Source organism: Paenibacillus sp. FSL R7-277 (assembly GCF_000517965.1).
GTDB classification, from domain to species: Bacteria; Bacillota; Bacilli; order Paenibacillales; family Paenibacillaceae; genus Paenibacillus_AQ; species Paenibacillus_AQ silagei.
This window is the reverse complement of record NZ_ASPX01000122.1, coordinates 1-57,671: the sequence shown is the minus strand read 5'-3', so window position 1 is coordinate 57,671 and position 57,671 is coordinate 1. Positions and strand designations below refer to the sequence as shown.

Sequence of the window (57,671 nt, the reverse complement as noted above, 5' to 3'; positions counted from 1 at the left end):
TATTTTGCTGGTGAAGTGCGTAAGAGCGGGAAGGTTTTTCTAGTGGTTCGGAGAGTGTTGTTCGGAATTGTAGCTTTAGTTGCCAGTGTGGTTTGGATCGTTAACCTATATGTTCAGCCTATTACGGGGTCTGTTACTCTGCCAGCTGAATTAACTGCTGAAATCAACAATGACCAGCTTGATTCTTCAACCACCATGTTGGACAATATTGAAAAAATGAATTCCTTTGGCAGCCGTACAACGGGATCTGAAGGTCACAATCAGTTCATTGCATGGTTACAGCAGCAGGTGACGGATATGGGCCTTACTGTGTACCGTGATAAGTATACTTTTGATCGCTGGGAAGAGAAGAACAGCTCTGTAATCCTTGATAACCAGGAAATTCATGTATCCTCTGCGTTTCCTTACTCTGGCGAGACCGATACAAATGGAGTTACCGGAGAGTTTGTCTACACCAAACCTGGTAAATATGAGGAAGCCAAGGGCAAAATAGCCGTCGTTGAAATCAAGAACTTTAAGAATTTCCCCATGGCACTGGTGATGAATATACGCGAAAAATTTCGGGCACCGGGCGGTATTCCTTCAGATGAGGGCGATCTGGTCCTTACCACAGCTTTGAAGCATGCTAAATTGGACGAAGCCAAGGAACAGGGCGTCAGAGCAGTCATTATCGTCTGGGATGGCGTTTCAGATGAAAAGGCTGAGAAGCAATACCTCCCCTTCACCGAGCATTATTTCGGAATTCCAGCCGTTTGGGTCAATAAAACAGATGGGCAGAAAGTGGTCAATGCAGCTAAGGAACATAAGGCGGGCACAGTGATTTTAGAGGCAGAAACACAGAAAGATGCGCCGACCGAATCTTTTTATGTGAAAATTGAAGGAAAGAATAAAAAGGAATCGATCATTGTAAATACGCATACCGATGGTGTGAATGTGGTAGAAGAAGACGGTGCGATTGGCATGCTCTCCATGATTCGTTACCTGCAGCAGCAGGAGCAGCCAGAACGGACTATGATCTTCACCTTCGTAACAGGACATTTCAGATTGCCCGAATTCAAAGGTACCTCGCAGGCAACCTCAACCTGGATGCAGGCTCATCCTGAGCTGTGGGATGGTAAAGATGGACATCTGAAAGCCGTGGCAGGACTCACTGTAGAGCATCTGGGCAGCTTAGAATGGAAGGACAATGCTTCCGGACAATATGCACCGACTGGTAAAATAAGTACAGAATTCACCTACGCAGGGAATGAAAGGATGGAAGCCATTTGGATGAAAGCTGTTGAAGATAGAAATAACACCCGGACCGTTATCCTGCGCGGACATAATAAGTTTCAATTCGGTGAGAGTCAGCCCCTGTTCAATGCCGGGATTCCAATGATTGGACTGATCCCCATGCCAGATTATCTCCTGGTAGATAGCGCAGACAGAGAAATGGATAAATTCGATGTGAACCTGATGCACGAACAAGTCGGGTCTCTATTGAAGGCATTACAGCTTATGGATCTTACAGAGACTACGGAGTTGGGGACGGCAGATAAATATTCGTTTTTCTTTGGGCGGACGAAGTAGTTGAATGGTAACAGCTAACACCGAAAGCAAATTACAATGAGCGTAGTTATGGTATTATTATATTCGAGTTTTTGAGTCTAACAATTTTCTTATACCGGAGGGAAACATGGATATCACTGAATTTCAACAATGGGTTAGGGAATATTACAAGAATCGTAACTGGTCGGACTTAGATATATTTGTTCGTATTGGATTTCTTGCTGAAGAAACTGGGGAAGTCGCCCGCGCAATTCGTGCATTAGAGATTGGCAGGGATCGTCCAGACGAGGTTGCAGGCACATTTCAAGAGAATAAAGCTGAATTAACAGAAGAACTTGGAGATGTTCTAGGAAATCTCATTGTCATCGCCAATAAATATGATATATCGCTTGAAGATATCTTGATATCGCATAAGCAAAAGCTTCAGGCACGCTATTCAGAAAATTAAAATAAATGCAAAAATAGGAAGAAGGTATACACATGAAGCTTTGCGGAGTTTGTATTCTGACTGACAATGCGCCGCGCCTGGCTGCTTTTTATGAAATCGTGCTCAAGGAGTCTCCGGTTGTTGAAGGGCAGCATTATGGATTCGACAGCGCCCAGCTTGCGGTCTACAATCCAGGCCAAGTGAATGTGGTCAATGACAAGAATATGTCACTAATGTTCTATGCCCATGATGTCTTGGCTGAATATGACCGTCTCATGCAAGCCATCCCCGGCATCGGGATTACCTCTCCACCTGAGCGCAGACCGTGGGGCGCCTACTCCTTCTGGTTCCTTGACCCCGACGGCAATACGGTGAGCTTCATTGAGAAGAAGGATCTACCGTGATATACCAGTACACACCGTACTTATCGACGACTTCAGCACAGCAGGAGCTCCAGGGAAGGGCGCCTAACGGAAATAACACCGTGCCGCCCTTCGCTAGCATTTCATATGCCTTGTTCACTTCTTCTTCACGCTCAAAGTTAATCCCATAACTCATAGTTGGACGTGATCCCTCTAGTGATGATGAGCGCATGATATCCACAAAGCTATCATTATGTGATTCACTGACTGCAAATATCTCTTGTCCATCTCTAAGTAATGATGCGTGCATAAATGTGCCATCCGGGAATCTCTCATGATAGCCCAGGGTAAGTCCAAAGGCTTCTGAATAAAATGCTACAGCTTCAGTGGTATTCTTAATGTATAAGGTTGCTCCTAGTTTCATGGTGTGGACTCCTTATAAATCATTTCTTTCTTGCAATCTCAAAAACTTGGCCGCGAATTAAGCAGTTCGAAAACTCTTCTGTCCAAGATACATGTTCAGGATTATTTCGATCTAATACAATCTTCCCGCCTTTTCTAGGTAATCTTTTAGCAGTTTTAAGGAAAGACATACTAATACCTTCAGGTGTTTTATTCATTTAAGTCGACCTCCACTAAAAATCTATCACTATGATTAAGTTTACTTATAATTGTTCAGTATTATAACACGTAAGACTATGAAATACCATAAATTCCCACATGCTATTGGTATGTCCATTTAGGAATGAATAATGAAATTTTAACTTGATATTTCGCAATAAAAAACCGAAGATCCCCTACGCCCCGGTTCCTTCACTGCTAATTTATGCCTTAGTGATTACTCCCTCTCTCCGCTAAACACCTCAATCATCATTAACGCACCTATTTTGTACCCTTGGATAAAAGATAATGCCGAATGCAGCGAACAGGATTCACTATGTAGCTCCAGCAGTTCCTCGACCTGATCAAAATCTTCTTTTGGTAGTCTCTCTTTAAGCATCTCTAATGAATCAATAATCCGCTGATTAATCCTTCGAGATTCCGGATCGTTTGGCTTCATCCGCTCATTGGGACGCAAACTCCCATAATACAAATCCTCCAAAATCATGATTATCAGGCCTCCCTTTGAATGTGATCCGTATACTTGTGGACAATAGTGATCCCTACCAAATCAAGTTTAACTGATAAAGTGGGTATATATTGTTTTTTATGCAGTATTCGCATAGAATCACAACCTCAACAAAAACAAGACCATATGCCGATGTTTAAAGGAAATTAAATATATAGCTAGTGCGGCGCTTCATTAAGCTAACGGGCAGTTTAACGCAAAATTAATCAATGAAAAACGCGGACATGATCTGCCCGCGCTTTAAATATTCAGGAATTAGATGCCTTCAACGATACGCTTAGAGCGCAGTGATACTTGCTCTAATAACTCGTCTTCATCGATGGTGAGCAGCTGACGGCCCTGCATTAACACTTTTCCGTTAACGATGGTGGTGTCCACGTCCGCACCGTTGGCGCTGTATGCGAGCAGTGAATGGATGTTGTGTATCGGCTGCAAGTGGGGTTTTTTCATATCTACTAAGATGATATCTGCCTTCTTCCCGATTTCGAGCGTGCCCACCTCATGGGCGATGCGGAGCAACTGCGCACTTCCAGCCGTCGCCATGCGAAGAGCATCCATTGCGGGAAGCTTCGTGGGGTCCCCGTAATCCAACTTTTGCAGCCATGTTGCTGCCCGGATCTCCTCGAACATGTCTAACGTGGTGGCGCTGCCCGCCCCATCCGTGCCTAAACCAATTGTAATCCCTTGGTCAGCCATATCCTGAATCGGTGCTATGCCGCAGCCAAGCTTGAGATTGCTCACTGGATTATGGGACACTCCGCCCCGCATACTCTTCAGATAACCGATATCACGGCGATTTAGATGCACGCTATGTGCGAGGAGCACATGCGCCTGTTCAAACAGACCGAGGTGATACAAATATTCGGTTGGGGTCTGATTATGCTTTTCCCGAATCTGAATGACTTCCTCTTTCGTTTCGGCTAAATGAGTATGTAACGGTATGTCCTCCTGCTCCGCTAATTCGATAAGCTCTCTAAATGGCTGCGGAGGAACAGTGTAAGGGGAATGCGGACCTAGCATGGTCGTGATTCTGCCTTCCGCTGCACCGCTCCAGTGACGAACGAGATCAAGCGCCTCGGACATTCGCGGCCCTCCGTCATTTTCGAGGAAGGTGAGCCCCCGTGTTAAAGAAGCCCGCATACCGGCCTCTTCTACCGCTGCCGCGATTTCATTCATGTGAATGTACATGTCGGCGAAGGTTGTCGTACCCGATTTAATCATTTCCGCCATCGCGAGCTTTGCTCCCCAATAAATATCCTCTGGAGTCATGCGTGCTTCAGCAGGGAGCATTTTCTGGTTCAACCAATCCATAAGCTTCAAATCGTCGGAAAATCCCCGCAATAAGCTCATAGACGAGTGTTGGTGGGCGTTGATCAGCCCGGGCATTGCAGCCATCCCCCCGCCATGAATGATCACATCTGCCCCAGTAGATATAATGGACTGAATGTCCGCTATGCGGTCCCCGTCAATGAGAATATCCCCGATGTAGGGTTCCTCGTTTCCCATGGTTAAGATGGTCGAGCCTTTGATTAACGTCTTCATCGTGACAGCCTCCTTTTCTAGGGTTTATACTAAACCTTGACGTTAAGTGAGGGTCAAGAACATAAAGGGGTCTAGCTCATGAAAATAAAAGAAGTCGCTGATATGCTGAAAATATCGCAACGCGCGATTCGGTTTTACGAAGCCAAAGGTCTCATTGCTCCTTCCAAACAAGCTGACAATCAGTATCGGAGGTTTGACGAAGAAGATATTTGGCGCTTGCAGACAATCATTGCACTCAGGGAATCAGGAATGCCGGTTAGTGAGATTCGGACTGCATTGCTAGATATCGAAGACCAAGGAAACAGTCAATTACGATATTTGTTGGAGCTCCAGCGGTCCGTCATGTTCTCCAAGTGGGTGGAAATGCAGCAGATTATCGAGACAACAGACCAAATGATTGAAACTCTCAAGAATGACCAAGCACTTCCGCTTGACGACATTTACATTCTGGCGGAGGGTTCGAGAAGACTGAGGGAACAACGGACATGGAAGGATAAATGGGGGTATGACCGCTTAGCCGGCGTTCACGATCAGTTGGTTCAAGAGGACACACGGAAATATGGGGACTATGATGAGGCGCTGCGGCTCGTTGTGAAGTGGGTCTCGCCCATCCTTGGTGATAGGGGTTTGGACATTGGAACGGGTACGGGAAATTTAGCCGGCCGACTGATCCATGAAGGTGCGGTGATGGCTGGAGTGGATCAGTCCAACGAAATGTTAAAGAAGTGCCAGCGCAAATTTCCAGAGATGGAGACCAAGCTTGGTAATTTCCTGGCACTTCCGTACCTTGACGGGAAATTTGATTTTATTGTTTCGAGCTTTGCCCTGCATCATCTGACAAGTGACCAAATGCTGCTCTCTATTCAGGAGATGCGCAGGGTATTAAAACCTCACGGACGGATCTGCATCGCCGATTTGATGATTGACGGGGAAGGCAGCACAGCGCATGAAGGTGATGAGGATTCTGTTCTGCTCCCCAAGCTCATTGATTTATTAGAGGATAGCGGATGCATCACGAAGCACGTTAAAGTAAATAAACTGTTGCATGTTGTTTTAGCAGTACCTATCCGGTAAGCCAAAAAGCTTACCCCTGCGTCAAGGTTCACCAAGCCACAACTCCCTGCTCATCAAAAAAGCCGCCAGTTGGACCATCACTAGTTATTGTGGCAAGCTCCACTACAACGGAAGCTGCTTGTTCGACTGAACGATAGCCAGTATTACCATTTAAATCGGTAGCTGTAAATCCAGGGCAAACGGAGTTGATTTTAATAGGAGAATCGCTTAATTCTTTGGCTAAGGAAACGGTTAAAGCATTTACAGCCGTTTTAGAACTATTGTAGGCGAGCGAATTCGCATTATAAAATTCCGACGTTGAGTCTGAATTCAAGGTTAAGGAGCCTAAGGCGCTGGAAAGATTAACGATTCTTCCGGCAGAAGAATTTCTGAGCTGTGGAAGCATTGCTTTAGTGACAGAAAATACACCGAAAACGTTTGTCTCATACGTACTCTTGAGAACAGACAATTCCAGTTCAATTGGAGTGGTATTTTCTTCGAAAAACACGCCTGCATTATTAATCAAGATATCAAGCAATCCATACTCTTGCTCAATCCATTCTGCTGCGGAGAGAACGGAGCTGGGGTCCGTGACATCAAGAACCACTGTTTTAGCTGTAATTTTCTCCTTTTCCAATAACGTTACGGCCTCATGTCCTTTATTTTCGCTTCTTGCTCCTATTAAAATCTCATACCCCATAGTTCCCAATTGCCTTGCTGTCTCAAAACCGATACCTTTGTTTCCACCTGTAATTAATACGATCTTAGATTTATTCATAAAATTGCCTCCCTATTCTTGTTTTAATACGGCTGCGTTTACCGCATGAGATAAGAATATCAAGGAGACGAATACATTTCTTTGCCTACAAGCTCATTCTATTTGTTTATTTAGCTCATTTCCAAGCCCCTTTAGGCATCCTTCTCCAACCTCAGCTGCCGTCTAAACTCTGACGGTGGAAGTCCGAATCTTTCTTTGAATACTTTGGAAAAGTGAGCGATATTTTCGAATCCGGTCGAAAAACAGATATCCGTAACAGATAACGCTGTTTCCGCTAACAGTGCCTTGGCTTTATCTAGCCTTCGATTGCGAACCCATTTGAGCGGGGAGGTGTTGTATATTGCTTGAAAATCCCTTTTGAACGCCGCCAGGCTTCTGCCAGACAAATAGGCCAAGTCGTTAAGGGAAACGGGATTCATGAAGTTCTCCTCCATGATCTTTGTGATGCTGCCTCTGTCCTTGCTTATGGGTTGCATCATTTGATGCAACAAACGATCATTCGAATCTGCTATATGAAACAGCAATTCCATCAGTTTCACACGAACCAGTCCTTCTTTGACGTCGTCAGGGTTCTCGAAATAGGGTTTTAACGACTCGATATAGCTTCCAATGCGGTCATTGATCGGAAAGACTGTTATCGGAACAACATCATTCACGGGATAAAGCGGGTTTAAACCGGCGAATTTGAGAAATTCATCTACGATCTTCTCGTTCAGGAAAAACATCATATAGTCGAGGATGTATTCGGAATCGGGTTCACCCGCTTTCTCGTACTCGACTCCCATTGATTTATGAATAAACATCATTTCGTTGCTCCGCATCGTATATTCTTGATCACCGAAGCGAACTGTATAGACACCCGACTTGACAATTAGCAGAAGATGATCCTGCAAAAAAAAGGTTCCTTTTATGCCTTGCGTGTAAAAGCAGATTTCGATAACGGACATCCCATCCAGCTTTAAGCTCCCTTTTTTATTCGGAAACTTTACCAGTTCATTAGGCACCTTGACCATTTTGCTTGATCTCATAGTCATGGACGTCCCGCCCTACTTGTACCTGCGATTGCTCTAGTTTCCATTTCTTAATCATCCTTTCGGTTATGCCAGTCTGCGCTTACGTTTCAACACTTATCCTTTTAGTATAACTGGAACCCGGCGAGAATACTTTGCTGAAAAGCTCAAACGACTTGTTCATTTAGCTCCAAACGAGCAAGTGCTATAATAGAATGAAAATAAAGGATTAGACTGTGCAAATGTGGGTATGTATTGTTATCACTAACCAGCACAAAAGGGGAGAATAAAACATGGGAGTTTCTGTCTATTACACTTGTACGAGAAATCATAACCTTACGGGCAGTGAGGAGCAGGAGATCAGGGCCATCATTGATAAATACAATGCGGGTTTTGAAATGAAGGATATTGGAGAAACATTTTATGTTTATGACTATGATCAGGATGAACCAACGGTGATCTTTGCAGGTTCGACAAAGCTACCCCTTTCAGACAATTTTGAAGATACATTGAATGCGCTGTATTATTGGTTGGCCTGTTTGACGGATATTAGAAGAAGTATTTCTAGTGGGGATTGGCATGTGCATCTAGATGATACGGATGCTGTTTGGGATGAGGAAACAGGTTGGAAAATGCCGGAAGGTTAGTATTCTAAGGTGGAATATGGTGTTATTCCATTTACATTGTTTTCCTTTGATGATATTAGAAGACACTAAGAAATTTTTCTCTGATTTTGTTTATTTTATAGCTCCAACCTTTTCAAATCTTTTACAGGATACTATTCAAAATCTTGAAGACCATTGGTATGAAGAATGCCGATGAAAAACAAAAAACGTAAGTTGAACGAAAACAGCAGCAGTCTAAGACTTATCCAGTCTTATTCTGCTGCTGTTCCTTTTGATGACTTGTTTTGGGTTAAACTACCGCCCCGCGTCTACACACATAGCACCTCATTCCCCAACCTTCTTCCTAAAACTAAACCGAGCCCCGCCCAGCTCCGAGCGGGAATAGGTCAGCTCTCCGTTCAATCGTGCCGCAATCTGGCGGCAGATAGCTAGCCCGAGACCTGTTACTCCGTTCGCTCCGGTATAGAAACGCTCGAAGACCGCTTCCCGCTCCTCCTCGGCCAGCCCCGGACCGTTATCTTCAATATGGATCGCCCATGCAGCTCCCGGAACCTCCGGGTCCACCCGGATGACCACCTGATCTGTGGTATGTCTAACCGCATTCTGTAACAGATTGACCAGGATACGGAACAGCTGCTCACCGGGAATCGTAGCTTGCAGGCTCTCGCCTTCCACGCTGAGCTTCAGGTCCCGCCGGGTGGCCTCGGGCATGAGAAGCATGGCGGCTTCTTCGGCCATGGTCCGCAGGTCAACGGCTGCGGCGGGCCAATGCTCGTCTACGGCTTCCAGCCGAGAGAGCTGGAGCAGCTTGTCTACCATATCTATCAAGCGCTGCGATTGGTTGGTGATCACCTCCAGGCCTTCCTCCTGCGTAACCACCTGATCCTGAATGGCGAACACGAAGCCGTGGATGGACATCAGGGGTGTTTTGAGCTCATGGGAGATATTCTGCAGGAATTCAATCTGGTTCCGCTGATGCTGCTGGATGCGCCCCGACATGGACTGGAAGGTGGTCATCAGCTCCCCGATCTCCGTCCGGTCCCCCTGCGGAAAAGGATTGCCCTGTGCATAGGAAGGCTCATATCGCCCAACGGCTTCCTTCAACCGGTTCAGCGGCCGCACCACCCGCGACACGGCGAACAGCCCGATCGCAAGAATCACAATAAAGCTGGCACCTATGGACAGCAAAGTGGTTCGCATCAGAGAGCCGTATAAGGCTCTCAGCGAGGACAGCGGCGAATAAATGAAGATTTCATCGGACAGCCCTCTCAGCTTTTCTTGCGCATATAATACCTTCCTGCCGTGCAGGAGGGCAATTCCCTTTTTCCCCGTAGGCGTGTAGTGCAGCTGCTTGCCTTCCTCCTTCTCATCGCTGGCGTCTATGATCTTCTGATCCGCATCCAGAATCATATAATCTGCGTTCATCATCAGTCCCTTGACGACATACTTGAACTGTGTGCTGCTGAGATTGTTAAGGTCACCATCGCTGAGCAGCTTCTGCGCCTTCCCCACCTGTCCGTGCAGCTCAGCCTTCACCTGATTCATCAGGATATCGTCGATCAGACGCACGAATAGCATCATCGTGATTGCAACAGTGACGAGCATGGCAATGCAGAGCGAAAACAGCATTTTACCGCGAATGGTCCGCATGGCTACACCTTCCGCACGGATGCCCGGTATCCGAAGCCCCACACCGTATCAATCAGGAGCGTGGAGTGGTGCTCGGCGAGCTTTTTGCGGATTCTTTTGACCACATCATCTACCACCCGGACATCCCCGAAAAAATCATATTCTCACACCTGCTGGAGCAGATGCTCACGCCCGAAGGGCCGTTCCAGGTGAGAGGCCAGGAAGAGCAGCAGATCGAATTCCCGTGAGGTCAAACTCACTTCCTCTGTATTCACCTTCACTGTCCGGTAATCCGCGTCAATCTCCACATTCCCGGACTTACAGACTTCCTTCGCCATTACCACCTGGGAGGTCTCCTTCGCAGCGGCATTACCCGCTCTAGCCAGACGCAGCATCGACTTCACCCGGCCCACCAGCTCACGCGGATTGAACGGCTTACTCAGAAAGTCACTGCAGCCCAGCTCCAGCCCCTGAATCCGGTCACTCTCCTCGCCCCGTGCAGAGATCATAATAATAGGAAGCTTGGTGAAGGTGCGCAGTTCGGTGAGCAGTGCCAGACCGTCAATGCCGGGCATCATAATGTCGAGGATCAGGCAATCCGGGTGCTCTGTACGCACATACTCAACCAGCGCGCGGCCATTCGAGAACGAAGTCACCTCGTACCCTTCCTTGCGCAAATATTCTGAGAGCAGCTGTAAAATGAACAGATCGTCGTCTACGACTACTATTTTCGCCATCACTTAATCCCCTCTACCGTCCTTAATCTAGCTCTATCATACAGGGTTATCTATGTAGATAAAAGACAGGACTCGTCATAAACCCCGTCTTCCTCTTCTTCGAAAAAGATGTAGAGCTCTGTTCTTACATATCCGCAGACTGACCGTCACAACATGTCTCACTCTTCAATAGTATAAAACTAAAGGAGGAGTGATTATGACTCGATGGGTTAGCAGATTCCTCTCATGCTTACTGGCTGCTGCAGTTCTAACACTGGGCATCCATATCGCCGCAGCTTCTGCTGTCAGCAAAGTGTCCATTACATCCACGACGGTCACCAAATCCGTTATCAAGGTCCGGCCTTACACCAGTAACCCGGCATTATCCAAGGAGCAGCAAGAGAAAGCGTATCGTAATTACAAAAATTTGACACGTGTCGTGATGATAGAAAAGTATGTACTGTCCGGTCAAGGGACCAAAACAAAGATTGGCATTGGTGCAGGCTTCATGTTACCTGGCGGATACATTGTCACTAATAATCACGTTGCCCCCGCCAGCTATAATGGGAAGAAATTACGCTTCCAAATTACTTTTTATGCGCAAAAATCGGACGGGTATCTGCTTGGCTCACTAGTGGCAACAGATCTCAAGGAAGACCTCTCCCTGCTGAAAATTGACGCTACAAAAATCCCCAAGACCTATCAAGACAGCTATTTCAAGGAGTTCAATCTTCAGCCTGCGGCAGGCGAAAAGGTGACGGTTATCGGGCACCCTACCAAGCCAACAGGAAATTTAGACACTGTGACTACCAAGAGGTCCCCCTGGACACCACTCTACGGAACATTCATCGCCGATGATGTGGCCGTTATCCGGAAATCGAAAAATACATCAACACCCGATGTGTACACCCACTCCATGGAATTCAAGGTGCAGACCTGGCCCGGAAATAGCGGCAGTGCTGTCATAGATTCGAGCGATAAAATAGTAGGCGTAATCTCCTCCACGATCCTTGGTGAACCCCGGTCCTTTGCCACCAGTTCGAAGCTTATCTTGCAGTTCATAGAGAACAACCATTTGTCTGAAGCCATTTTTGGACACGCCGCTGAAGGAGGTAAGAGTTAGTTAGATGTATAGATCAAAAGCGGGACTCTTCATGAGCCCCGCCTTCGTGGTTATACGTATGTGGCTGCGGAAGAATCTATTGAGTGCTTATTTCTTTTTGGTGATCACCGTTGTCTTGTTGCCGGATTTAGCGGGGGCAGCAGTTTTAGCTACAGTTTTGTGCTTGGTGAGCGCTGCTGTTTTTACTCCGGCTTTGTGCTTGGCATGTGCGGCTACTGTCTTTACTGTTGCTTTGTGTTTAGCGGTTACGGTTGTTTTGGCTGCAACTTTGTGCTTGGTATCTGCAGCTGTCTTTACTGCTGCTTTGTGCTTGGCTGGGGTTGTAGCCTTGACCGGACTCTTAGTAGCTGCTGTACTTTTCACAGAGGTTACTGCTTTGGCAGGAGTGGAAGCTTTTACAGGAGTTACCTTGACTGGGGTGGAAGATTTCACCACTGGTGCAGTCACCTTCACCTCTTTCACTGATTTTACAACAGGGGCCGTTGCTGCGAATGCGCTCGTTGAGCCGCCCACTACACTCACTACTGCCAACACTGCGATTACTCTTCTTGTCCATTTGATCATGTCAATCACCTCTTCTTTGAAAGTATCTTCATCTTAGCAGGCGATTGCGGGAATTCTGTGGAACAAGTATGAGTAAAGTATATGAAAATGCTTGTGCGTGTCTAATGTCATTCATGGGGTTGCCAGCCCCAGACCGTTCATTACATAGGAACGAGCAACGTCTACGAGCACATCAGGCCGATTATTCTCCTCGGCATTTAACCAATAATGTGCAGCGCCATAGATGGCTGAACCGGTCATGGCCGCCATGATTTTGATATGATGAATGTCCGCCCCATGGCAGGTATCCCCCTTCATAAAAATGCTTTCTATGGTTTGCTGCAGCATTTTCTTTATTTTGTCATCGACCAGTTTAGCCATCGGATTGGAATCTATTCTGCAGATCCGGTAAAAATCTATGATGTATTGGTGCGTCATTATGATCAGCTGGTCACATATATCGTTCGTAAACTCCTGTGCATTCACCACTTGCTCTGGAATCCTCTCATGAAAAGCCTGTTCTGTGACTTCGTCCAGCAAAGCATATTTATCTTCAAAATGGGCATAAAAGGTGGCGCGGTTAATGGTTGCCTCCTGAGCGATGTCCTTGATGGTGATTGCATCAAATCCTTTTCTCTGCAGCAAATCTCTGAACGCTGTTCGAATTAACTGTCGTGTGCGCAATACCCTCGGATCTTCCTGATTTACCATCCCTATATCTCCTTGTTAAACATCAATGTTCGCAATGTGTTGCCTATGCAACGTTCCTCTAACTCTGGCGGTTGAACTCTCAAGCACGCAATATTATCATCTTATCAAACAGGTGTTGCTTAAACAATCTGTGAATAATACTTATTGTTAAATTTATGAGGAGGATCATCATGAAAGCTATTGCTTTGACAAGCTTTGGAATTCCCGAAGTGCTAGAGGAACTGGAAGTACCCGTCCCCGCACTCACCGGCACACAGGTTCTCGTCGAAATGCGCGCCTCATCCATCAATCCCGCAGATGTTCTATTTCGCAGCGGTGCAATTCTTGAGAGTCCGGTGGCCGATAAATTCTCGGATCAATTTCAATTGCCGCTTGTTCTTGGTAATGAAGTAGCCGGCATTGTTAAAGAGGTTGGCGGGAAAGTCCGGCATTTCAAGCCGGGGGATCGTGTCATGGGCATGATTCCGCGAGGTTCCTACATGGACTATGTTGCCGTGGAGGAGGATCTCCTGGCCGTTATTCCTGAGAGTCTCTCCTTCGAAGAGGCTGGCGCCGCGCCTGCCGTTGCCCTACCGGCCTGGCAAGCGTTGTTTGAACATGGCCGGCTTCAACCGGGGCAACGCATCCTTATTCAAGCTGGTGCCGGAGGAGTCGGACATGCAGCAGTCCAGTTGGCTAAGCAGCATGGAGCATATGTTATCGCAACTGCGAGGGACTATAATCATGATTTCGTCAAAGGACTCGGTGCTGACGAGGTGATCGATTATACGAAATCCGACTTCGCCACCCAAATCACAGAGCCTGTTGATTTCGTGTTGGATGCCGCTATGGACCGCGCCACCTTCGGTACCGGGTTACCGGGAGACATCGGAAGGAAGAACTACTCGGTCATCAAGGATGGCGGGACCTATATTTCAGTGGTGGCCTTCGCGCTCAATGAATACCCGAAGGTCCGCGGCATTAACGCCTATTTCTTCCAGGCAAGAGCTAACCGTGCTGATTTCGAATCCATTGTCCGCCAGATGCAAGAGAATAAATTGAAAATCTATATCCATGAGGCCTATCCCTTCACTGCCCAAGGCCTTCTTCAGGCGTATCGCAAAAGTGAAGAGCCGACCAAACGGGGGAAAATCATCATATCAAAAAATCTTGGATAAATGCCATGCCTGCCGGGATGGGAATTTGTAATCTGCATGAAGGGGCTGTCCCAGAAGCCATGAAGCGGTTGCTTGGGATAGCTCTTTATGCTGGAGTAGATTCGGCGTGAGCACTTGGGGGAGGGGGACGCTCCGATTCGGGCCTCAGGCCTACGTGTGTGCAAATGTATGCTGTTTTCAACATACATTTAGCCCATGCGCCTTCAGCGAGTCCATTGTATGCTGTTTTCCACATACATTTGGCCCATGCGCCTTCAGCGAGTCCATAGTATACTGTTTTCCACATACATTTGGCCCCATGCGCCTTCAGCGAGCCCATTGTATGCTGTTTTCCACATACATTCGCCCCACGCGCCTTCAGCGAGCCCATTGTATGCTGTTTTCCACATACATTCAGGCCTCAGGCCTGCGCGTCAGCAAATGTATAAAAGGAGCTGTCACTTTTGGGACAGCTTCTTTCCTATCTCATCCATCGCTCAATGATCGGCTGGCCGCTCAGGTGCACATGTCATGGTGATCTTCGCAGAGGAGCCATTGAAGCTTTTTGGAGATCAGGTAATATTCATTGAGGTGGCATAATTCAGGGATCACCTGGAGAATCGTCGCCCTCTTCCCCTCATACAGCCACAGCTTATCATAACAGTCCTCCGCAATGAACCAGATGGATTCATCTTGGATGATGTCTCTTAGTTTGCCATAGTCTTTGTCTGCGAAGCTGGCGCTATACCGGGGTTCCTGCAGCCGGTTCCAGCCCCAGTGTAATCCCTGCGTATGATGGGTCTTCACCAGAAACCGTTCTTCAATCTCTCTCAAAATGCGTATCCACTTGTCTTTGCCGACTTCAAATAATCCGCACCGGTCCAGCTTAAGCGTCTTGATTAGTTCTTCGATCTCTGTTCGGACAGATAGGGGATTCACAGGTTCACCTCATTTTCCGTTACATAATGGAGTTCTCATCTGAATCACCTTATATTTGAACAACAGCGTAATCCCCAGATTCATCAGAAAATGAACAAGGATCGGAACCAGCAAATTATGCGTCTGCACATACACCCACCCGAAGACCAGACTTGGAATGGTGATGTTTAGCAGCATGAGCGGCTTGCTGTAGTACTGGACATGCATTCCCACAAACAGCACCGTGGTGATTGCGATAGCGATCCAGGGGTTGGGAAGGTAGAGAGTAAGTACATTTTGTATAATTCCTCGGAATAGCAGCTCCTCGAATAAGGCTCCAGCGAACGTGAAGGCCAAAATCGCTGGCAGCGAGTAGTTCTGATAGCTCTTGTTGGTCTCGTCAATGTAGCTGGCGGGCGTAAGCAGGGTTAGGATAATTCCGAACAACAGCAGGCTGATTGTTGGAAGGACAACGTATATTGCCAATTGCAGCGGATTTTCAAAGGATAACAGGTCCTGAAGGGTCAGGACATCGTATACGACAAGGGCAAAGATAACGGCTGCGCTGATTAGCGCGAAGGCGAGGAAAACCAGTACAGCGTCTTTAGGATAGAATTCTTTTTTGCCTGGTGGCGGGGTCATAGCAGCACGATTCATAGTATAGCTTCTCTCCTTATCTTCCAGTTTCTTATTTCTGCACGGACAACAGATGTATCTAAGTACTCAACAGCCTACTCATATTATCTATGTATAAGACGGTCTTCCGCAAGTTGCTGGTCACGACAATCATAGGTCAGCATCTGCCGGGTAGCCGCTGAGGGTTCATCCAGACGCCTGGGCGCAATACCGCACAAAACTACAGTAATCCAACGCTTGAGTAATCCAACGCTTGCTTTTTTGCAGCCCATCCCTTATATTATTTGATGTATCAATGATTGATATGTCAATTAATAAGTTGAGGGGAGGGAATAGATGATCACGGGGACCGATGAGAAGAAGTGTATCCTACAAAAAATGCAATTATTGAATACCCGGATCAGCAGCGCTTTTTCCGGGTGTACCGGCCTTAGCGCCTCCCGCTTCCGACTGATGCAGGAGCTGCTTGTCCATGAAGAAGTAAGTCAGAGCGCCCTGCAGAAATCCCTTGGCATTGACGGCGCCGCTGTGACCCGTCATCTCAAGCAGCTTGAACTATTGGCATTTGTCAGCCGGCGCAACTGTCCGGACGATAACCGCATTACCCTCGTAAGTCTCAATGAGAATGGCCGGCAGCATGTTAATCATTTTTTGCAGGCTAATTCAGAAGTCGTGGAAGGACTGTTTGCCGGCTTCGCTACCGCAGAGCGCCAAGCGCTGGCAGATATGCTGGAGCGGATGTACCGTAATGCCCAGAATCTCTAATCTCTCAAAGGAGCTGTCTAATATGAGCAGTATACAAAAAGTACAAGATTTCATGGAAGTGGTTAAAAGCCGCCGGTCGGTCAAGCTTTATGATTCCTCCTTCAAAATTAGCCGTGAGGAAATGACGCAAATGCTGGAAGAAGCTTCACTGGCCCCCTCCTCTGTCAACTTACAGCCTTGGCGTTTTGCCGTGATTGAAAGTCCTGAAGCGAAAGCCAAATTGCTCCCGCTGGCCAGCTCCAACAGCAACCAGGTGGAGACTTCCTCCGCTGTAGTAGCCGTATTCGGTGACCTCAATTTCCCCGAGTTTATGGACGAAATCTTCAGCGACACGGTTGCCTCAGGCTATATGCCACAAGAGGTGAAAGAGCAGTTCATGTCTGCCTACTCGCCCCTCCTGCAAAACTTGTCCTTGGAACAAAAACGCGATACCGTCTTAATTGACGCCGGTCTGGTGTCCATGCAGTTCATGCTGGTTGCCCGTGCGCACGGCTACGACACCAATCCCATAGGCGGATACGATAAAAACCAAATTGCCGCTGCCTTCGGACTTGATGCACAGCGTTATGTGCCGGTCATGTTAATCTCCATTGGCAAAGCTGCGGCCGCCGGTCACCCTTCCACCCGTCTGGCGGTTGAGCGCACGACAGTATGGCACTAAGCCGTACACAGCAGCGGCACCAAAGCAAGAAGCGCTTGGGATCATCCCAAGCGCTTCTTGCTTGTATACCGGCGGAATCCTCTTTATTGCATCCCCTGCATAATGGCATTGATAATGCCTTGCTGGGTGACGGTATTGTTGTAACGGTTGAACAGGGCGAAGCCGTGCTGGCCGTTATAGCCATTGTCCCAATAGACGGGCACAGCCTTGTACTTCTTGGCGGTTGCGGTTACGGCTTTGGCATAGGCAGCGCGGTAGATATTATTGCTTGAATCGTAGGATGATTTGTCAATGGAACCGAATTCTCCGATCACCACCGGGTAGCCTTGGGTCGTGAATTTGTTGTACATGGATTGGAGCTGCGAGTTCAGGTAATCCTCCTGTCCCCAAGTGGATTTCTTGGCAGGGTTCGTCGCTGTCGCTCCCCACTGCGTGATATTCCCCGATTCTTCACCGGCAAAATCCCAAGGGGAATAGTAGTGGGCGGAGATCATGATTCTTTTCTCTGAGCCGGGTATGGTGGAGGATCTGTAATTGTCGGTTGGGAGTACGAATCCGTAATTTCCGGCCGTGTAGTCGATATTCGTGTTCCAGCCCGGAATCAGCAGCCATCTGGCGCTATTGTTGCCGCCTGTCTGTCTGACCGTATCCACGAAGATCTGATTGTAGGCGTTCAGGTTGGCGTAGTACGCCAGATTCGGATTGTTGTAGTTGCCGTCAAACACCTCGTTCATCGACTCCAAAATAAGCCGCTCCCCATAACTAGCGAACTTATTCGCAATCTGCTGCCACACCTTCTGATACTTCTGCTTAATGGCCGTCTGGTTGCCGCTGTTCACCAGGAGCCAGCTGCCCTGAACGGAATTGAAGCCGTCCCCGTGAATATTAATGACGACATACAAGCCTTCATTGTAGGCGTAATCCACGACTGCCTTCACACGGTCCAGCCATGCCGAGTTGATCGTATAGCCGGGAGCGCTCCCGATATAATTCAGGTAGGAGACCGGGATACGGATGGTTTTGAAGCCTGCTGCTTTGACCTTCTGGATCAACTGCGGCGTAATGGTCGGGTTATTCCAGGCGGTCTCACTGGGGATCCCGTTCACCGAAGCTTCGAGCGAGTTGCCCAGATTCCATCCGGCCCCCATCTCGCTGACGATCTGCGAAGCCTGCAACGATCTGAAGTCCGAGGTCAGCGCGGCTGACGCATCGGCCGCAGAAGCACGGGAACCCGAGCTGCCAAGTAAGGTAGAAGCCAGTAATACTAGAGCTACGCTGTAGACTCCGCATTTTTTTATTTTAGATAACATAGTTGAACCTCCTCTTATAGTAATTGCGCCACACGAAAACGGTTACAAGTTTATTCATTGACGATGAAGTGGCTTGGATTGCATTCTAACGAACAGGCAAGACAGAAGCATCGCTATGGAAATTCCGAACATCAAAATGTATCCATTATAAAACAGAGTATTTGTATATTGATTAATCCAGCCGAAACGAAAGACTACGGAATCTTTATCATTTGTGAAGCCGTTTAAGTTTTGTTCTAATGCACTGATTGTGTTTAGTTCACCAAATATCATGAGCACTAAAGTGACGATTGCCAGAGATGGAATAACCATCGTTGTAATTGTTGGGGGCAGCTTTCTTAAATATTCAATAGATTTCACAACCAAATGTATCAGGAAAATTGCAAACAATATCAGACTAAGAATCAAAACTACTATTCCGGGATTCCCGTTACCAGATGTCCCTTTTCCAACTCTATACTTAATAGTCGAAATATCGACCGCAAAAATACAAAGTACATTTAACGCCAGCAGTATTATTGTTGACCTATACCTTCTAATCAAAAGAACACCTCCGGTATAATGAATTCCCCGCTAAATAGATAATTTTATTACTTAGCGGAGAATGGGTCAACAACTACGGTTGAGGGCGTTTAAGGCTCTATCCCCCACACCAGCTGCCCGTTCACATATCCCGTAACCTGCTCATGATCGGCGAACTGGGTACCGGCGGCGCGGAAGGAGTAGTCATTGGCCTGATTGTAGTTAGACCAGTTGACCTTAGCGAAGCGGGTCTGGATCTCGGCGCTTTGGCCGGGATTCAGGGTTCCCGCAGCGCTGGTGAAGCCAATCTCCAGAGCATAATCGGCACCGGCGGCTGGGGTATCCAGCTTCACAAATGTACCAGTTACGTTAGCGCCTCCGATGCTGGCCCAATCGGTCCAGAAGCTCTGCTGCTGCTCGCCGTCAATCGTGTAGTAATACCGGAGCTTCACATCGCTGAGCTGGACCGGTGCATTCCCGGTGTTGATTACTTTGAACTTGGGTGCGATTCCATTGGTCGAAGCACCGGTGCTGCCGTTGTAGGCCTGGATGGTCAAGTCGCCTGAAGGGAGCGGAACGCTGCTATCCTCTACGTTCACAGTAAGCACAACCTCTGCTCCGCCGCTAAAATGAAAAGCGATCGCATGCTGACCGAGCGGCAGCGTGGAGAGATAAGCTTTTTTCAGAACAACCGCAGTGTCAGTGGCCGTGTAATCCTGGCCGGATACAAGAGTGTAGTTCCCACTCTTCAGACTTGTCAGCTGGTGCCCGTGTAAGGTAAGCGCTACAGATATGTCCTGTGCGAGATTCGCCGCCCGGTCAAACACCGCATGGTCTGGTGAGATGGAAGCACCTGGCGTTGTATCGATGACTTTTACTTTTAACACGGGATCTTGGCCCTGATTGAAATCCAGGATGATCGAATGCTCGCCAACCGGCAGCGTTGCAAGGAACGCCTTAGTGAGCAGCAGTGTGTTCCCGCTTACGGTATAATCCTCGTTCTCAGTCAAAATGGCGGTACCAGAACGAAGGGCCGTTAACGTGTTGCCGTTCAGGTTCATGGTAACGGTCTGGTCGGTCTGATGAGCCGGAGCTTTGTCAAATTCGACCATGGATGGTGTAATGGTTGCGCTTGGATGAGGATTATTCCCCTTTAGATCAGGCAGCTCGTCCAGCGTAATGACATAATCACTCTGGTACAGGGTGGTCAGCGTAGCCGGATAATTGAAGGCCGTACTCATCAGATGCTCTCCGTACCATGGGAGGAAGTAGAGCCAGCCCGCTCGCTCCTCGGTCAGATTCTGCACACTGGGAACGGTGTCGTTCTCGGTCATGGCTACCATCTTCTTACCGCCAGTGAGATCCACCAGCTGATAAAAGGTCGAGCTAATCGCATCCTCATTCGGCACGCCGGACAGTCCGTCATAGCGGTTGTAGATGGTGTTGTATTTATCGTAGCCGACAATATCCACCTGATCATCCCCCGGATACCAGGCCGGAGAAGTGCTGTACACATAACTGTTATAGGTCCAGATCAGATTGTGCAGGCCGTAGGTCTCCGTAAGCTCGGTATAGAGCTGATCCCAGAGCTGCTTGTACACCTCCGCACCTGCCGAAGCCCACCAGAACCAAGCGCCTTCCCCATTTAGCCCGCCGTTGCCTTCTGCCTCATGGTAAGGACGGAAGATTACGGGAACATTGTTGTCCTGCAGAATCTGCAGTTGCTCCGCCAGATCCTCGATCGCCAGTTGCAGGTACTGATACTCTTTGGTCCCCGGAATGACAGCATTTGCGGTATTGAAGTTTGTCTCTGTTGGCTTGTAGGTGGCTTCCTTCCAATCGACAAACTCCCCAAGCTGATAGGCGGTGAAGTTACGGGGAACGGTAAGATGCCAGCTATTGGTCGCAATCCCGCCCTTGTTATTCACCCAGTCGATCATGCGGGCGGTAGTGCCGTCCTCCCAGCCATACAGCGGATTATAGTTCATGAGGTCGAACCCGCGGACTGCCGGATATTTTCCGGTCAGGTTGTGAATCCAGTCGAATTCCAGCTCGGAGTTGCCGTCATTCCCTCCGCCATAGATCTCCTGCTGGCCCGAGAGCATGTGCTTCCCGTACACCTCCGTCAAATAATTCATCAGGAGCTGCGTTTCGGGCGTGGCCTGAGCGTCAGAGAGAACGGGCTGCACAATCAGGGGGTCCAGGTTCGCATGATCCACCGTTAAGGCGTCGAAATAAGCGAATCCCCAGCCTGCTTTGACCTGAATGGTATTGCTGCCTTGATTCAGCTTGTGATAGCCGAAGTTGAAATCCTTCCATGTAGTGGTGTAGGGCAGCATATACGAACCCTTCGCAGCACCGTTAACGATTAATGCCTGCTGTCTGCCATCCGGGCTCAGCTCCTGCATATACCGGGTCGAGATCGTATACATGCCGGTTGCCGGGACAGTTACGGTGTAGGTTAGCGTACCGGAGTTCTGCATCCAGACAAAACCGCTTCCCGAATAGCCGGGCTTCGGCGTTCCGTAAATCTGGGTCGTCACTTGCAAATCCGGGGTGAGCTGGGCATTCTCGCTTTCGATGGTGATCAGTGCGGGGTCAGCGTGGGCGGTACGCGGCGGTGCCGTCAAGCCTCCAAGCAGCAGTGTGCAAGCGAGCAGCATGGTTCCTGTTCTTTTGAGCCATTTCTTCATTTTCTTCCTTCCTCCCCATGAACAAAATGGTAAAACCTTGGTTAACCTATCAGATCATGGTTGCGCTTTCATAGCAAAGATAGCATGTATCCCATAATTTGTAAATACAAATTAGCAAGTGTGCTCAACGGGATGAATTGCAGGAGGAATGGAAGGTTAAGTTCATCGTGCGGTGAGAGAATGGGGAGGGAATCTAGTGGAAAAAGTACAACTAATCGAGCGTCCATGGCGTACTTGGGGGTAGCAGTTGGATTAACAACACTTAATTTGTGCAAATCCAGCCGATTTCATAGAATCGGCTGAAAGAAGTGCCTTTTTTCCAACTGCTTCTTGAAAAGGGAGCGGTTCGGCCGAAACAAGTGCTCTTTATCCAACTGCTATGTTCTCTAGTGTGTCGGTTGCAGGAAGGGCAGCTCTCCGGCAGCTCTCCGCGATTCTAACGAAAGCTTGTCCTACCAGAATCAGCCCTCCCCTGCTCATGGTGCAAAAACCTCCGGGTTATCGCTCCGCCAAGCGCCGATGCAGCCGATTAGGCAGGCGATATAGGTTCGTAGCACTCTACCTTCCCTGCTATACTCGTATTCTAATGCGATGTTTATGCCCTCGCCCCGCCAGGCGATAATGCGGCCGGAAAATCCGGGCCATTCGCATTCTTCATCCAGCTGCGGAGGGCCATAGGCCGCGATCGCTTCCTCAGGCGAAGAGTTCATCGTAATGTCCTCAGGTAAAATGACGGGATAAGGCACTTCGTTCTGGTTGCCCGAACCAGGGGGAAGGAAGTGAATAGCGCCGATGATCCAATCATCGGGCTTCGTATACTGTAGTCCGGTCAGCTCATTGATTTTGGGTATACGGTAGAGATCCATCCTTAGAGATGCTTTGGCGCACGGGATCATGGTATCGTTGAAATAGCTCTTCGGAGCCGGCATGCGCTTAACGCCATAGGGCTTAAGCACGGCTTGGACCCTCTTGGGATCATACGGCTGGCCCAGCATGCCGATAAGCTGAACGGGCGGCTCTTCAACCCTATCCACATCCGTATCCATATCCATATTCATATTCATATTCATGTCCTCCTCTTCACCTGGCTTGTACTCTGGTCACCCGTTCCCATTATAACAAATAACGCACTCCCCTACATATCTCAAGAAGTGCGTTAACGTTTCATTTTCTGTTCTTTAACACTCAGCATCCGGTGAACAGTTACTTGGCATTCTGGAACTTCAGGCCGTCGGCATTCAGCTCGAAGCCGTACTCTTCCTAAGAGCGTTGCCCTCGCGGGAGCTTCTGCCTATCATCAGTTGTACCGCGATCATAAGTAGAGTGATCACAGCCATGCCGATCAGCGCGGGCTGGAATGAACCCGAGGCATCGTAGATACGTCCAACCGCGAGCGGTCCCAAAGCTCCGAGAAAATACCCGCCCCCCTGATTAAGCGACGACCAGGAGCTGGCCTCTTCCGCCCGCTCCGTCATTAAGAGCGGCAGCATTAGAGCCAGCGGGAATAATCCGCCAGCGCCAATGCCGAGCAGCACTGCGCTCAGCAGCGGTGAGGCTGAGCCCAGAAGGAGCAGCAGTCCGCTTAGCTCGAACAGACTGCACAGCACAAGCCATAACGTGCGCCGCTGGAATCTGGCCACCAGGATGGGCACGAGGATGCTTACCGGAATCTGTATCAAGGTGAAAAGTGTGAGTAGATTGCCCGCTTCATGCTTGCTATACCCCATGGATGCTGCCATCGGCGCCAGCCAGGCCGTCAGCGAATAGAAGATGCTCGCCATAAGACCGAAGAATAGGGTCAGCAGCCAGGCTCTGCCGTTAGCCAAGGGCAGCCGGGCATGTGCAGTCTGCTGCTTCAGCGGCTTGGACCGCGCGGCAATCCTCCACCAGACCGGGAGAGCGGCAAGCGACAAGACTGCCCATACCGCCAGGGACAGCTGCCAGGAATTGTCCAGCCAGGTATAGACCGGAACAGCCAGCCCGGCTGCGAGCGAAGCGCCCACCACCATTGAGGCGGAATACACGCTAACCATCGCTGAACGGCCGGGAAAATGACGCTTAATGAAGCCGGACAGCAGCGGTCCGGCAATTCCGATCCCTACGCCTGCTGCCAGCGCCGTCAGAATGAGACCGGACGACGAAGACAGGAACCCGCGTGCGGCTGTCGCCGCCCCGATCAGTACCATGGCCCCGAAGATCGTGCTTTCCAGACCAAAGCGGCGGCTGATGCTCACGGCAAGGGGTGCGAATATCCCCATACACAGGACTGGCAGTGTTGTCATCAGACTGGCCTGCAGGCTGTTCATCCCCAGATCACTCTGAATGTTACCCAGCAGCGGTGAGACCGAAGTGATTACCGGACGCATATTTAATGAGGCTGCCAGCAAGGCAACGAATAATAGTAAGAAAGGCATTTCCATCACTCCATATCAGTATTTTGTATTTAGCCTGAGTATACGGCGATGTCATATATTGATCAATACTATTGTTTGTATTATTATAATAGTAATTGACTATGATCTTATCCTGAAAGAAGTGAATTTCATGGAAACCCGCCACCTGCACTATTTCATGGCCGTCTGCGAAGAACTGCATTTCACACGCGCCGCTGAGGGACTGGGTATCAGCCAACCGACACTAAGCCAGCAGATTAAAGTACTGGAAGGTGAAATAGGCATGCCCCTGTTCGACCGGATCGGCAAAAAAATCGCTCTTACCGAAGCGGGGGCCCTCCTAAAGGACTACGCAGCCCGGATGATTCAGAATGAGCAGAATGCCAAGGCAGCGATTAATGAGCTGCGCTCCGACAACCGCGGCATGATCCGGCTTGGGGTGCTGCCCTCTGACCTGGACTACCGCCTAACTCCGATGCTGGTTAAATTTCATTCCGATTTTCCGAATATCCGGCTCCAGGTCTTCGCTTCAACGCTTATTCAACAGGAGGTGCTGGAGAACAAGCTGGACATCGGCATCTGCCTTCCGGGTCCGCGTGATTCCATGCTGACTCAAGTGGACCTGGGCTGGGAGCCTTATCATCTGATTGTCCGTGAGGATCATCCTTATGCCGCCATGAGCCACATTGAGCTGTCATCACTTCAGCAGATCCAGCTTGTAATGTACCCGCGCACCTACATCGGCAGAGAACTGGTGGAGAATACCTGCCGGGAGGCAGGCTTCGGGCTGGAACCGATCATGGAGACCGGATCAGCCACCTCGCTGCTTCAGTTGGTCAAGGCCGGGATTGGCGGCACCATACAACCGCGCGGACTGCTTGAGGGCATGGAGAACAGCGGACTTTGCTCCATTTCGATCCTGAATACCGCCCCCTGCCGCAACCTCAGACTGATCTACCGGGCCGACCGCTACATCAGCCATGCCACCCATACCTTCATCAACAGCCTGCGCCGGTTCCTGATCGACAATCTCCGGCTTGAGGAATGAGCCGGGATTAGAGAAGGCGATGGACACCCTGCAATATCTGAGTCAGGATTCAGAGGCCAGACGATTGTATGAATTTTTTGAGAAAGTAAAGAATCTGGGAGCATCCTATGGGCGGGTGCCCCAAAATAAAGAGCTGTCCCAAGCAGCCATTGCATGGCCTTTAGGACAGCCCCTTTTTATGCAGAGGTTCAACATTAATCATTCAAAACTTCAATCATCTGCCTTGTCTTCGCCAGCTGCTCCACAGTTAAATCATGCTGGGCAGAAGCATATACGCTAAAGACAATATCAAGCACAAATAATTGGGCGAATCTTGAGCTGGTTGCCGCACTGCGAAGTGTGGCTTCCGGGGCACGTGATGTAAATAAAGAAACATCCGCCAGCTGGGAAAGCTTGTTATTTCCAGGTCGGGTAAGGCTGATTGTTCTGATCCCATGCTCCTTGGCCCGTCTGGTTAATTGAATGACCTCGCCCGTTTCCCCGCTATACGAAATCCCCCAGAAGACAGCATTCTCTGATTTCGTAGCCATAGCTGCCGCCAATAAATGACGGTCAGAAATAGCATATACATTTTTGCCGAGCCGCAGCCATTTCTGTGCCGCATCCTCTGCAATAATGAAAGACGCCCCTATCCCATACACATAAATAACCTCTGCCTGCTGTAACAGGCTCACGGCCTGCTCAATCGAATGCGCGTCCAGTTGACTGGCCGTATTCTGAAAGGTCAATATGGTATTGGACAACATTTTATCAATGATAGAATGCACCGTCTCATTAGATTCAACATCAAAGTAGCCGACATAACTCGTGTTCTCTACTTCAGCGGATAAGCGGATTTTGAGCGCGGGGAAGCCCTCGATGCCCAGCGACCGGCAAAAACGGACAACCGCCGCACTGCTCGCCTCCGCTTTAGCCGCTAACTCATGTATGCTCATATGCATCACTTCTTTAGCATTGGCAAGAATGTACTCCGCTACTTTTTTTTCGGATTCCGGCAGTTCATTTAAGACCAGTTCAATTTGAGAAATCATGCTTCCTGCTGCCAAGTTCTAAACTCCTCTCCTCAGTCTATTCTCCTTATTGTAACAAAATAGAGGGGAGTAATCATTAAGTAGCAGCTGTGAAACTAAAGCGTCTTCCGCCTTGTCTGACGTAGTCTAATAGAGGAAGGTCCTCTTCTATCACATGACCAATCACATTAACCGCTTCATGTGCCGGCAGATCTCTTAGTGTGATCTGTAGCTCATGCTCATAACGGCCATACAAATAATTATCTACGGTAATCGTTCCTCTGGGCCGCTCGTTCGTATGCATAGGCGCAATACTTCGGGTCATTCCATAACGTTCCCGATCTGTCCGTGCACTCTCAGAGCGAATCACATCACGGGCAGCGTCAAGGCGGTTCCGGTGGACCTTATCCCATAAGGCATAAGGTAATTCTTGGGTTACCCGCAAAGGAATAACCCCTTCCTCATACCGCTGAAATTGAATCTGAGACCCTTCTGAGAGGGTTAAATCGCCAACGAAAATTTTGTCCACGGCACAATCTTGCTCTAATTCCAGGTATGCCAGAAAAGAAGAATGATTCCGGTGCTTCTCTAAGGTAGGCAGACTTTGAAATAACGGTTTTCTCTTCAGCCCGTCTCCCGGAATAAAGGCCATCGTCGTAATCCCTTCGGCTTGCAGCCACCTGTTCTTCGCTATGAACGATTCTTTATCCAGACCTGTCTCCGGGCGGGGATAATAATTATGCCAGGCTTCAATGTTCTCAAGACAAATATGATGCTCTTTTAAGTCAGCCAAGAACTCTGGGGTTAAGGTGCTGGCATTTAAGGCAATTTTCAGTTGTTGTGAGTAGGCTGCAATTTCATCGGCGCTAAATCCAAAATCCATCCGCAAACCTGTAACACCAGCATCCAACAGAAAGGGTAACGAAAAGTTCTCCAATGCCTTCCCGGAAATATCCGCCATCAGGTCCATTCCTAACCTCCGAGCAGCGGTTGCAATCTCCAGCAATTTCTCCTTCAATTCTCCGAACTCATCTTCCGGCATATGAAGAGAGGTGAATATTTCGGTATAGCCTGCAGCCTTCATGTGTTCCATATACTTCACGTTGTCTTCTAACGTGCGGTCCGCCGCAAAAATTGAAATTCCGAGCACTGGAATCACCTCAATATCTCAGGGTCGCTTAATCCTGTTCTGCCATAGCCTCTTTGGGTGTACCGAAGAGATAAGTCGCGATAAATCCGCCAGCGTAAGCTGCAATTAAGCCTATTACGTATTTCAGCCATAATCCATTCGCAATCAAGGGAATTAACGCAACCCCGGAAGGACCAATAGCAATGGCTCCAACGTTGCCGAATAATCCAATGACCGCACCACCAATCCCGCCGCCAATACAAGCTGTAACAAACGGCCGGCCCAGCGGTAAAGTAACCCCGTAAATCAATGGCTCGCCGATTCCCAGAATACCGACCGGAAGAGCGCCTTTAATCATGTTCGTCAATGATTTATTCTTCTTGCAGCGAATCCATAAGGCGATGGAAGCTCCAACCTGACCTGCCCCAGCCATAGCCAGCATCGGAAGCAGTAGCGTCATCCCTGAATCATTGATCATCTCAATGTGAATCGGCGTCAATACCTGATGCAGCCCTAGCATCACAAGCGGCAGGAACGCTGTTCCTAATACAAAGCCTGAGAATGCTCCGCCCACTTCTAACGTCCAGTTAATCGCTCCGATTAGATTACTGGAGATGAATCCGGCGAACGGCATGATGAAAAAGATTGTAATCAGTCCTACGGCCAGCAAGGCAATTGTAGGGGTAACGATAATATCAACCGCATCAGGAATCACTTTACGCAAATATCTCTCCACGATGGACAGAATCCATACGGCGATGAGAACGCCGATCACCCCGCCTTGACCCGGTGTCAGAGGTGTACCCGTAAATATATTAGTAATGGTCAGGTCCGCTGTAACCCCTGTTAACAGTGTTACCCCGCCGATTACTCCCCCGAGAGCAGGCGTAGCTCCGAATTCTTTGGCAGCGTTAATACCGACATAAATCACCAGGTAACTGAAAATCGCATTTTTGATGACATTTAAGATCGTCACATATTGCTGCCAGGTTGCTGTGTCTAAATTACCCGCTGTCATATTGTTCGTCAGAATGGAGCCAATACCGGCAATTAATCCGGCTCCAACGAATGCAGGGATAAGCGGGATGAATATATTTCCGATCTTCCGCAAAAAGTTTTTGAACGGCGTATCATTCTTCTTTTTTAGCTGCGCTTTCATTTGTGCGCCTTTGGCCTGTAATTGTTCAGCCGAAGTTGACGGATCGCCCTCAGGACTGCTTGCTTCCAACACTTTACCGAATTCTTCAGCGACTTTGGTTACGATTCCCGGTCCGAGAATGACTTGATAGGTTTCATCATCCACTACTCCCAGAACCCCGTCGATTTGCTTCAAGTCCGCTTCAGCGATCCGGCTGCGGTCCACAACGGTTACACGAAGACGAGTCATGCAATGGGTGTACTCGGATACATTTGCACGGCCGCCGATGGCCCCTAATATGTTGACCGCTAAATCATGATATTTACTCATGTTGTAGCCCCCTTCTTCTTATCGTATTATTGAATCGCCTGACGGACGAAGCCTTGTGATGCTTCCAGCCGCTGCACAGCTTCTTCCTTAGTTAGCCCCGCAAGGATCATCACAATGGCAATCTTCGGCTTCTGATCTGCCTGCTTCAGAACACGCTCTGCCGTTTCAGCGTCACACTCAGTCGCATCCATCACAATCCGTTTGGCACGTTCTACAAGCTTTTCATTGGTCAGCTGTACATCCACCATTAAATTTCCATATACTTTGCCCGTACGAATCATCGAAGCGGTGGAAAGCATGTTGCAGATTAATTTCTGCGAACTCCCCGCCTTCAAACGTGTTGACCCGGTTAACACTTCCGGTCCGTTTACGACTTCAATCGCAATCCCGGCAATTCTGCCAATCGCTGAATCTTTGTTACAGCTCACAGCTACAGTGGGTGTTCCAATAGAATTCGCATATTCTAATCCGCCGATCACATAGGGTGTGCGTCCGCTGGCAGCAATGCCGACGACAACATCTTTGGCTGTCAGCTTAATATCCTGTAGATCCTGCACCCCTAATTGTTCATTGTCCTCCGCACCTTCGACGGCTTTGATAAACGCTCTCTCTCCCCCGGCAATTAGCCCGATGACCTCCTCAGGTGCTGTTCCAAAGGTTGGCGGACATTCAACAGCATCCAGCAGGCCGATACGTCCGCTTGTTCCAGCCCCCATATAAATTAAGCGTCCACCTTGTCTGATCGCCATTGTAATCACTTCCACAGCTTCGGCAATCTGCGGAATGACTTGTTTCACAGCTTGTGCGACCTTGTGATCTTCTTCATTCATCACTTCCAAAAGCTCAAGCGGTGTTAACTCATCCAGGTTCATGGTCTTCTTATTGCGGGTCTCCGTTGTCAAATGCTCTAACATGATTTCCATCATCCTTTTCCGTTTATGAAATCGCTCTCTAAATGCAGAATACCATTACTGAAATATTATTTCAACATAATTATTATTTTATTAAAATTAAATATCAATAAGAAATTGAACACACACAAAAACAAACCCCTGCGATGCACACAGGAGCTTGTTCATGTATCCTTCTTCTATATTTTCCCCTTTACGCCTCCAGCAAACACCGCCTAACCGATATCCAACGGATCAATTCCGAATTCCTTGTAGAGGATAGCTAATGAACGCTTCACGTTTCTTGGCATTCCAGTCCATTGTGCCGCCAATGGCATCATTAACGAACCGCAAAGGTATGTATAGCTGCTTATTCACCTGCTGGAAGGCAGCGGAATAGGTGATCTGCTTCCCGTTCACAGTGGCAATCCGGCTGCCGATCTTCATGCTGCCTGTCGTGAGCAGGTTGTTAATGGTGATCATCCTCGTATGTTCATCATAACTAATTGTAGCCCCGCTGACATATAGCTTGTCCAGTGAGAGCATCACGGTACCATTCATCAGTGTGGCTCCCCCTGCGGAGGTATTGATCGGCGAGTTATTAAGATAGATATGAATAGCGGGTAATTGGGCGGATTGGGTGGAACCGGAAGCTGCGGCAGCCGGGGCCGGGGAATGAGCAACACCCGTGACCAGAACGCTAAGACCAATAATCTGCATGATTTTTTTAAAAGTGATCATAATGTGCCCCTCCTCTCTCAGAAAATACCATATTCCACATCATAGCATAAAGCGGATGGAACAGCAGAATATTACATGGTAGACTGAGAAAAAAATGCCCGCATTCATCAGTTGGATGAAAAGCGGACCTGGGAGAGAGCTTCAAATGGCAAAATGGGATAATATGCTGGCTATGCTATGGATGCTGCGGTCCGGCAAAAAACTCACTGCCGCACAGATTGCGGACAGTCTGGAGATCAGCATCCGTACCGTGTACCGGTATATCGACGCGCTTGGCGCCAGCGGCGTCCCGGTGGTTGCCGAATCTGGACATGACGGCGGAGTCCATATTCTGGAGAGCTTCAGTGAGACGCCCCTGTTCTTCAACGCGCTAGAGCTGAAGGCACTGGTAGATGCTTATAAATTCGCGGTAGGCGCAGGTTATCCTTATGCGAGGGAGCTGGAGAGCGCCCTCAAGAAGGTGGAGAATGGATTGCACGAAGAACAGCGCCATGACTTGTCGCTGCTAACCAGCGGCCTCGATGTCATTGCCCCGTCCCGTCCGCCGTCTGTCGTCCCTTTGCTGCGGGAGCTGGAGCTGGCTGTGAAGGCGGGACAGACCATTCACCTCACCTACCGGAAAGAGAATGCTGCACAGGATGAAGAGCGCGAAGTCGATCCGTATGGTCTGGCTTACGACCGTTCGGAATGGTACATGGTTGGATTCTGTCACCGGGCACAGGCCATACGGACCTATCGTGTGGACCGTATTGTCAATCTTGCATTAACGGATGCCTGCTTCCCTAAGCCGGCCCCCTTCTCGGTATCTGCCTATTTCCGCAGCCAGCTGGAGCCGGAACATGAGGAAAACGCCCTTCTAGTCGTGATCCGTATCGAAGGGGAGCCGGATACGCTAAACAAGCTGTGCAGCAATTGGCATCTGCGTCACTACTTGACGGAACGGACCGACCGGGAAGCGCGGTTCCTGCTTGATGTTCCGTCCATGAACAAGTACCTGCCCAAGTATCTGTTAAGCTTCGGTACTTCCATTCGTATTCTGGAGCCGGTGGAGCTGAAGGAGCAGATCCAGGAATTGGCCTGTGCGATTAGCAGACATTACATGAACGATGCGGATTGAACTTCACTGACAGCCCTAATCCAAGGTCCCCCTTAGAAGACCCTGCCAAATGAAGCAGCTCCTGCGGCATATTCGCTGCAGGAGCTGCTTTTTCACCTTGTACACTGAGGATTTATTGCAATTAAGCGCCTGCCAAGGCCGTGACCTGAACCTTAAGTTCATTGACCTGCTTGCGCATGTCTTGAGCTTCCTTCTGCTGCTTCTGGACTACCGTGGTCAGTACGCCGATGATGTCCATCAGCACTACAGACTTATGATCGGCAGTGGAGAAAATCTGCGGCACATCCTCGGCAATGAAGCCGATATTCTGCTTTTTTCCGTTCTCTGTCTTGTAGTTGAAGGTCACCGGCTTCAGCTTGTTCAGCAGCTCCAGCGCCTTCTTCACCGGCAGGCTGGCGATGTTCTCCTTGTAGGTCCGGGAGGAGGTCTGCGCGAAGTTCGTTGCCCTCACATTGCCGTCCACATCCAGCTTGTAATCATCGGCCGGAGCTTTGCCAATTCCGATATTGCTGCTGGAATCTACCGTTAATGCACCTGCAACCTGGACAAGCTCATCATAGACTGAATCCTGGGTGACCAGATTCAGCATACTCCCCTCAATGCCCGCCTGCCATACATTAGCCGCAGTATCCCAGAGAATCCGTGCGTTCTTATCCTTGCCACGGGCAACCTCAATGCCTTGGGTGATTACCAGGCTGCCGCTGATCTTGGCATCCTTCACGGTCAGTGTATCGCTGAGGGTCAGGTCCTTCACTGACAGCGCGCCGCTGACTGTGACGTCCTTAGCAGTGAACGATCCAGTCACTTCGGCATCCGCAGCCGTTAATAAGGTGTTGATTACAGCTTTCTTTGCATTCAACGTTCCGCTGACCGTAGCCTCCTTCACCTCGGCTGTGCCACTCAGCATTGCGTTGTTAGCGGTTAACGAACCGTTCACAACGGCGTCAGTGACCGTTAACTTCCCGGATACTAGGGCATTGCCGTTCACATCCAACTTGGCGGCTGGTGCGGCGGTGCCTATCCCGATATTACCGGAAGCCACCTTCACCACAGCGTTCAGATCCGTAAGCTCCTGATGCGTATGACCGCTGTAAGCGAGCTGCTTCAGGCTGCCCGCAAGTCCCAGCTGCCATTCAGCCAGTGCTTCGTTCCATACGATCTGCGCCTTGGCGCCTGTGCCCCTGCCCACATCGATCCCCTGGCTAAGAGTCAGGCTGCCCGTAACTGCAGCGTCCTTCGCGGAGAACGTTCCGCTTACCTCGGCATCCGTAGCCGTTAATACGCCGCTGACGTTGGCGCGCTTAGACGTTAACGTTCCGCTGACTGTCGCGTCAGCAACGGTTATACGGCCGGACACAGCCGCATTGCCGTTCACCTCAAGCTTGGCCGTTGGCGCTGCGGTGCCGATTCCGACATTTCCGGAGGCGATCTTCAGCACTCCGGTCAGCTCCGACAGCTCCTGGTGCGTATGGCCGCTGTAGGAGAGCTGCTTCATGCTTCCTGCAATACCCGCCGTCCAGACATCCTGGGCTTCATCCCAGAGCAGCTGTGCCTTCTGATCCGTTCCCCTGTCCACTGCAATCCCATGGCCTAGCGTAAGACTTCCGTTGACGGTGGCGTCCTGTGCAGTGAAGTCTCCGCTGACCGTGGCATCCTGTGCGGTGAAGCCTCCGCTGACCGTGGCATCCTGTGCGGTGAAAGCTCCGCTGACCGTAACATCCTTAAGTGCAGCCAGGCCGCTGATCTTTGCACTTGCTGCTGCCAAGCCGCCGCTTAGCGAAGCCTCTGTAACCGTCAATGATCCGCTGACAACGGCATTCCCTTTGACCTCCAGCTTAGCAGCCCGGGCATCCGTGCCAATCCCGACATTGCCTTCGTCAACAGTGATGGCCCCCGACAGTGAAGCATACTCGGGGTGGGTATGGCCCTTGAACTCAATAGCCTTCAGGGTATTCGAGACTCCGGCCAGCCACTCATCGGCGGTCTCATCCCATAGAAGCTGGGCTGGAAGAGCGGTCCCGCCGCGGAATACCTCCAGACCGGCATTTTGGACAATCGGGGTGTTCTGAGGAGCATATTTGTTGACTCTTATGATGTTGTCTTCTACCTCAAGGGTAGCCGCATTGATCGTCACAATGTCGCCATTCACCGTCAGATTGCCGTTCACGGTCAGATCTTTGGATATGGCGGCGCTGACTGCGCTAAGCTCCCCGCGGATTACTGTATTCCCTTGAACATCAAGCTTGGACTTAGGGTCAGGGCTTAAGGTTCCGATGCCGACCTCTCCGTTTTTGGTTACACTGAACAAGCTGTCTCCGCCAGTTGCTCTAACATCCAGCAGCGCCAGCGGAACCGTGGTTCCGATGCCGACATACCCCTTCGCATCCGAGAACAGGGCGATCGTGTTACCGAGCGAATTGAACAGCTTGTTCTGGCCGCCCTTCCCTGTTCCGAATTCAGAGAAGGTGACCCCATCACCATAGAACCAGGCATTCTGCTCATTATTCCAGTAGATCCGGGCATTCGGCTGAAGAATTCCGTCTTTGTTCAAACCGCGCGGAGCTTCAAACCCTCCGGCAGTAACATTCCCGGAGATAACTGCATCCTTACTAATCACAGCACCAGCTGCATCAATCCCTTTGTTAAAAGAAGCTGACCCTTCAAATACAGCATCACTATGAGCGGTCAGCTTACCTGAGAAGGAAGCCGCTCCAGAGACCTCTGTCTCTGTCCGGAAGACCGCCTTGCCTGCCACATCCAGCACCTCGGTAGGATTATCCGTACCCACTCCCATCTTGCCGCTGCGGGTCAGACTGAGTACCGTTCTGCCGGCAGTACCCAGCTTCCAGCGGTCCTTGGCCCACTTGATCTGCGCGTTGGTCTCGGTTCCCTGCTGCACCTCGATGCCGTCTCCAACCGTCACTGTTCCGGCAATTGCCGCGCTGGCGGCAGTCACTGCTCCTGTAATCGCGGCACCCGCAGCCTTCACTGCGCCGGAGGCCTGGACATTGCCTGATGTATCCACTACCAATGCCGCACTGTCTGTAGGTGTTGCAAGCTGCCACTGGGACTTGACCTCATCCCAGGCAAGCTTAGCCGGATTCTCATCGGCGCCGCGATAGACCTCAAGTCCGCCACCTGCAAGCGACTTGACTGTACCGGCATCCTTGTTGACAGTAATCCAGGGACTGCCGATGTCCAGCTGATCTGAGGCGATTCTGGCGGAGGCTCCCCGGATTTCCAGATCTCCGGCTACCGTCAGATGACCGCCCACCGTCAGGTCATGGTGAACATTCACATCCCCTTCGGCGCTGGCGCTGAGTGCCAGGATGTCGCTCTTCGGGTTGTACAGCTGACTATGGAGATGCAGAGCATCTGCACTCGCCATCTGTGTCAGCTTGTCCCAGGAGCTGCCGCTGGCGACATTCTCCAGAGAATTCCCGATACCCACCTTCCACTTCCGCTCGCTTTCGTTCCAGAACATTCTGGCAGGGGGCTGCGCTTCTCCCCGGAACACTTCAATGCCGCTCTCAGTGGCTGGCGGGGTATCCCCTGCGAATTTGTTGATCTCAATGACGTTATTGGTGACGACCAGATCTTCACGGTTAAGCGTTGTCGTGGTGCCTTTGACGATTAGGTTGCCGTCTACCTTAACCAGGCCCTGAACCGCCAGACCTCCGCTGACCTCCGCCCCGTTATTGACGGTCAGGGAGCCCTGCACCTCAGCATCATTGATCATTTCAATATCACCATCTGCAGTAACCTGGACAGCCGTGTTACCCGCGCTATCGCTCAGGGAATTATGCCGGTGCAGGCCATCGGCATCCGAGCTGACCCCTCCGGTCAATGCGTCCCAATTGCTCCCGTAGGCAATATTGGACAGCTCGTCGCCCAGTCCCAGCTTCCATCTGCCATCCGTCTCGTCCCAGAGCAGCTTGGCGCTCGGGTTCAGCTTGCCCCGGTAGACCTCAATGCTGCTTTGCTTCAGGGAGGAGCTGTTCCCCTCGAATTTATTGAGCTCAATCCGGTTGCTGACTACCACCAGATCTTCCTTTTTGACGAAGGTAGTGGTGCCCTTGACCGTCAAATTGCCTTCAATCGTGGCCGAGCCTCCGACACTCAGATCGGACTTCAGCGTTGTACTGCCCTTGGCTAGCAAGGTACCGCCGAGCTCCAGATTCCCGGATGCCGACAGCTTTCCCTGCCCGTCAGCCGACAGAATCGTTCCGCCGGACGGTGTGCTCAGTGTGCTGTGCTTGTGGGAAGCATCCGCCACAGACCCGCTGGTCAGCGAGTCCCATTTGTTCCCGTAGGGAATGTCGGACATACTGCCTTCAAGCCCGATTTTCCACTTGCGTTCTGCTTCGTTCCACTCCATGCGCGCTGCCGGAAGCTGGCTGCCCCGGTAGACATCAAGCCCTCCCTTGTTGCCAAGAGCTGTGTGATCTTCCGCCTTATTGACCGTCAGGAAGCTGTCCGCCACCTCCTGCTCGACCTTCCGGATCACCACCTCTTCTTCCCGGACGATCAGCTTGTTCACGGTCAGGGTCTCGCCGACCATCAGCTCATGGGGGATATTCACATTGCCGTCGGCACCAATCTCCAGCGCAAGCAGGCTCTTGTCTTCGTTATGGAACTGCCTGTGGGTATGCAGAGCATCTGCGTTCCGGTTGCCGCCGGTCAGCTCTTCCCACTGCTTCCCGTCAGGAATATTGGTCATATCCCCATTGGCAGTGCCGGTCTGCCAGGATTTCGCGGCTTCATTCCAGGCAATCTTGGCATTGGGCAGCGTGGCTCCCCGGAAGACCTCCAAGCCATCCTGCCGGGATACAAGTGTACCGGATACACTCATCCCCCGGTCAACCAGGACCGTACCTGAATCGTCCGTACGTAGTGCCGGCTTGCCGTCCGCAGCATTCAGCTGGCTGTGGCTATGCAAGCTGTCCGCATTCGCGCCGTGATGCAGCTGCTCCCAGTCTGCGCCGTAAGCAACCTTGAACATGCCGCTGGCCTTGTCACCCTCCAGCGCTTCGGTTCCGATCATCCAGCTCTCATTCTTCTCATCCCATTGCAGCTTGGCACTGGAATGATCCTTGCGCAGGATCTCAAGGCCCATCCGGTCTTCTTCAGCGGCATTCTGATTCAGGGTAACCTTGCTTCCGCCGATGATAACCTGGGGAACGTCCAGCACCGCCATTCCTCCGCTGACTTCAATCCCTTGCTTCGCGGAGAGGGGCCCCTCCATAGTCGACGCGCCGGAGACCTCCAGATCGCCGGACTCATTCACCTTGAACACCGCTGCGCTGCCCGAGGTTACTGATAGCGTGCCGTCTATATCCACCGCTCCATAAGTGCTGATGGCTCCCGCCTTGATATCGCCAGTGAACTCCGTCAGCACAGCGTGAACATTGAGCCGGCTCCCTGCCTCACCGTCCAGTTCCTCCGAATTGCTAAGAAAGGGCGTCTCGGGCTTCTTCTCTTTGCCGATAATGATCTGATCTGCCTTAAGCACCGTCCCGCCTGCCGCCCTCGTCACCAGCTGAGACCCGTCTACATCCGTCTCATAGATCCCGCCGATCGTTAAGGACCCGTCCTGGGAATGCTTCAGATTCACACGGGCCAGCAGGATATTCTGGTGTACATCTGCGGGCTTCCGGGAGCTTATATCAATGTTCGCCTGCTCCAGCACATGGATGGGGTTGCCTCCGCCCTTGAGCAGATCTGTATCCGTCAGCTTTTCCTTATAGCTGATAGAAATATAGATCTGATCCGAAGTGCTGTACCCGGAGAGATTAATCACCCGATCCGGGTGAGCGTCACTGACCATAATTTCCTGGCTGATCTCCTCATTGTGCTCCGGGTCGGTGACACGGTTGAGGGCAAAGCCCGGAGCGATCTCAACGGTTATCCCGTCCCGCATGGTGACCTTAAGACCATCCACGACTCCCCAATCATGAAAATGACGGTTGTGCAGCTGCCGCACACGCTTATGGTAATTCTGATCCAGCGTCAGATCCTCTTCCTTCAGCAGCAGCCCGTTGAAATAATTCATGCGTTTCATATCCTTTGGCACAATCCCACTCCTCCCGGCTCTTCATAGTTACAGCTTGCTTAGGCCTGAACGGACTCCTCTTCTGCGGCAGCCAGCTCCTCCAGCACCTGAATGGCCCCGCTGATGCGTGTTAAGGTATATCCCAGATTGGTACGCTTCTCGTCCAGCTCCTGGATCATCTGCCGCCCGGTTTCAAGCTCTGCCTTCAGTTCGTTCATGCGTGCTTCTAATTGTTCTTTCATGAGTTCATCCTCCTAAGGTTTAGGCACCCTGCAGGGTGTCGATTTGTTTTTGCATTCTTGTGATCGCTTTCTGCTGATCCTTCATCACGCTGGTCAGCACAGCAATGATATCCATCCCGCTGATCGCCCGCTGCTCCGGATCGGCCAGAACGGCCGGTACTTCCTCCGCAATGAAGCCGAGGGTCTTCGGCTTGGTGCCTCCTTTGTATTTAAAAGAGACCGGGTTCAGCCCGTCCAGCAGCTGCTTCGCTTCCTTGACCGGAATGTCAGCAATATTGTCCTTCAGCTCGCGCGAAGACCACCAGTACATGCTGCCGTTGGCATAGACCCCGCCGCTGGCATGAAGATAGATGCGGTCGCCGGCATCATTAGAAACTCCGATGTCCAGCACGCAGTTCTCCCCGCTGGTCGGATAGTACTTGATCCAGGCGGAGTCGCCGCTGCCACCCCCGGGATCGGACGGGAAGATAATCCCGTTGTTGCCGCTGCCTGCGCTGGGGATCAGGGCATTTCTCACTTCCAGGCTGCTATGGACAGAAGCATAGGACCAGTCGTTGCCGTAGTTGAGCACCAGATGGCTGCCATTGTCGACCAGCGCCCGGCCGGGAGTCCCTCGGCGTCCGGGATAACCGATGTAGAAATCAGCGCAGCGGACAATGGCGGCGAATTCCTCAGCTACATCCAGCTTTTTGAATTTGCCGGCGAAGTTGAATACCTCTGTCTTGATACTGCCTTTGATCTCAAGGTCGCCGCCAATATAGGCGCCCCCCTTCACCTGCAAGGAGCCATTCACATCCAGGTTATCCCAGATAGAGACTCTGCGGACTCCTGATTTCCCGTTTCCCGCGATCATCAATGAATTGTAGTTCGTAGTATCGTTACTGATCTCGGCATGGTTGGGCGATTGACCTGTGAAGCCTGTCCAGCCAGAGGTGAAGCGGACCGGATTCTGGCCGCTCAGGATACGCAGCTCCCCGGCCACATCCAGCTTATCGGCTGGCTCCAGCGTTCCGATGCCCACATTGCCGGAAGCGATCAGGGAGATATGATCACTCCTGTCATTGGAGGTGCCGATCTCCAGCGTGCAATCCTCACCTGTACGGGGATAGTACTTGATCCACGCCTGATCCGACCCGCCTCCGCCCGGATTGGCCGGGAATATAATACCGCTGTGCGCCCCGTTCCCCGTGCTTGGAATAATCTCCTGGGAGGCCTGCATTGTCCCGTTCACATACAGAAATCCGTTCACATCCAGCCGGTCCCAGATGGCGACCTTTCGCTTCTGCCCGGCAGAGTTGTTGCCGACAATCATCAGCGCCTTGTAATCTGTAGTATCGTTACAGATCTCCGCACCGTTCATCTGCTTGTCGGGAAAGCCCGTCCAGGCGGAGGTGAAGCGGAGCGGGTTCCGGCCGCTGAGCAGGCGTACGCTGCCCTCGACATCCAGCGAATCCTCCAGTACCTTCTGCGGGCCGATGCCGACATAGCCGTTCTTATTCCAGGAGAGCGCCTGCTTGTCTGTGCGGGAGCCGTCGGCGTTAACCGTCCGGGTTCCGAGGGCCCCGCCGCTGCCGCCGAATACTACCGGACCATCCACCTCTGCCGCAGCGAAGGGCTTCCCGGCTCCGAACCAGCCCAGGCCATGCGAATGGTCAACCGTGTCCGGGTTCGTTCCTTTCAGCAGCAGGATTCTGTCGTCCTGCAGGGCAAGATCAGCATCACTGTACAGCTTGCCCGCCCCGGTGAAGCCGAAGCTTTGGCCTGCTGATGAAGACAGCTTACTGTGCCGGTGCAGCAGATCAGCGAATTCTGATTTGATCAGGCTGTCCCACTCATTGCCGTAGGCAATGGTCTTAAGATCGTTGCCGAGCCCGGCCTTGAAGCATTTATCCTCCTCCACCCAGACAATCCGTGCATCATGCTTGCCCCCGTCGCCCCGGTATACTTCCAGGCCGCCATCACGCGCACCGGGGAATACATAGTTCGGATCATCCGTGTTAGGGCTGTTCACCTCAACGAAGCTGTTCATAATCCGCATCTCGCTCTGGGCCTTGTCCTTGCTCTTCAGAATCAGCTCGCCCTCAATTGTCAGCGCTCCGGCCACACTCATAGCCCCTGTGAAGCGGGTCTCGGGAGCTCTGATCTCCAGCACTTTACCGGCCTGCAGTGTAGTCATAGACGGCATCGCTGCCAGAACGGCTTCACTCAGCCCCGCGCTGTCCATGCTGTCTTCACTCTGAACCGGGATCACCAGCTTCTCCGTGACCAGCTTCTTGCCGGCGGCACCGGCATAGGTTCTTAAGGGCGTCCGGGCCGCATCACTGTCGTAATCGTAAATACATGTACTGTCGATGGTAATGCCTGCCCCTTCTGTGCGGGGAACCACCCGGGCCAGAAGGATCGTATCGGTACCCTCAGGCTTAGTGGTTCCGTGACTGATTTTTCCCCGCTCCCAGATATGGATCTGTTCCCCTTGACCACGCTCAATGCTGCGTTCGGCCCCCACCTCTTCGTAGCTGACCCAGATGTAGATATTCTCATTGGCGTTATACTCGGAGAGGTTGACCGGATTATCCGGATGCCCCTCATAGATCAGGATTTCCTGGCTGATGCTCTCATACTTGTCACCGTTCTTGACCAGCACCAGATTCAGGGCAAGCCCCTCCGCAATACTCACTTTCATGGATTCCCCCGGCTTCGCCGAGGGCAGTACCTTAAGCCCACAGACAATCCCCCAGGTATGCAGATAACGGTTATGCAGACGCTGCAGGCGCAGGTGAAACTCCTGATCGAGCTTATAATCCTCAGCGTTCAGGAAGAGCCCGTCAAAGTAGCTCATTCTTCTTAATTCTTTTCCCATGATTCGCTTGCCTCCCGGTCTATAATCTCTATTGCTCTGTCATACCCCCGACTAAGGTCTCCATCCCCACACGCCCATAGACCCCCAGACGCATAGACGGGACTTCAATATTCAAGCTGGAATTGGTGTAAAAGGGCCGCTCCTTCCGGATCACCTCCTGCAAATTCCGCACCTTCTGCTGCAGCAGGCTCCGGCTGTACGCCGGGAGGATGATATGGACGGAGAAGTAGCTCGGCTCGGCCGCCCCAACCATCGTATTGATACCTATACGCCGGGCATTACCGAGACGGACAGGCTCCTCGTAGCTATAGATACGGATGGCCGCCTCTTCACCGGCGTGAACCTGCAAATATTCGGCCAGACCGCCCAGGGTGCCGCGTTTCTTGTAGAGCTGGACGATGCTGCTAATCAGCTTGCGGTTAACGGTGCTGCGTGTGTCCGCAAGCGGAAGAATCTGCGTAGGGGCAAGCGTGCGCTCCAGGTTATCCTCCTCACCGTCATACTCTACGCCTTCGGCCAACTGGAGGCCCACCCAGCCTGCAAGCCAGGGCAGAAACTGTGAGGGAGCCGTCTGCGGATCGAAGTATTGATGCAATCCGTCCAGCAAGGCCTCCATTCCCACAGATTCCGCGCCTTCCGTCCCCGTATTGCCGGAGAGCATGGCTTCGAAGGCCTTCAGGAACCGTCCCAGAAAAAACTGTTCATCGGACTCCCCCGATTTCTGCTGGAACACCCGGGGGAGATACTCCACATAACTGTACCCGTCTGTATTGCTCATGCTTCCACCTCAATCTTCAGGTCCTTCAGCTTAAATAACTGGAATGGCAGCAGGTCGGGCGAGTCCAGAGTCACGCTGGTGACATGATCAATGCCGGCGATTCCCTCTACCAGATGATACAGATCCGAGGCGTACAGCTTCCTCCCCGGAAGCCAGCCCTGTCCGTGCTCTCCCCCGTTAACCGGGTCCAGGAACTGTACAATACTATCGTTCACGATACTCCCGATGCTCTGATTCCCGGCGGCAACCGTCATTTCGATCACAACGTCCCGGTAATCAGGCTCAACGACATGGACACGGGTCGTCAGCAGCTTGCTCTTCTCCAGGAAGGCCTTAACCTGCTGCTTGATCTCCGTCATGTCCCTGCGCAGATCCTGCTGATTCGCAGTCTGGAGCACCAGAATCACCGACACATGCCCGAAGGCTTCTTTATTCCGCCCGGTGCCGTTCTCCATATCCGTATTAATCAGACAGAGCGTTCGGACCGCAAGGTCGGGATACGTACTCCGAATCCCCGGGATATCCAGCAGGCTCTGCCTCGCCAGCAGCTGGTAATCTTCTGCCGTCACAGCCCTATAACATTCGGAGAACTGCTTCGCTCCACGGGATATTCCGCTGGCCAATGCCTCTCCGTCCTCCAGGGTGATACCCAGCAGCTTGAGGAATTGCTGCTTGCTCTCATCGGTCACCTGGTCAAGCCTGTAGAGGACCATCTCCGTGAAATAGGCGAACAGCTCCACCAGCGTAATGCCGGGATCGGAGGGATTATAGTTCGTCCATTCCGGATCGTAGAGCGGAATCAGCGCAGTGGCGTCAGCCACAAGCTGGTCAAAGCCAAGATCATCCAGCTTCAATACTGGAAGCGGCATAGGTTCTTCCTCCTTTCTGTAGTTACGGCTCCAAGACATTACAATACGGACACCGCGCCACTGTGTCCGGTATACCGGACAGCCCCGTCAGATACCTCCGCTCTTCCATGCGGATATCCTCCAGCCCGCACGCTGCCGTAGTTGCGGTCAGATCATGCAGCAGGCCAGCACGCTTATCCACAAGATATGGAAAAAGATGCTCCTGAGGCTTGTTCACCAGATGCAGCCCGCCGCAGATCAGCTCGTCCTCTTCCAGATGAATATTGCCGCTGCCGATGGTGCGGATCTTGAGCGGCGTGGTATTGATGTATTCATCCGTCCGGCTCAGGAAGACAATATCCTTCTCCTCGAATACCGCGGTCTTCACCACAAAGGTTACCAATCCCGATTCCAGCCTATTGAGGATATACGTCCGGACCGTCAGATCATCCGTGAGTCCAAATTCCAGATCGCTGCCCTCGGGATAGCTCTCTGCAAGCGGTTCTTCATCAAGGGTCTGGCATTCGAGCATGTCACCGTCGATGGAGAGGACTATCAGCTCTACCGGCTTCCGGGATCTGTAGCGGAGCGTGATGATTCCGTTCTCCTTGAATCCTCTGATCACCAGCGATTTCACTTCATCCCCGGCCTCCACCGGCTCAGCAAGGGCAAATTGAAGCGCGTTGTCCTCAGAGCGCACCAGGCTGTATTTCGGATAGGCGGCCTGGGGCTTATACGGCCCGTTCTCAAGCGGCTCCAGCTTCAGCGTGAAGCATTGCACGGAAGCCTTGACGAGCACATCCGATACATAGTCAACACCCGGCGTCTGCTTAATCACGGCATAGACCTCGGAGACATACAGGTTCTGTCCCAGCTCCCAGCCCGTGTTCCCGTCTGCGCCTTTAAGCGGATGAAAGAACTGCTTCAGGTTATCGATGATCCGGCCCTCAGCTACCTTCCGCTGGTCCGGAGAGGTAAAGACTACGGTTGCCTCCACAGCAGTGCGGACATAGTCCGGGCCAATGACCTCAATCCCCGGCTCGGCGTTGTTCAGGGGGGCTGAGATCCGTTCACACAGATAGGCTTCAATCTCACTGCGCAATTCCTGGCTCGGGACCGGTCTCGGATCATCTGTCTCCGGTACCACGATCAGGGTAGCCCTACCCGGGGTGAATTCCAGCTCCCGGTTCATAGCACTGAGACATTTCACCTTGGCAATCTGGGGCATCGCTTCACGCACCAGCCATTCCATGTCCTCAGCGGTTACGCCCCTGTTCCAGCTCTTCAGCGTATGCGGCCCGCGAAGCTCGGCCTTCTCCGCTTCCTCCTGATCGAAGCCGCCGTCCGCCGCCACCGGATTCGTTACGGAATCCAGCCAGCTGTAGCTATCCCATATGCGCGATACCGAGCCTGCAGCAACATTCCCGGACGCCCCACCGCCATGCTTATAGTCACATAGGATGTTGTCAGTGCCCATAGGCGGAATCATTCCGCTCCGTCCATCCCCGAACATGATCATTCCGGTGCTTCTGTCCAGCATATAGTGCCTTGAATCTGAAGAGGATACGGAGAATGTATCTACTTCCTCCCACGGTATCCATGCCCCCTGACCGGTGGCTTCCCGGACCTTAAGAAGCTGGCCGGGCAGCACGGGTATCTTGGACAACTGAACGATCTGATTCTCCTCACCATTGCTGGAGCCCAGAAGCTCTCCCGCAGCGGTATTGGAATTGCGGGCCCAGACCGCATTAGCGAGAATGGCATCCACCTGCGGGACAATCTCGAACCGGCCTTCATCCAGCCGGGCACGTATCCAGTACTGCTCCGTACCGAACAGCGGCCGCTTCGCAATATCTCCCGGTACGGCAAACTGCAGAATCTCCCTGCGGGTGAAGCCTCTGATCTCATCATTCACGCTGAGCGTCAGCCATCTTCTGCCGTCCCAATACTCCCACGCAACCACTGGACGGCCCAGCTGTTCACCGGTTAGCGGAAAGAAGAGCGACACGGGCAGATCGCTGATATCACGGTCAAAGCCCAGATAGAAGGTCGGCTCCGTCTCAGCGCACGGATAGAAGGGCTTGAAATACTCACCTTCGTTCCGGCAGGCCGCCGACCTGTCGGCGAAGCTGAAGTTATTCTCTGTGAGTACGGTCTGCGGGTGCGCCTCCAGCGTGTAGCTGTAGGCAATACTGAGCTTACGGATGGAGGGCGGCGCGTAAGTCGCCTGGGTCACCTTGAGCTTGGCTACATTGATGCTTCCCTCCCCAAGCTTGACCTCTTCATCCTGATATTCGTATTTCGCATCCTCGCCGTAATTCCCGCCGGTGATGCGGGCCCGGACCCAGTACTGCTCTTCACCGCCCAGCGTCAGCTTCTGGATACCCGGACAGACGAAGCTCAGCGTTCCGCTGGCAGTAAGACTGCTGACCGCACGGAGGGCAGCGCCGCCATCAGCTGCACCGCCTTCGTCCGTTCTCTCCTCAAGACCGGTGATCGCAAGCCATTCCTGCCCGCTCCAATATTCCCAGCCAAGTCTCACATACGGTGTGTCCGGCAGCTTGCTGATCTCCGGCTCTGACAGCTCCACCCTCAGCGTAATCCGGGCACCCGGCTTCGAGAAGGCCTCGCCGCAGGCGATATAGAACGTATCGTTGATTCTGGGCTTGTCCCCCAGCGGATAATAATCCTTGCCCATATCCAGCAGGTTCCCGTTATTCACCGTCACATCCGGCGGGAGCGGCTGCGGACTCACCACGTTAAGCTCCAGCCGGATATCTTCGATATCTGGCATGAGCACTCCGGCGGTTATAGGCTTCTTCAGCTCGGCGAAGATCCATTTGCCCGGCCATTCCCGTAGCGTCCCGGACGATCCGTACCCCGCCAGCGTCTTCGTATGCACGCCAGTCAGCCGGTCGAACCGGACCACTGCCCTCCACAGAGCATTCTCTTCCTCTTCCGCTTCGGCTATCGAGGAAGGATACAGCTGCACAGAATTCCCTTCTTCATCGAAACAAAACCAGTCCATATGGTTCAGCAGATTCCCGGTTCTGTCCTGCCCCGGCGCGGCCTTGCTCAGCGCAGCTGCATCAGGCTTGTTGAAATAGACCGATAAGCTGCTGCCCGCTTCCTGGAATCCTAACAGCTCTGTATGCCCCAGATACAATCTGTGGACTACTGTAGAATCGCCCCTGAACAGCCGGGCAGGTCTGCCGGCAGGTCCCCCGGCAAGCAGATCATCCTGATTGCTCCACTGGTCCTCCTCCGGATCGAGACTCGCCGCCCGGACCGGCTGCGCCATAATGACGGTCAGATCCTTGTCTGTCTCAAAAACCACCTCCGCCCCCTGCTCCGGCTGGGAGGATACCCGGGTTCCGGCCTGAACCGTGTTATAGCTGCCCGAATCCGGCTTCAGCCGGAAGAGCAGCGGAACTTTGGCAGCACGGGGCGGAGTAGGATGAATGCCGATCAGATTCAGGAAGGAGGTGAAGTTCTTCGCAGGCGCCTGATTCAGCCGGCTGATCACTTTGCCCATCATCCCGGTGAAGATATGGACCAGCGCATCTGCCTTCTTGTCTGCCTCAAGCTCCGGCACATCCATCCATTCCCGGCTGCAGTATTGGTAGATTAAACGTCGTAGCTCGGGAACCAGCTGTTCCTGATCCCGTTTATCAATAATAGGCATTTGGTTTGGCATTATTTCCCCACGCTTTCAAGGAAGAATGGATAGACCAGATTATATTTGCTGTTGCTGGCCCTGATCGAATAGTCAATGGACACCTCAAGCTCGGAGCGGTCCGAGCGCGGGGTAACCGTAATGTCGTCCACTTCAATGCGCGGCTCCCAGTTCTGCAAGGCTTCTTCAATGAAGCTTCGCAGCAAGGTTGCGGTGCTCATGGTATTGGGCGAGAACACCAGCTCATTCAGTCTGCAGCCGAAATCGGGCCGCATGACCCGCTCGCCGCGGGCCGTTGACAGAATCAGAATGATCGATTCCCGGATGGAGTCTTCTCCACCGGAGGATCGGAGACTGCCCCGCTGGACAGCGAGCGGATACGTCCAGCCCCGTCCCAAAAAATCTACAACTTCCATCTCTCAGCCTCCTATTAAGACCGTTCCCGCCGCAGACACTTTCCCTACCGGAAGGTCGGCCGGATCATTACAGACAAGCGCCGGATCACCGTTTCTAGCAGCCTTTTTCCCGTTGATAAATACCGTCGTGCTTCCGGCGCTGATAGTCCCCTTATTGGTTGGAGGCTTCTGAAACGGGCCTCCCTGCGGAACATGGGCCGGCGTATTCGTGGCCGTAGAATCCATGGTGGCTGCCGGCTGCCCCATAATCTTGACATTCGTGCTCAGCGCACCGTCCAGAATTCCCGTGAAGGGATGGGGCAAGGGTGTCGGAACGAGAGCCGATCCGGCTGGAAGCATCACGATATGTGTATCCGTCGCCAGAATCCGGTCGCCTTTTTTCGCTGCAGGCTGTCCCATGAATGAAGCCCCCTCTCTAATTAATTTTGACCGTAGCCCCTTTGATCGTCATACTGGCGGCGGCTTTGACCTCCATCCCGGCCGAGGCTTCGATGGCAGTGCCCGCCGATGATTTCATTTCAATGGATTTGGCGGACAGGGCCAGCTTGCCTCCCGCCGAGATTTCAATATCCGCACCGGCGGATACCGACACCTTATTCGCCTTGGTATCCAGGATGATCCGGTTCTTGCCTGATTTGTCGCTAATCCGGATCTGCTCCGCGCCGCCCTTGTCATCCAGCTTGATTACGTGGCCCTTGGCGGAGGTAAGCGTGATGCTCTCTTCCCCCTTGGTGTCGGCGAACTGCAGAACATGCCCGCTGCGGGATTTGAACAGGCGGATATTATTCTTGCCGTCCTTGTTGGTCTCCGGCGGCAGGTCTTGTCCATTCCACAAGGAGCCAATGATATAAGGGCGGTTGACATCCCCGTTCTCAAAGGCTACCAGCACCTCATCCTCCACCTCCGGCAGGCAAAAGGCTCCCCGCTCCTTCCCGGCCATCCAGGACGCCATTCGCGCCCAGTTGGATTCCGGCATCCCCATCAGCGGGATCTTCACCTTCACCCGTCCGGGCCCAGGCTTATCCGCATGGTTCGCCGAGTCATTATTGATGACAATCCCCACCATTACACCGAAAATCCGTCCCTCATTCATAATGCTGTCCATAAAATTGCTAATTCCGGGTCCTTCACTCATAGGCCAGTCCTCTTCACCTTGAACGTCGTGGTATAGCCCTTGCTGTCGATCTTGTGAACTGTAGCTACAATGTAATAAATACCGCTGAAGCGCTCGCCCAGACCCATCAGCTTCACAGTCTGCCCCGCCCGGAGCTTAGGGTTCCCCCAGCACATGCCTTCCCCGGCAATGAACTCTCGCAGGCGGCTGTTGTAAGCGGCGGCGGCCAGCACCTTGGCTTCGTTCATATCCAGCAGATTCTCGGCCATAATCGTAATCGGTGATTCCCCGACCGCTGTGGTGCTGATCGAGAAGCCGCCTTCCTTCCCGCCCATTCTGGTCGTCTCTTCCCCGCTCTTAGCAATGGCCTCAAGCTCCTTCTTCTCCTTCACATCCCAGCCCTTAACCGTCACCTTGCTCCCTCGGGTAAGAGCCCTCAGCTCCAGATTCAGCCGTTCAAAATCCTTCTTGAAGCTCATCTCCGGCAGCACCGGGGCCTTCACAGACCGCGACTTGACGAAATGCAGCTTCTTATCTGCCGCGAACAGCTCATAATCGAGCAGGGCTGCCCGCTCCAGCAGAAATTCGTAGTTGCTCTGATTATTCTGGAAGAGGTAGGGATACACCGTTCCGGTATCCTCCACCACAGGGGTCAGTCCATGCTCCTTGGCGATTTCCGCAGCAATGTCACTATCCTTCTTCTTCAGAAAAGCTTTGCTCCTCGTCCCCATACGCAGCCTGTGCAGCAGATCATATCCGCGGATATCCAGCACCGAATGCTCCGCAAAGTTCAGATCCAGCGAGGTAATCTCCCCGCTGATCATCTGCTCCGGCTGGTCGAGTCCAAGGGAGAGCTTCAGCTGGTCGCCCGGCTTAAGGCTCGTCAGATCCGTTCCCCGCCACATGCCGCTTCCGGCATTCACCATATTCATCTGGATGGAAAATACCGCCGGCAGATTAAGCTCATCCTCCAGCGTGACGCCTTCCACCGCCGCTGTCAGTTCAGCGGACAGTTTGCTTCCGTTCAGCTCAATTTTGTAATTCGCTACACTGGTGCCCATGCAATCCCCGCCTTAATCCGGGATAACCAGAGTTCTCCCGATATCGTTTTTGCCAGGAAAGCCAACCGGATTGACGATCCTGTTCAGTTCGGCAATTCTGCGCCAGGCCAGCGGCTCCTTCAGCGCCTCATTCGCAATGAGATCGAGCCGGTCCCCGCTTTTGACCACCCACAGCTTCCGGCAGGCATTCAGGCCCTGGCTGTCCTCCACCGACTTGTCCGGCTCATCCGTGATGAAGGTCACATCCAGAAGCGAGCGGACAGGCGTGCCGTTATCCATGAACATCGTGAACTTCTGCTCAATCTTGCTCAGCAGGCCGCGGTAGGTGAAGCCGCCCCAGACGAACATGCAGACCGGCGGTTTTTTCGTGCTTTTGCCGCTGACCTTGGGATCAAGCAGCGAGGTCAGCTGCCGGGTCTTCTTGCGGACATCCTTGCGCTGCTCATAGGTATCGTAGAACAAGGAGACCTTGAACTCCGGTGTCTCTGTAATCTGGAACTGCTTATTGTTCTTCTCCCCGGTATATTTGCCTTCAAAAGAAACGGTGTACTCATTGGGGTTAAACATCACCTCAATGGCACCCACGGGCAAATCCAGAGGAATGATCTTCGCTTTCTCCGCCATTATCTTAGCCCCCTCCGATCCTTGCGTATTGCCATTCTCTTCTCCAGCACCTGATATACCCGCTCAGCCAGCTGATTCAGCTCTGCTGCATTCATGGCCGGCGGCGGAACGGCCTTGGTGAAGGTCTGCGCCGGAGCCTGGGCCGCCTGTTCCTGCAGCACCCGCTCCAGCTGCTGCTGCATGGGCTCCGGCAGAGCCGCGCGGGGCGCTTCAGGCTTCCGCAGCACCAGGCGGCTATGGCTGGCGGCAGGCTGAAGGTCCGGTTCATATGCAGGGCCATCCGCCCTAAGCGGAACGCCGGGCCTGCTTCGCTGCGGTGCGGACGGCAGCTCCGTCCGGTCCGCAGCGTAGATCAGGCCAGCCTCCACCGGAGCCGCAGGCCCCGGCCCTCTTGAAGCTGCCCGGCCTCCGGCTGCGGCCATTCGCGCGGAAGCCGCCCGCCTGGCCGCAGCTGGTGCACCTGACGCGTCCCCAAGCGGCAGCAGGATCTGCGGCTGCGCCAGCTGCAATGACTTCATCGGCTGCCTCAGATGAACCGTAGCAACAGCAGCGAGCAGCGGGCTTAGAAGCTCCTGCCTGCTCTCCAGCTGTTCAAGCGTTGCCGTCAGCTGCCGCCCTAATCCGAGCTGAAGACTTGCACTTACGCTTGAATGGGGAAGCAGCAGATTATCGGGCTTGAAGCTGAAGGTGGGGATCTTAAGCTGTGCTTCCACAGCGGTCTCGGCTGAGCCTGAGACGGCCTCCCGTATATGCTTCAATGCTTGTGCCGGTACCGGATGCCCTGATTTCTGCCTCAAGGGCTGCGCGTCCGCTCCGCTCTCCACTTCTTGCTTAAGGCCATAGGTCCGCAGCAGCTGCATCACCTGCACCAACTGCTCATGACGATGGACTGCATGTGCCGGTCTGCCTGTCATCCTGTCCTGCTGCCCTGGAAGGACAGAAGCAGTCGGCAGATCGCCTCTGTTCTGCCTGTCTCCCTGGCTTCTTTCGGTTGTAACGCCTGGAGGCTGCATCTTCAGAACAGACGACCCGGACGGCGCAGAGACTTGCACCTGTCTTGCTCCGGCTGGATGAGCAGCTACAGGTTCAGCCGGATGAAGCGCTGTATTTCGAATGCGGTACTCCGTTGTTACTTGATGTTGATTGCTTCTATGCTGCCAGACTCTCTCTTGCAGCACCTGTACGGAGTTAAGTCGTCCTGCTGCTGAATGAAGTCCGCTCCGTAATTCCTCAGCTTGACCAGGAGAAGCAGATGGAGCGCTAAGTCCAGCCGTGCTCCTGCTTTGAGTAATGAGCAGGATGCGGCTTGCCGGTCCGGGATTGTTCTTCCCCGTTACTGCCGGATAATAGAATGACTGATGGATATGGTTGGTCACCATGTCCGTACGCTGCGATGTCTCCGGTTCCGCAGCATACAGCGGATTGTGCCGCAGGATCAGGCTCTTCAGCTTGCTCCGCCAACGGGTCAGGCCGTATTTTGCCAGAATCGACTGAATGAACTCGGTCTGCTTCTGATTCGCAGGAGCCGCCGTGCTCCGAATGCTCCGGCTCATTACCGGTACCTGTACAGACCGTTATGAGTCAGAACCAGACTCTCGACGGCTACCGCGCTGCTGCTGGCGTTGAACGCCGGCCCTTCCCATTTGATGGGGCAGGCTTCGATGAAGTTCCACCACACCTTGGGTGTGCCGGAATGATCCAAGAGACAGATGGACCCGCTACGCCGCCGGATGACCCCATTGACCACATTCTGATACCAGTTCCACAGATATTCATCATTCGTGACCCCGTTTTTCAGCGTCAGATCCGAGTATTTGGTCGGTCCCAGGAACACAAATTCCTTATGATTCTCACCGCCAAAGGTTTTGCGCTCCACCTGTGTCTCCACGCTAAGGCCTGAGACCTCAGAGAATCCGGCCACGGAGATCCCGTCAATTTCCACGATGAAGTTATAAGCAAGAAAGGGATCTTCCCGGTACCCGGGTACCCAGCTACTTTTCGCGCCGATATTTAGCATATTTGCCTTCATGTTATCCTCTCCTAAGCCTCAAAGAAGTTCTTCTTCTCTTCCCCGCCACTCAGCTTCTGATTGATCCGGCTGACTTCACTGCACCAGCGGTCCCGTTCAGCGTGCTCCAGGTTCAGCACCGCCGTATAGTCCCAGTGCAGATAGTAGGTCAGAAAGGCTACCTCCTCGTAGAGGCGGTCAAGGGGGTAGCCGACTATTCCCCCGGCGGTTCCAGTTCAAGCTCGAAGCGCTGCTCGCATTTGGGGCACTGCGCATGAACCGCATTACTTCCGTTCTGGTTAATCCGGTTATACAGATCCTGCAGATAAGCGAAATCCGAGGTATACAATTCTTCGATGACTCTCGGTGTAATCATGCCCAGCCCGCCCAGTCCGGTGACCACTCTGGAGAGCAGAATGACTGTCAGATACGCAGGGTTCTGCTGAACCCTGGAATCCCGTAGCGGTGTAATCTCATCGGCTGCGGTAGCCAGACGCATGGTGCCCTGCTTATGCAGCGTGCCCGCTTCATCCACGTACCCTTTGGGCAGGGTGAAGCTGAATTCAGTTTGTAATAGTTCCATGATCTCCCTCACTTCCTCCTCTAGACCATCCTCATGTCTTCGCTTCCTTCCGGCATCCCAGGCCATGAATATGATGTCCATACCGTCCATCTTATGTTTTGGCGTATCGCATCACATCCACAGTGACGATGACGAAGGGCGGGAAGCTATTTCACTCTGCGTACCCCTTCATGCACCAGCTCCATCGACTCGACAGAGACCTCGTTGCCTTTGGCGCTAAGGGCGCTGACATCATACTTGATCGGCCAGGCTTCGAGGATATCCCACTGCGCCTTGTCATTGCCTTCTTCATCCACCAGGATGATCGACAAGCTCTTGCGGTTCTTCAGCGCGCCTTTATCCTCAATCGACTTGCGCCAGTTGTAGAGCTCCAGGGAGTCGGTCAGACCTTTTTTCAAAGTGATATTCCCGAATTTGGTCAAGCCCGACAGCTTGCGTGCATGCGGGGCATCGATGCCCTCCCGGTAGTCCACAGCCTCTGTGGATGTATCCGGTATCGTTGCGTCTGCGAAGGCTGCGGTCTGAATGCCGTCAATTACAACGCGGAAGCGGTAATTGCGGTAAGGGTCTAATCTTTTGCCGGTTGCCATAGGATAAATCTCCTCTCAATCTCTTATTTGGATAAGGTCTTCTGGCTGACCCGGATGACTACGAATTCAGCCGGTTTGACCGGGGCTACACCCACTTCGATAATCAGCTGGCCGGCATCCCGCACGGCAGGCGGGTTGTTCTCCTCGTCCACTTTGACGAAGAAGGCCTCTTCCTGCGTGGTTCCGTAGAGCGCACCGTCTCTCCATACCCGGGTCAGGAAAGCCGTAAGATTGCGTTTGACCTTGCCCCACAGACTCGGATCATTCGGTTCAAACACGACCCACTGGCTGCCCTCATCCAGCGATTCTTCAATGTACATCATCAGCCGCCGGACGTTGACGTAACTCCATTCCGAATCCGCGGACAGCGTTCTGGCTCCCCAGACACAGATGCCTTCCGGCAAGGAGCGGATCACGTTGATGCCGCCTGGATTCAGCAGCTCCTGCTCCGCCTTGGTAATGATCTTCTCAATACCGACTACGGAATCCAGATAACCGTCGGTGGTGCCTGCCGGTGCTTTGTGGACACCGCGAACGGCATCGACATACGCGTACGTACCGGCAATTGCCCCGGACGGCGGCACAAGCTTCTGCTTCCCGGTCAGCGGATCGTTGATATAGACCCAAGGATAGTACAGGGCGCCGTAGGACGTATTGAATGAATTGCCCGAATAATCGCCCGCCCCCTCCTTGAAATCCTTGACCTCCAGCGGGCTTAAGCCATGCGGAGGATCTACGATGAAGATGCAGTCTTTTCTCAGCTTGCAATAATTCAGCATATCCAGGATGGTGCCCCGGCTGTACGCCATATCTGCAAGGTCTGGAGCCGCTACAATGTTGATGCCGTCAATCGTATCGAACGCGTGGATACCGGCCCGCTTGACCGCATCCCCCAGGAAATCAATCGGGGACATCCCGTTCACACCGCCGCTGAGGGACAGGGCTGTTTCATTGAACGCCGGCGTTTTCTCCATATTCTCCAGAATGGTCAGGTCCACCAGCGGCTTCACACTGACGAAGGCGGATACCTGATTCACCTTTTCTTCAAAATTGATCAAGAGCATGTTGTCGAAGATTTCGACGATTTTGCCCTCTTCGTCTTCTCCGCTGTATTCATCATTGAAATCACTGTCCAGCAGATACTGCACAATCATCTTGAAGCCAAATTGCTGCTTGTTAGAGGACGGGCTGATCTTGACCGAAATCCGGTTGCCCCACTCCCCTTCCGAACGTGCAACTACTTTGAATAAATCCAGATTATCGGTATCGCGAACCACAAGCGAAGCCGGCCGGATATCGGTGGATGCCGCTCTCACTACGTAGCAGGAGGTGCCTCCTTCCGCAAAAAAGTTATACACGGCATAAGCCAGATAGCCATTTGGAATAAACTGGCCGAACTCATTGACGAACTGGCTCCAGTTGGTAACCAGTACCGCTTTGCCGATGACCCCTTTTTCTGCGATCCCGACGAAGGCCCCGACTGAGGTGCCCACACCGGCAATCGGCTTGACCCCGCTTGAGACTTCCTCCACATACACGCCTGGCGATAAATAATTTGCCATCTCTTACCCTCCTAAAAAAGTTGAATTAGCTTCTGCTTCTGAAAGAAACCTTCGGCGAAACTGGCTCCGTGTGCATAAACTGCAGTGTAAACAGTGTTTATACAATCCGGTTAGGCACAGCTGCCTTTGTCTGCGGAATATCCGCTTGTACGGGTGCCTTGCATGTCATTCCCTCCATGAATCACTCCCTTCACAGAAGCAGTCTCTGCCAGCCTAACTACAGGGGATGAACGCCCAGCTCTTTCACCTCAACCCGTGGGATCAGGATCGTCTTATCCGCAGGCAGCCGTACCGGCGACACCAGATAGGACAGGCTCACCTTAGCCGGCTTCCCGGGGAATACTTCCCACAGCTGCTTGATATCCTGAATCGTCAGGTTGTTATAGGAGATCCGGATTTTCTCATTGCCGCATTCGGCCAGGTTCCCCCGCAGATCGCTGCCGCTAAGCACCGGATGCTCATGGAACAGCTGAAAGATCCGGCCCAGGATCAGCTGCTCAGTCTCCCTGTCCTTGGCATAAGGTGTGAGCAGATAGTACAAATCCAGATAAGCCGGCGGATACATGAACTCATTCTTGCCGCCGGTCTCTTCCTTCTCACTGTTGCGCATACTTGGGCTATGGCTCAAATAATACAAACACATTGAGAGCTTCATCGTTGAGCTGTCAATGTCACTCGGAGAGCCGAAGCTGATGAAGCTGTCATCGTTCAGCTCAGGCACATGCGCCTTCAGTAGCGCCTTCAGGCTGGTGCTGACATCTCTTATTACCGTACCTGTATCCACGGCCATGCTTATTTCACCTCGATCAGTGTGTGATAGGGCGCATAATCCGATTGCAAAAAGGTTCTGCCCAGCTTCAGATACTCCCGCTTGGCCGCCAGCATGATCTGCTTCATCCCGATCGAACAGCCCTCATGGGCCGCATAAAAGGCCGCATTCAAGGCAATGTTCTTGATGTTGCCTCCGGCCAGAATGAACTTCTCCGCCATGAAATCGTAATCCAGGCCGGCATCAAGCGGCGCTCCCGCCGGGAACATTCCCTGCCAGATCCGGCCGCGCTGCTGCTCCTCCGGGAACGGGAATTCCAGCTTGAAATGCAGCCTGCGGGCAAAAGCATCGTCCAGATTCTGATTCAGGTTGGTCGCCAGAATCACAATTCCCGTGTACTCCTCCATCTTCTGCAGCAGGTAGCTGATCTCCACATTCGCGTACCGGTCATGCGCATCCTTGACCTCAGAACGCTTGCCGAACAAGGCATCCGCTTCGTCGAAGAAGAGAATGGCGTTCGAGGTCTCCGCCTCATCAAAAATCCGCGACAGATTCTTCTCGGTCTCTCCGATATACTTGCTCACAATCTGCGAGACATCGATCTTGTAGATTTCCAGACTCAGCTCAGTCGCAATCACCTCAGCGGCCATTGTCTTCCCGGAGCCCGGCGGCCCCGAGAACAGGATGTTCAGCCCTCTTCCGAGCGACAGCCGTCCCGCAAAGCCCCACTCCCCATAGACGAGCGCGCGGTATTTCACCTGACGGCAGATTTCCTTCAGCTGATTCAACTGCTCTTCGGGAAGCACCAGCATGTCCCAGGTATACATGGCCTGGACCTTCGAGGCCAGTGCCTGGATTCTGCGGCTGGACTGGAAGTAACAGGCTTGGTAGAGATCCTTCGTGCTAATCCCGCTGTCCCTGGAGCCATTCCAGACGGCGATGTTCTCACTGCCGTTCAGCGCGGCCCGGATCTGGCTTGAAGTGAAGCGGAAGCTGCCGCTGACTTCATCCAATTCCATCTGCGGAGACAGCTTATACTTCTGGCCGAAGGCTGTCCACGCCGCCTTGCGGGCCGCTGCATCCGGAAAGGGCAAGTCGATCTGCATGAAGTTCAGCGGAATTCCGGTGAAGCTGATTCCCCACTGCGCTTCTCCAAGGATGAACGTCAGCGGTGCACAGTCTGCCAGCATCTCCATGAGGAGCCGGATCTGCAGGCTGTAGCGGTCATCCTCTGTCACCAGGCTGTCGAAGCCGGTGAAGCAGAGGGCCGTCTTCATCAGCAGTGCATGCCGTCCAAGCAATCTCAGCATTTCGCTGAAATCAGCCTCAGGGCGCAGCAGCTTCTCCAGATCGGCAACCAGCACAGAGAGTCCCAGGGTGCCGCAGACCTCGCGGATACCTCCGAGCTTCACGGCCTCGTCCGGCCCGCTGACGTATAGCAGGCTGCTGGAGCTACCGGGGCTACCGGCCCCGCTGCAGCTGTAATGCTTCACGAACCGTAACAGCTTCTGCTCCAGCTCAGCCGGGAAACGGGATTGCTGCGGAAGGGGCACCGTGCTAAGATTCGCCGCCTTCGTCAGACGTTCATCCAGCACCTCATAGCCGAGCAGCAGATTCACCGCCCAATCCTCCAGCTTCAGCGGCCGGGCGATTAACGGAATGCGGCTGTCACCGTACTCCCCTCTTCGCTCCAGCAGCAGCTTCATCAGCGGCGCATTCGCATCGAACAGCAGACGGGCCGCCTGCCGCTCATCCTCTGCCCCGGCGAATACTTCCAGGACCAAAGCAACCAAAGGGCGCTTGTCCGACATATCATTCTGCAGGTAGGCATAGATTCGCCCATACTTGCTGTCCAGCTCAGGCGCCAGACAAGCGACCAGAATGCTTACCTCCAACCCCGACAGGTTAAGTGCTGAAGCCACCTCCGGGAGCATGAGCCTGGGTGCGGGACTGGATGCCTGCCCTGCGGACGGGTAGAAGCTTGCCTTCAATCTGGCAGCAATCTGCCGTTCCAAATGAGCAATTTCCGCTGTTAATAGATTGATGTAACGCTCATCTTCAGGCGGGACATCCAGCAGACTGCGAATCTCCTCGTCCACCAGCTCCAGCTCTGCATGCGGCTTCGGTCCCGCAAGGTACCTGAGCTTAAGCCGGAGCTCCAGCAGTTGCAGCTCTTCTGCGAGATGTTCTTGGTTGGAGCTGTAGGGCGGAGCGGGTTCGCCGCTCTCCTCTCGGGGAGCTGCTGCTCTGGATATTGCTTCAGAAGCTGCTGCTTCATGAGCGGAAGCGGAAGGAGCTGCAGCGCCTGCGCCAAGCTCGGCTGCTTCGACCCGTTCCACACCGTCAGCAGCCTCCGCTGTTTCCTTTCGATAGCCTCTAGCCAATTTTTTGAATTTCATCGGCAGTTCTGTCCTCACTCTATATTTTCTTGTTCATATATAAAGTAAGTTTTGGGAGGGGAATTACAACTGGGGGGAGGGGGAATTAAATAAAAAAACAGGTTAATCATCGGATACTGTATCCTTTAGATTAACCTGTCCCGATTAAGTTGTTCTATTTGTTACCTGGAAGCAGAATGTAGGTTATACCTCGGCTTTAGAATAATATTTGATATATCTTTCACCAGGAGGTACTGACTTATCTTCTAACAGTTCTGTTCCGAGTAATATAGCCTTATTCTCTGTTCGGGAGAGGAACAGAACGTAGTAGTCTCCAAGTGTGGGAAGAGCAAACAAGCCGTAGCTGCTATTCTTCAATAATCTGTTCGTTTCCCGTATCTTATCAGGCAAGAATTCATACTCCATTTCACCGAGCGCTTCCAGTTCATCTTGTGTAGCAAGCTCTATTCCACGCT

At 52.2% G+C, this 57,671-nt stretch carries 50 protein-coding genes and 2 pseudogenes (1 of these 52 running past the window's edge); 11 read left to right on the top strand and 41 right to left on the bottom strand.

What is annotated here, in order from left to right:
• The 3 genes from C173_RS32290 to C173_RS33285 all read left to right on the top strand — a co-directional run.
• Positions 1–1,569, top strand: the 3' portion of a protein-coding gene (locus tag C173_RS32290) for a M28 family metallopeptidase (protein ID WP_036733458.1). Its footprint begins 282 nt before the window's first position; the window shows 1,569 of its 1,851 coding nt (coding positions 283–1,851); its start codon lies off the left edge, out of view; the stop codon is at positions 1,567–1,569.
• A gap of 106 nt (positions 1,570–1,675) precedes the next feature.
• A complete protein-coding gene (locus C173_RS32285) occupies positions 1,676–1,996 on the top strand; it encodes a MazG nucleotide pyrophosphohydrolase domain-containing protein (protein ID WP_036733455.1) in 321 nt (106 codons plus the stop codon).
• Between the two features lie 32 nt (positions 1,997–2,028).
• Entirely contained in the window at positions 2,029–2,379 is a 351-nt protein-coding gene (locus C173_RS33285) for a VOC family protein (RefSeq protein WP_051478756.1), read from the top strand.
• On the opposite strand, the gene C173_RS32275 is transcribed toward C173_RS33285, so the two are convergent.
• The 4 genes from C173_RS32275 to C173_RS32265 form a co-directional block, all read right to left on the bottom strand.
• Complete coding sequence (locus tag C173_RS32275; protein ID WP_036733452.1) at positions 2,354–2,761, bottom strand: VOC family protein; 408 nt, start codon at positions 2,759–2,761, stop codon at positions 2,354–2,356. The two genes, C173_RS33285 and C173_RS32275, sit on opposite strands and share 26 nt — an antisense overlap.
• Before the next feature lie 19 nt (positions 2,762–2,780).
• Complete coding sequence (locus C173_RS34425; RefSeq protein WP_155991703.1) at positions 2,781–2,957, bottom strand: hypothetical protein; 177 nt, start codon at positions 2,955–2,957, stop codon at positions 2,781–2,783.
• Positions 2,958–3,175: 218 nt separating this feature from the next.
• The gene (locus tag C173_RS32270) at positions 3,176–3,445 is read right to left on the bottom strand and encodes a DUF6809 family protein (protein ID WP_036733449.1); all 270 of its coding nucleotides are present in this window, start codon (positions 3,443–3,445) and stop codon (positions 3,176–3,178) included.
• A gap of 276 nt (positions 3,446–3,721) precedes the next feature.
• Positions 3,722–5,008, bottom strand: a complete 1,287-nt coding sequence (locus tag C173_RS32265; protein WP_036733446.1) for an amidohydrolase — start codon at positions 5,006–5,008, stop codon at positions 3,722–3,724.
• Positions 5,009–5,086: 78 nt separating this feature from the next.
• Here C173_RS32265 and C173_RS32260 point away from each other — a divergent pair, with 78 nt between their 5' ends.
• Complete coding sequence (locus C173_RS32260; protein WP_036733443.1) at positions 5,087–6,082, top strand: MerR family transcriptional regulator; 996 nt, start codon at positions 5,087–5,089, stop codon at positions 6,080–6,082.
• Between the two features lie 28 nt (positions 6,083–6,110).
• Here the strand turns inward: C173_RS32260 and C173_RS32255 are convergent, their stop codons facing one another.
• Together C173_RS32255 and C173_RS32250 are read right to left on the bottom strand one after the other, a co-directional pair.
• Positions 6,111–6,839, bottom strand: a complete 729-nt coding sequence (locus tag C173_RS32255) for an SDR family oxidoreductase (protein WP_036733441.1) — start codon at positions 6,837–6,839, stop codon at positions 6,111–6,113.
• A 131-nt stretch (positions 6,840–6,970) separates the two neighbouring features.
• Positions 6,971–7,852 (bottom strand): AraC family transcriptional regulator, encoded by an 882-nt coding sequence (locus C173_RS32250; RefSeq protein ID WP_235192106.1) that lies wholly within the window; start codon positions 7,850–7,852, stop codon positions 6,971–6,973.
• Between the two features lie 290 nt (positions 7,853–8,142).
• On the opposite strand from C173_RS32250, the gene C173_RS32245 reads away from it, so the two are divergent.
• Positions 8,143–8,496, top strand: coding sequence for a hypothetical protein (locus C173_RS32245; protein ID WP_036733435.1), 354 nt, complete (start codon positions 8,143–8,145; stop codon positions 8,494–8,496).
• A 303-nt stretch (positions 8,497–8,799) separates the two neighbouring features.
• Here the strand turns inward: C173_RS32245 and C173_RS32240 are convergent, their stop codons facing one another.
• Together C173_RS32240 and C173_RS32235 are read right to left on the bottom strand one after the other, a co-directional pair.
• Positions 8,800–10,125 (bottom strand): sensor histidine kinase, encoded by a 1,326-nt coding sequence (locus C173_RS32240; protein WP_036733432.1) that lies wholly within the window; start codon positions 10,123–10,125, stop codon positions 8,800–8,802.
• A gap of 2 nt (positions 10,126–10,127) precedes the next feature.
• Positions 10,128–10,841 (bottom strand): annotated as a pseudogene (locus C173_RS32235) (response regulator transcription factor).
• 196 nt (positions 10,842–11,037) lie between these two features.
• Here C173_RS32235 and C173_RS32230 point away from each other — a divergent pair.
• Entirely contained in the window at positions 11,038–11,943 is a 906-nt protein-coding gene (locus tag C173_RS32230; protein WP_036733430.1) for a S1 family peptidase, read from the top strand.
• 87 nt (positions 11,944–12,030) lie between these two features.
• Here the strand turns inward: C173_RS32230 and C173_RS32225 are convergent, their stop codons facing one another.
• Both C173_RS32225 and C173_RS32220 read right to left on the bottom strand, forming a co-directional pair.
• Positions 12,031–12,507 carry a hypothetical protein gene (locus C173_RS32225; RefSeq protein ID WP_036733428.1) on the bottom strand — a complete coding sequence of 159 codons (477 nt, stop codon included), beginning with the start codon at positions 12,505–12,507 and terminating at the stop codon, positions 12,031–12,033.
• Positions 12,508–12,618: 111 nt separating this feature from the next.
• Entirely contained in the window at positions 12,619–13,197 is a 579-nt protein-coding gene (locus C173_RS32220; RefSeq protein WP_036733426.1) for a TetR/AcrR family transcriptional regulator, read from the bottom strand.
• 170 nt (positions 13,198–13,367) lie between these two features.
• Here C173_RS32220 and C173_RS32215 point away from each other — a divergent pair, with 170 nt between their 5' ends.
• Positions 13,368–14,354 (top strand): NADP-dependent oxidoreductase, encoded by a 987-nt coding sequence (locus C173_RS32215; RefSeq protein WP_036733423.1) that lies wholly within the window; start codon positions 13,368–13,370, stop codon positions 14,352–14,354.
• Positions 14,355–14,849: 495 nt separating this feature from the next.
• Here C173_RS32215 and C173_RS33280 read toward each other — a convergent pair whose 3' ends face one another.
• A complete protein-coding gene (locus tag C173_RS33280) occupies positions 14,850–15,272 on the bottom strand; it encodes a DUF6756 family protein (protein WP_051478754.1) in 423 nt (140 codons plus the stop codon).
• 9 nt (positions 15,273–15,281) lie between these two features.
• On the bottom strand, positions 15,282–15,908 hold the full coding sequence (locus C173_RS32205) for a CPBP family intramembrane glutamic endopeptidase (RefSeq protein WP_200869615.1): 627 nt from the start codon (positions 15,906–15,908) through the stop codon (positions 15,282–15,284).
• A 357-nt stretch (positions 15,909–16,265) separates the two neighbouring features.
• Here C173_RS32205 and C173_RS32200 point away from each other — a divergent pair, with 357 nt between their 5' ends.
• Both C173_RS32200 and C173_RS32195 read left to right on the top strand, forming a co-directional pair.
• Positions 16,266–16,652 carry a MarR family winged helix-turn-helix transcriptional regulator gene (locus C173_RS32200; protein ID WP_051478767.1) on the top strand — a complete coding sequence of 129 codons (387 nt, stop codon included), beginning with the start codon at positions 16,266–16,268 and terminating at the stop codon, positions 16,650–16,652.
• A 22-nt stretch (positions 16,653–16,674) separates the two neighbouring features.
• Positions 16,675–17,313 (top strand): nitroreductase family protein, encoded by a 639-nt coding sequence (locus C173_RS32195; RefSeq protein ID WP_036733417.1) that lies wholly within the window; start codon positions 16,675–16,677, stop codon positions 17,311–17,313.
• Between the two features lie 83 nt (positions 17,314–17,396).
• Here the strand turns inward: C173_RS32195 and C173_RS32190 are convergent, their stop codons facing one another.
• The 4 genes from C173_RS32190 to C173_RS32170 all read right to left on the bottom strand — a co-directional run bounded on the left by C173_RS32190 (position 17,397) and on the right by C173_RS32170 (position 24,252).
• Complete coding sequence (locus C173_RS32190) at positions 17,397–18,623, bottom strand: glycoside hydrolase family 5 protein (protein ID WP_051478752.1); 1,227 nt, start codon at positions 18,621–18,623, stop codon at positions 17,397–17,399.
• A 632-nt stretch (positions 18,624–19,255) separates the two neighbouring features.
• On the bottom strand, positions 19,256–21,838 hold the full coding sequence (locus C173_RS32180) for a glycosyl hydrolase (protein ID WP_036733412.1): 2,583 nt from the start codon (positions 21,836–21,838) through the stop codon (positions 19,256–19,258).
• Positions 21,839–22,314: 476 nt separating this feature from the next.
• Positions 22,315–22,902, bottom strand: a complete 588-nt coding sequence (locus C173_RS32175; protein ID WP_235192105.1) for a hypothetical protein — start codon at positions 22,900–22,902, stop codon at positions 22,315–22,317.
• Positions 22,903–23,076: 174 nt separating this feature from the next.
• Entirely contained in the window at positions 23,077–24,252 is a 1,176-nt protein-coding gene (locus C173_RS32170) for an MFS transporter (protein WP_036733409.1), read from the bottom strand.
• A gap of 130 nt (positions 24,253–24,382) precedes the next feature.
• Between C173_RS32170 and C173_RS32165 the strand changes: the two genes are divergently transcribed.
• A complete protein-coding gene (locus tag C173_RS32165) occupies positions 24,383–25,279 on the top strand; it encodes a LysR family transcriptional regulator (RefSeq protein ID WP_036733406.1) in 897 nt (298 codons plus the stop codon).
• 194 nt (positions 25,280–25,473) lie between these two features.
• Here the strand turns inward: C173_RS32165 and C173_RS32160 are convergent, their stop codons facing one another.
• The 5 genes from C173_RS32160 to C173_RS32140 form a co-directional block, all read right to left on the bottom strand.
• A complete protein-coding gene (locus tag C173_RS32160; RefSeq protein WP_036733403.1) occupies positions 25,474–26,325 on the bottom strand; it encodes a MurR/RpiR family transcriptional regulator in 852 nt (283 codons plus the stop codon).
• Between the two features lie 61 nt (positions 26,326–26,386).
• Positions 26,387–27,448, bottom strand: coding sequence for a DUF871 domain-containing protein (locus tag C173_RS32155; protein WP_235192104.1), 1,062 nt, complete (start codon positions 27,446–27,448; stop codon positions 26,387–26,389).
• A gap of 19 nt (positions 27,449–27,467) precedes the next feature.
• Positions 27,468–28,886 (bottom strand): PTS transporter subunit EIIC, encoded by a 1,419-nt coding sequence (locus C173_RS32150; RefSeq protein WP_036733397.1) that lies wholly within the window; start codon positions 28,884–28,886, stop codon positions 27,468–27,470.
• A gap of 26 nt (positions 28,887–28,912) precedes the next feature.
• Positions 28,913–29,800, bottom strand: coding sequence for an N-acetylmuramic acid 6-phosphate etherase (gene murQ, locus C173_RS32145; RefSeq protein ID WP_036733394.1), 888 nt, complete (start codon positions 29,798–29,800; stop codon positions 28,913–28,915).
• Positions 29,801–30,031: 231 nt separating this feature from the next.
• Entirely contained in the window at positions 30,032–30,517 is a 486-nt protein-coding gene (locus tag C173_RS32140; RefSeq protein WP_036733391.1) for a copper amine oxidase N-terminal domain-containing protein, read from the bottom strand.
• Positions 30,518–30,662: 145 nt separating this feature from the next.
• Here C173_RS32140 and C173_RS32135 point away from each other — a divergent pair, with 145 nt between their 5' ends.
• On the top strand, positions 30,663–31,634 hold the full coding sequence (locus tag C173_RS32135; protein ID WP_036733387.1) for a helix-turn-helix transcriptional regulator: 972 nt from the start codon (positions 30,663–30,665) through the stop codon (positions 31,632–31,634).
• 121 nt (positions 31,635–31,755) lie between these two features.
• Here the strand turns inward: C173_RS32135 and C173_RS32130 are convergent, their stop codons facing one another.
• From C173_RS32130 to C173_RS34565, 20 genes and pseudogenes are all read right to left on the bottom strand, one after another.
• A complete protein-coding gene (locus tag C173_RS32130) occupies positions 31,756–37,707 on the bottom strand; it encodes a tail fiber domain-containing protein (RefSeq protein ID WP_036733384.1) in 5,952 nt (1,983 codons plus the stop codon).
• A gap of 38 nt (positions 37,708–37,745) precedes the next feature.
• Positions 37,746–37,928 carry a hypothetical protein gene (locus tag C173_RS32125; protein ID WP_036733381.1) on the bottom strand — a complete coding sequence of 61 codons (183 nt, stop codon included), beginning with the start codon at positions 37,926–37,928 and terminating at the stop codon, positions 37,746–37,748.
• A 19-nt stretch (positions 37,929–37,947) separates the two neighbouring features.
• On the bottom strand, positions 37,948–40,788 hold the full coding sequence (locus tag C173_RS32120; RefSeq protein ID WP_036733379.1) for a tail fiber domain-containing protein: 2,841 nt from the start codon (positions 40,786–40,788) through the stop codon (positions 37,948–37,950).
• A 28-nt stretch (positions 40,789–40,816) separates the two neighbouring features.
• Positions 40,817–41,566, bottom strand: coding sequence for a phage tail protein (locus C173_RS32115; RefSeq protein ID WP_036733377.1), 750 nt, complete (start codon positions 41,564–41,566; stop codon positions 40,817–40,819).
• The gene (locus tag C173_RS32110) at positions 41,563–42,435 is read right to left on the bottom strand and encodes a hypothetical protein (RefSeq protein WP_036733374.1); all 873 of its coding nucleotides are present in this window, start codon (positions 42,433–42,435) and stop codon (positions 41,563–41,565) included. Before C173_RS32110 ends, C173_RS32115 begins: the two co-directional genes overlap by 4 nt.
• A 22-nt stretch (positions 42,436–42,457) precedes the next feature.
• Entirely contained in the window at positions 42,458–46,099 is a 3,642-nt protein-coding gene (locus tag C173_RS32105; protein ID WP_235192103.1) for a putative baseplate assembly protein, read from the bottom strand.
• Between the two features lie 11 nt (positions 46,100–46,110).
• Entirely contained in the window at positions 46,111–46,506 is a 396-nt protein-coding gene (locus C173_RS32100) for a GPW/gp25 family protein (protein WP_036733369.1), read from the bottom strand.
• 3 nt (positions 46,507–46,509) lie between these two features.
• A complete protein-coding gene (locus tag C173_RS32095) occupies positions 46,510–46,905 on the bottom strand; it encodes a PAAR domain-containing protein (RefSeq protein ID WP_036733366.1) in 396 nt (131 codons plus the stop codon).
• A 16-nt stretch (positions 46,906–46,921) separates the two neighbouring features.
• Positions 46,922–47,641, bottom strand: coding sequence for a phage baseplate assembly protein V (locus C173_RS32090; protein ID WP_051478750.1), 720 nt, complete (start codon positions 47,639–47,641; stop codon positions 46,922–46,924).
• The gene (locus C173_RS32085) at positions 47,638–48,681 is read right to left on the bottom strand and encodes a phage late control D family protein (RefSeq protein WP_036733363.1); all 1,044 of its coding nucleotides are present in this window, start codon (positions 48,679–48,681) and stop codon (positions 47,638–47,640) included. Before C173_RS32085 ends, C173_RS32090 begins: the two co-directional genes overlap by 4 nt.
• A gap of 12 nt (positions 48,682–48,693) precedes the next feature.
• Positions 48,694–49,305 (bottom strand): CIS tube protein, encoded by a 612-nt coding sequence (locus C173_RS32080; RefSeq protein WP_036733360.1) that lies wholly within the window; start codon positions 49,303–49,305, stop codon positions 48,694–48,696.
• Positions 49,305–50,858 carry a hypothetical protein gene (locus C173_RS32075; protein WP_036733357.1) on the bottom strand — a complete coding sequence of 518 codons (1,554 nt, stop codon included), beginning with the start codon at positions 50,856–50,858 and terminating at the stop codon, positions 49,305–49,307. Before C173_RS32075 ends, C173_RS32080 begins: the two co-directional genes overlap by 1 nt.
• On the bottom strand, positions 50,858–51,334 hold the full coding sequence (locus C173_RS32070) for a phage tail protein (RefSeq protein WP_036733355.1): 477 nt from the start codon (positions 51,332–51,334) through the stop codon (positions 50,858–50,860). The genes C173_RS32075 and C173_RS32070 overlap by 1 nt, the downstream gene beginning before the upstream one ends.
• 11 nt (positions 51,335–51,345) lie before the next feature.
• Complete coding sequence (locus tag C173_RS35585; RefSeq protein ID WP_076083189.1) at positions 51,346–51,531, bottom strand: DUF6760 family protein; 186 nt, start codon at positions 51,529–51,531, stop codon at positions 51,346–51,348.
• Positions 51,528–51,977 carry a hypothetical protein gene (locus tag C173_RS32065; protein WP_235192102.1) on the bottom strand — a complete coding sequence of 150 codons (450 nt, stop codon included), beginning with the start codon at positions 51,975–51,977 and terminating at the stop codon, positions 51,528–51,530. Before C173_RS32065 ends, C173_RS35585 begins: the two co-directional genes overlap by 4 nt.
• A gap of 65 nt (positions 51,978–52,042) precedes the next feature.
• Entirely contained in the window at positions 52,043–52,486 is a 444-nt protein-coding gene (locus C173_RS32060; protein WP_019910188.1) for a phage tail protein, read from the bottom strand.
• Positions 52,487–52,509: 23 nt separating this feature from the next.
• Positions 52,510–54,048 (bottom strand): phage tail sheath family protein, encoded by a 1,539-nt coding sequence (locus C173_RS32055; protein WP_036733353.1) that lies wholly within the window; start codon positions 54,046–54,048, stop codon positions 52,510–52,512.
• Between the two features lie 217 nt (positions 54,049–54,265).
• Positions 54,266–54,838, bottom strand: coding sequence for a DUF4255 domain-containing protein (locus C173_RS32050; protein ID WP_036733350.1), 573 nt, complete (start codon positions 54,836–54,838; stop codon positions 54,266–54,268).
• Positions 54,839–54,840: 2 nt separating this feature from the next.
• Entirely contained in the window at positions 54,841–57,216 is a 2,376-nt protein-coding gene (locus tag C173_RS32045) for an ATP-binding protein (RefSeq protein WP_051478749.1), read from the bottom strand.
• A 183-nt stretch (positions 57,217–57,399) separates the two neighbouring features.
• Positions 57,400–57,671: pseudogene (locus C173_RS34565) on the bottom strand (hypothetical protein); the annotation flags it as partial.

Excerpts from the sequence above, each read along its gene's own strand:
- C173_RS32285 (WP_036733455.1), top strand. The coding sequence starts at position 1,676 with ATGGATATCACTGAATTTCAACAATGGGTTAGGGAATATTACAAGAAT.
- C173_RS33285 (WP_051478756.1), top strand. The coding sequence starts at position 2,029 with ATGAAGCTTTGCGGAGTTTGTATTCTGACTGACAATGCGCCGCGCCTG.
- C173_RS32275 (WP_036733452.1), bottom strand. The coding sequence starts at position 2,761 with ATGAAACTAGGAGCAACCTTATACATTAAGAATACCACTGAAGCTGTA.
- C173_RS34425 (WP_155991703.1), bottom strand. The coding sequence starts at position 2,957 with ATGAATAAAACACCTGAAGGTATTAGTATGTCTTTCCTTAAAACTGCT.
- C173_RS32270 (WP_036733449.1), bottom strand. The coding sequence starts at position 3,445 with ATGATTTTGGAGGATTTGTATTATGGGAGTTTGCGTCCCAATGAGCGG.
- C173_RS32265 (WP_036733446.1), bottom strand. The coding sequence starts at position 5,008 with ATGAAGACGTTAATCAAAGGCTCGACCATCTTAACCATGGGAAACGAG.
- C173_RS32260 (WP_036733443.1), top strand. The coding sequence starts at position 5,087 with ATGAAAATAAAAGAAGTCGCTGATATGCTGAAAATATCGCAACGCGCG.
- C173_RS32255 (WP_036733441.1), bottom strand. The coding sequence starts at position 6,839 with ATGAATAAATCTAAGATCGTATTAATTACAGGTGGAAACAAAGGTATC.
- C173_RS32250 (WP_235192106.1), bottom strand. The coding sequence starts at position 7,852 with ATGGTCAAGGTGCCTAATGAACTGGTAAAGTTTCCGAATAAAAAAGGG.
- C173_RS32245 (WP_036733435.1), top strand. The coding sequence starts at position 8,143 with ATGGGAGTTTCTGTCTATTACACTTGTACGAGAAATCATAACCTTACG.
- C173_RS32240 (WP_036733432.1), bottom strand. The coding sequence starts at position 10,125 with ATGCGGACCATTCGCGGTAAAATGCTGTTTTCGCTCTGCATTGCCATG.
- C173_RS32230 (WP_036733430.1), top strand. The coding sequence starts at position 11,038 with ATGACTCGATGGGTTAGCAGATTCCTCTCATGCTTACTGGCTGCTGCA.
- C173_RS32225 (WP_036733428.1), bottom strand. The coding sequence starts at position 12,507 with ATGATCAAATGGACAAGAAGAGTAATCGCAGTGTTGGCAGTAGTGAGT.
- C173_RS32220 (WP_036733426.1), bottom strand. The coding sequence starts at position 13,197 with ATGGTAAATCAGGAAGATCCGAGGGTATTGCGCACACGACAGTTAATT.
- C173_RS32215 (WP_036733423.1), top strand. The coding sequence starts at position 13,368 with ATGAAAGCTATTGCTTTGACAAGCTTTGGAATTCCCGAAGTGCTAGAG.
- C173_RS32205 (WP_200869615.1), bottom strand. The coding sequence starts at position 15,908 with ATGAATCGTGCTGCTATGACCCCGCCACCAGGCAAAAAAGAATTCTAT.
- C173_RS32200 (WP_051478767.1), top strand. The coding sequence starts at position 16,266 with ATGCAATTATTGAATACCCGGATCAGCAGCGCTTTTTCCGGGTGTACC.
- C173_RS32195 (WP_036733417.1), top strand. The coding sequence starts at position 16,675 with ATGAGCAGTATACAAAAAGTACAAGATTTCATGGAAGTGGTTAAAAGC.
- C173_RS32190 (WP_051478752.1), bottom strand. The coding sequence starts at position 18,623 with ATGTTATCTAAAATAAAAAAATGCGGAGTCTACAGCGTAGCTCTAGTA.
- C173_RS32180 (WP_036733412.1), bottom strand. The coding sequence starts at position 21,838 with ATGAAGAAATGGCTCAAAAGAACAGGAACCATGCTGCTCGCTTGCACA.
- C173_RS32175 (WP_235192105.1), bottom strand. The coding sequence starts at position 22,902 with ATGAATATGAATATGGATATGGATACGGATGTGGATAGGGTTGAAGAG.
- C173_RS32170 (WP_036733409.1), bottom strand. The coding sequence starts at position 24,252 with ATGCCTTTCTTACTATTATTCGTTGCCTTGCTGGCAGCCTCATTAAAT.
- C173_RS32165 (WP_036733406.1), top strand. The coding sequence starts at position 24,383 with ATGGAAACCCGCCACCTGCACTATTTCATGGCCGTCTGCGAAGAACTG.
- C173_RS32150 (WP_036733397.1), bottom strand. The coding sequence starts at position 28,886 with ATGAGTAAATATCATGATTTAGCGGTCAACATATTAGGGGCCATCGGC.
- murQ (WP_036733394.1), bottom strand. The coding sequence starts at position 29,800 with ATGTTAGAGCATTTGACAACGGAGACCCGCAATAAGAAGACCATGAAC.
- C173_RS32140 (WP_036733391.1), bottom strand. The coding sequence starts at position 30,517 with ATGATCACTTTTAAAAAAATCATGCAGATTATTGGTCTTAGCGTTCTG.
- C173_RS32135 (WP_036733387.1), top strand. The coding sequence starts at position 30,663 with ATGGCAAAATGGGATAATATGCTGGCTATGCTATGGATGCTGCGGTCC.
- C173_RS32125 (WP_036733381.1), bottom strand. The coding sequence starts at position 37,928 with ATGAAAGAACAATTAGAAGCACGCATGAACGAACTGAAGGCAGAGCTT.
- C173_RS32120 (WP_036733379.1), bottom strand. The coding sequence starts at position 40,788 with ATGGGAAAAGAATTAAGAAGAATGAGCTACTTTGACGGGCTCTTCCTG.
- C173_RS32115 (WP_036733377.1), bottom strand. The coding sequence starts at position 41,566 with ATGAGCAATACAGACGGGTACAGTTATGTGGAGTATCTCCCCCGGGTG.
- C173_RS32110 (WP_036733374.1), bottom strand. The coding sequence starts at position 42,435 with ATGCCGCTTCCAGTATTGAAGCTGGATGATCTTGGCTTTGACCAGCTT.
- C173_RS32105 (WP_235192103.1), bottom strand. The coding sequence starts at position 46,099 with ATGCCTATTATTGATAAACGGGATCAGGAACAGCTGGTTCCCGAGCTA.
- C173_RS32100 (WP_036733369.1), bottom strand. The coding sequence starts at position 46,506 with ATGGAAGTTGTAGATTTTTTGGGACGGGGCTGGACGTATCCGCTCGCT.
- C173_RS32095 (WP_036733366.1), bottom strand. The coding sequence starts at position 46,905 with ATGGGACAGCCTGCAGCGAAAAAAGGCGACCGGATTCTGGCGACGGAT.
- C173_RS32090 (WP_051478750.1), bottom strand. The coding sequence starts at position 47,641 with ATGAGTGAAGGACCCGGAATTAGCAATTTTATGGACAGCATTATGAAT.
- C173_RS32085 (WP_036733363.1), bottom strand. The coding sequence starts at position 48,681 with ATGGGCACCAGTGTAGCGAATTACAAAATTGAGCTGAACGGAAGCAAA.
- C173_RS32080 (WP_036733360.1), bottom strand. The coding sequence starts at position 49,305 with ATGGCGGAGAAAGCGAAGATCATTCCTCTGGATTTGCCCGTGGGTGCC.
- C173_RS32075 (WP_036733357.1), bottom strand. The coding sequence starts at position 50,858 with ATGAGCCGGAGCATTCGGAGCACGGCGGCTCCTGCGAATCAGAAGCAG.
- C173_RS32070 (WP_036733355.1), bottom strand. The coding sequence starts at position 51,334 with ATGAAGGCAAATATGCTAAATATCGGCGCGAAAAGTAGCTGGGTACCC.
- C173_RS32065 (WP_235192102.1), bottom strand. The coding sequence starts at position 51,977 with ATGGACATCATATTCATGGCCTGGGATGCCGGAAGGAAGCGAAGACAT.
- C173_RS32060 (WP_019910188.1), bottom strand. The coding sequence starts at position 52,486 with ATGGCAACCGGCAAAAGATTAGACCCTTACCGCAATTACCGCTTCCGC.
- C173_RS32055 (WP_036733353.1), bottom strand. The coding sequence starts at position 54,048 with ATGGCAAATTATTTATCGCCAGGCGTGTATGTGGAGGAAGTCTCAAGC.
- C173_RS32050 (WP_036733350.1), bottom strand. The coding sequence starts at position 54,838 with ATGGCCGTGGATACAGGTACGGTAATAAGAGATGTCAGCACCAGCCTG.
- C173_RS32045 (WP_051478749.1), bottom strand. The coding sequence starts at position 57,216 with ATGAAATTCAAAAAATTGGCTAGAGGCTATCGAAAGGAAACAGCGGAG.